We start from the raw sequence: 57497 nt of genomic DNA, 5'->3' as shown, positions 1-57497 counted from the left end.
TGAGCTGGCAGTCGGCCAGCCAGCAGGCCGCGATCATGGCGGCGGCGGCGCTGGGCTTCGCGCTCAACCGCGCGCTCTCGCCGGCCGAAGTGGGCGAGTGGGGCTGGCGCATTCCCTTCTTCATCGGCTGCATGATCATCCCGATCGTGTTCGTGATCCGCCGCCACCTGCAGGAGACGGAGGAATTCAAGGCGCGCAAGCACCGCCCGGCATTCCGCGAGATCCTGCATTCCATCGCCGCCAACTGGCGCCTCGTCGTGCTGGGGATGATGCTGGTGGTGATGACGACCGTCTCGTTCTACCTGATCACCGTGTACGCGCCGACCTTCGGCAAGAGCGTGCTGAAACTGTCCGCCGCCGACAGCCTGCTGGCCACCTTCTGCATCGGCCTGTCGAACTTCATCTGGCTGCCCGTGATGGGCGCGCTGTCGGACCGCATCGGCCGCTGGCCGCTGCTGGTCACCTTCACCGTGCTGCCGATCCTGACGGCGCACCCGGTGCTGTCCTGGCTCGTGAACGACACCACCTTCGCCCACATGCTGGAAGCGGAACTGTGGCTGTCCTTCATGTACGCCAGCTACAACGGCGCGACCGTCGTCGCCCTCACGGAAATCATGCCGGCGCACGTGCGCACGGTGGGCTTCTCGCTGGCCTACAGCCTGGCGACGGCCGTCTTCGGCGGATTCACGCCCGTGATCTCGACCTGGCTGATCCAGGCGACGGGGGACAAGGCGGCGCCGGGGTACTGGATGGCGGCGGCGGCGGCGTGCGGGTTGATCGCGGCGCTGGCGCTGTATCGGCCGTGGCGGGGATCACGCGTGGAGGCCACTGCAGCCTGAAGGATACGCCCATGTAAAACCGTCATTCCCGCGCAGGCGGGAATCCATACTGAAGTGAACGACGATGCTCAGCATGGATTCCCGCCTGCGCGGGAATGACGGCGTGTGATGCAGCGGTACTTCAACTTACGCCGGCTCCGCGTGCTCCACCAGCAGCTGCACCTTGGTCACGCCGTTGTACTCGTTCGTATCGAGCCGGAACGCCACCCTGGCCTGGTCGCCCAGCGCGTCCGTGTGGCCGAACCAGATGGCGTCGTAGCGGCGGCCGTTCCGTTCCAGCAGCAATTTCAGGTGCTTGTCCTTCAGGATGCGCTGACTCACCACGCGGAACTCGTCGCAGAACACGGGCGGGGCGAAGCCCTGGCCCCAGACCTGGCCGTCGAGCAGCTCGATGAACTGGGTCGAGTAGAAATCGTCTTCCAGCGGGCCGTCCGTCTCCACCACGCGTTCCAGCTGCGCCTCCGTCAGCCAGGCGCGGCCCACGGCCTCGAAGGCCTGGGTGAACGTGTCGAAGTGCTCGGCGCGAATGGTGAGGCCAGCCGCCATCGCGTGGCCGCCGAACTTGTCGATCAGGCCGGGCACGCGCTTGGACACGAGGTCGAGCGCGTCGCGCAGGTGGAAGCCCGGGATCGAGCGCCCGGAACCCTTGATCCAGCCGTCGCCCGCGGGCGCGAAGGTGATCGTCGGGCGGTAGAACTTTTCCTTCAGGCGCGAGGCGACGATGCCGATCACGCCCTGGTGCCAGCCGTCGTCGAACACGGCGATGGTGCTGGCGTCGGCCGGATTGAACTCGTCCAGGTGCAAGAGGGCCGTTCCCTGCATGTCGGCCTCGATCTCGCGGCGCTTCAGGTTGATGTCGTTGAGTTCCTGGGCGATGGCCCAGGCGCGGCCCTCGTCGTCCGTCGTCAGGCACTCGATCCCGAGCGACATGTCTTCCAGCCGTCCGGCGGCGTTCAGGCGCGGGCCCAGCGCGAAGCCCAGGTCGAACGGCGAGGCGGTGCGCGCCTCGCGTCCAGCCACGCGGAACAGCGCCGCCACGCCCGCGTGCATGCGGCCGGCGCGCATGCGCTTCAGGCCCTGCGCCACGAGGATGCGGTTGTTGGTGTCGAGCTTGACCACGTCGGCCACGGTGCCCAGTGCCACCAGGTCGAGCAGGTTGTCGAGCTTGGGCTGGGTCTGGGCGTCGAACACGCCGCGCCGGCGCAGCTCCGCGCGCAGCGCCAGCAGCACGTAGAACACGACGCCGACGCCGGCCAGGTGCTTGCTGGGGAAGCCGCACTCCGGCTGGTTCGGGTTGACGATCACGCGCGCGTCCGGCAGCGTGTCGCCGGGCAGGTGGTGGTCGGTGACGACGACGTCGATGCCGCGCCGCTTGGCCGCCTCCACGCCGTCGATGCTGGCGATGCCGTTGTCGACGGTGATGATGATGTCGGGGTGCTTCTCGCGCGCCGTCAGTTCGACGATCTCCGGCGTGAGGCCGTAGCCGTACTCGAAGCGGTTGGGGACGATGTAGTCGACCGTCGCGCCCATCGCGCGCAGGCCGCGCAGGGCCACGGCGCAGGCGGTGGCGCCGTCGCAGTCGTAGTCGGCGACGATGGTCATCTTCTTGCCGGCGCCAATGGCGTCGGCCAGGTAGGCGGCGGCGGCGTCGATGCAGCGCAGCTGGGCGGGCGGCAGCAGGGCCTGCAGTTCGCTGGCCAGCTCGCGCGCGTCGCTCAGGCCGCGCGCGGCGTACACGCGCGCCAGCACGGGGTGGATCCCGCCCTGGCGCAGCATTTCGCTGCTGCGCACGGGGCAGGGGCGGATCGAGATACGGGTCTTCACATCAGTGATTCCAGGGTCGGACGGCGCCAGAACTTGCGCTGGGCCATCGGGGTCGTCGTGGTTTCCAGGTGGCCGTCGCGGTGGCTCAGCACCAGGCGCAGGTCCTTGACGGCGCCGGCGCGGACACGTTCCAGCACGGGCGCGAACAGTTCGGTTTCGAGCAGCTGCATCTGCTCCAGCCAGCCGCCCCAGTCGGCGGCGATGGCCGGCGCCGCCACGTTGCCGCACACGAGCAGCAGCGACCCGTCCAGCTTGCCGAGCACGTCGGCCGGCCTTGCGGGACGCTCCTGGGCCAGCGCGCCCAGCCAGCCGGGCACCGACCATGCGGCAAGCCGCGGCGGATGGAAGCTGCGCAGGCCGGCGTTCGCGACCAGCATGTTCGCGTGTTCGGTGGCCATGCTCGCTTCGCCCCACGGCCAGAAGGAATTGATGGCGGACTGGCCGCGTGCCTCGCGCTCGGCATTCACGGGGTGCGTGTACCAGGTCACCTGCACCTCGTTCTGCAGCTTGCGGAACGCGCGCGCCGGCGGGCCGGACGGCATCCAGTCGGTCAGGTTCATGCCCACGGCCGCATCCGGGCTCGAGGTGCTGATCTCGTCCCAGGCGTCGGCGCGCATGAACCAGGTGTCGGCGGCGCCGTATTCGAGCGCATGGCCGGCTTCCTCGAAGCAGGAGCGGGCGCTGTCGAACAGGGCGCGGCCCTCGTCCTCGCGCAGGTCGAGCTGGCGCGTGTCGCCCATCAGCAAATGGGTACGGGCGATCTGGATGTGCGTGGGGTTGACGACGAACCAGCGTCCGTCGCCAGGATCGAGGCCGAAGCCGCGCATCGCGCCCGCCGCGACGCCCGGCACCAGTCCCTGGTCGCCGTGCGACAGCCCCAGCGCGTCGGCGATCCACAATTCGTGCGGCAGGGCGCGGGCGGCGGCGGGCAGCGGCAGACGGCGCGAAGATGATGATTTCGACAAGAGCGCGGCCAGGGCCGGCGCTTGCAGGGCGCGGACCAGTTCGGGCGCGAATTCGGGGGCGGGGAGGGCGAACGGCAGGACGAGCGTAAGTTGGGCCATACCCGTATTGTAGGCCAAATAGGGTGTCCGCGAGAAATGCGCTCGCGCGGACACCGGCGGCTTGCCGGGCCGGACATCCGGCCCGGACGGCGTCAGGAATGCTTGCCCGGTGCCGACCCCGCGTCCGGCATCGCGGTGCCGGTATTGGCCGTGCTGGCCTGGCCGGTGCTGGCCGCCGCGGCCTGGGACGCGGTGCTGTCCAGGCCCACGGCTTCCTCGTACCAGGTCTGGATCATGGCCTGGTGCTTGCGCTCCTGCAGCAGCGCGTCGCTGAAGCCCTCGACCATCTCGTCCTGCCCGCTTTCCGAGGCGAGGGCGATCAGGGTTTCCCAGCCCACGCCGTCGCTCAGCTCGGCCGTCAGGATCGCATGCAGCGACTGCGCCAGGCTGGTGCGCGGATCGCTGAGCACCTGCACCAGGCCCATCGCCTCCACGCCGACCAGGTCGGCGCTCGGGGTCTGCGCCGTCGGGTCGCCGCCCATCGTCGCGATCGCGTCGCGCATCAGCAGCGCGTGGCGCGCCTCGTCCCCGCGGATGCTGGCCACCTGTTCGCGCGTGATCGACAGCGTGCCTTCGCCCAGCGCGTCGAGCTTGGTCAGCAGCGCGTCGTACAGGCGCGTGGCCGTGCGCTCCATCGCCAGGCGCTCGGCCATCTTGTCGAGCAGGATCTGCGGGCTGTCGCCCTTGAGCATGTGCACGCCCATGCTGACCATGCCCTTCATCGTGGCCGGCACGGGAATGGAGCCGAGCCCGTCTTCCTCGGCGATATAGGACTGGCGCAGCTGGGCCATCGCCGTCTCGTCGCCGGGCGTGCCGCGGGTGATGATGTTGTCGTCGTCGAGCATGGCCTTCGTCTGCAGCGGCGCCATCTGCACGCCCGTCTTGTTCATGCCCACGTGTTCCTTCTGTTCTGCCATTTCTTCCTCCGATTCCTGTCGTTAGTGCGGCAGCGCGCCGGGATTGGCGCGCATCATGGCGGCAGCCGTGGTGCCGGTCGGGATCGTGGCGCCGCTGGCGGGGCCGCGCGTCATCAGCTCGGTGCCGGGCACCCAGATGTAGCCGGCCGAGATCGGCTGGCTCGCCTCGCCCTCGGCGTGCAGCATGGCGCGGTAGTCGCGGCTGTCCTGGCTTTCCTGTTCCTTCGGCACGAACTGGGTGCCGTTGCGGCGCAGGTCGACCTCGTTCACGAGCACGGCGCGGTAGAAATCGCGCTGGCTCTTGAGTTCGATGGGCCGTTCGAACGGGCCGGTGACGATCTCGGCCACGTCGCGGCCCTCGTACTTCTGGAAGGCTTCCGCGGCGACGTGGAAGTGGCCCAGTTCGTAGTCCAGGAAGCGTTCCCAGATGGCCTTGATGCGCGGGTTGGTCTCGGACTCGACGCAGCTGTAATAGTTGTAGCACTCGTTGGCCTCGTGCAGTACCCACTGCTCGAGCCAGGTCTCGGACGGATCCAGCATCGATTCGTACTGCGTCACGTGCTGTTCCTCGACCGAGGCGATCTCGGCGTACAGCTGGCGCGCGATCGGGTCGGCGAACACGGGGCCCACGTTCATGTAGTAATTGTGGGTCTGGGCCTCGGTGGAGGTGATGGTCAGCGCGTGCAGCTTGCTGAGCATGTGGGCCTGGGTGCGGTCGTAGTGGTCGACCAGGTCGTCCGACGGATGGCGGTGGTGCTCCCAGGTCGGGCGCGCCGGGATGATGTCCGTATAGCTCTGCGTGATGTTGTTGGGGTCCTTGCCTTCGAGGCGGTCGAGCAGCGCCGAGTAGCGGTAGATGTGGTCGAAGTCCTCCAGCAGGCCGTAGCGGTAGGTCTGGGCCAGGTACGGGTCGGGCTCGCGCTGGGCCACGGCGGCGGTCAGCTCGATGGCGACCTGCTCGTAGGCGATGGTGATCTCGAGCGGCGAGTGGTCGGGCGACAGCAGCCAGTTGATCATCGTCGCCTGGTGCTGCTCGGAGCGGCGCACGAGGGCGAGCGGCAGGCGCAGTTCCTTGTTGAAGCGCGCCGCCATGTGCGAGAAGCGCAGCGCCTCGATTTCGATGCCGTTCATCATGATGACGCGCACGCGGGTGAATGCATCGTCGTCGAGCTTGCTGAGCGGTTTGCGTACCATGTCGCGCCAGGTATAGCGCTGGTTCTCGATGGACGTACCTTTCGAGTCGAACAGGCTGAATGCCATATGTTCCTCCTGGTAATGGGGGCATGGCCGGTGGTGGCCAATCGACTCACCTTAACCACTTGTCACGGCAATGCAACCGGAATTCAATCGTGCGGCAGCGCACGCAAGCGCTTGAAAATTCAAACCAATTGTGACAATTACCACACGGATGAGCTTTGTATGGCACACTGCGGGTCCAGAAAGATTTACATGGGCCATGAGCATCATCCACAAATTGCCGTACGAATGGCTGGTCGGCCTGCGCTACACGCGGGCCGGCAAGCGCAGCAGCCGCAACAGCTTCATTTCCTTCATTTCCCTGATCTCGGTGTCCGGCATCGCGCTCGGGGTGGCGGCGCTGATCGTGGTGCTGTCCGTGATGAACGGCTTCCAGAAGGAAGTGACGGACCGCATGCTGTCCGTGCTCGCCCATATCGAAGTGTTCGACGCCAGCGGCGCCATGCCGGACTGGCGGCAGGCCGAGCAGGAAGCGCGGCGCAACCCGGCCGTGCGCGGCGCCGCCCCGTTCGTCGAGACCCAGGGCCTGCTGGTGAAGGACGACACGATGAAGCCGGCCGTCATCCGCGGCATCCTGCCGTCCAAGGAACATGAAGTGTCGAGTGTCGCGAAGCAGATTCGCCAGGGCAGCATCGAGAGCCTGCAGCCGGGCCGGTTCAACATCGTGCTGGGCTATGCGCTGGCGCGTTCGCTGGGCGTGGGCATCGGCGACAAGGTCAACATGCTGCTGGCCCAGGGCACGATGACGCCGGCCGGCCTGGTGCCGCGCTCGCGCCTGTTCACCGTGTCCGGCATCTTCGAGGCGGGCCACTACGAATTCGATTCCAGCATGGCCTTCGTCGACATCGAGGACGCCCAGCGCATGGTGCGCCAGCAGTCTCCGTCCGGCCTGCGCCTGCGCATCGCCGACATGCACCAGGCGCCGCAGGTGGCCCAGCAGCTGAAGGCATCGATGCCGGGCGACCTCGTGGTGCGCGACTGGTCCAAGCTCAACGCCAACTGGTTCGCCGCCGTGCAGACGGAAAAGCGCATGATGTTCATCATCCTCACGCTGATCATCGCCGTGGCCGCGTTCAACCTGGTGTCGACGCTGGTGATGACGGTGACGGACAAGCAGGCCGACATCGCGATCCTGCGCACGCTCGGCGCATCCCCTCCGTCCATCATGAAGATCTTCATGGTGCAGGGGGCGCTGGTCGGCATCATCGGCACGGTCGTGGGCGTCGCGCTCGGCGTGCTGGTGGCGCTGAACATCGACGTCATCGTGCCCTTCATCGAACACCTGCTCGGCATCCAGTTCCTGTCCAAGGATATCTATTTGATCAGCGAGATCCCGTCGGACATGCGCTGGCCCGACGTTATCAAGATCGGCGGCGTCTCGGTGCTGCTGGCCTTCGTCGCGACGATCTATCCGAGCTTTACGGCATCCCGTGTCAAACCGGCCCAGGCCCTGCGTTATGAGTGAGACCATGAACCAATCGACTGCCGGCACGCCGGTCCTTTCCGCCCGCGGCGTGGGCAAGACCTTCCGCCAGGGCGACTATGCCGTCCAGGTGTTGGACCACATCGACTTCTCGATCGCCCGCGGCGAGCGCGTGGCGATCGTCGGCGCGTCCGGATCGGGCAAGTCGACGCTGCTGCACATCCTCGGCGGCCTGGATACGCCCAGCACGGGCACCGTGGCGCTGCAGGGCGAGGATTTCGCCACGCTGTCGGAAACCCGGCGCGGCGAATTGCGCAACTCCTCGCTGGGCTTCGTCTACCAGTTCCACCACCTGCTGCCGGAATTCTCGGCGCTCGACAACGTCGCCATGCCCCTGTTGATCCGCCGCGTGGAGCGCGAGGACGCGGTGCGCCGCGCCGAGGCGATGCTCGCGCGCGTGGGCCTGACCAAGCGTGCCGTGCACCGCCCGGGCGAATTGTCGGGCGGCGAACGCCAGCGCGTGGCGCTGGCGCGGGCGCTGGTGACGGAACCGGCCTGCGTGCTGGCCGACGAACCCACCGGCAACCTGGACCACGGCACGGCGCAGGCGATCTTCGACCTGATGCTGGAGCTGTCCAGGACGCTCGGCACCGCCTTCGTCATCGTCACCCACGACCCCGAGCTGGCGCGCCGCTGCGACCGCATGCTGCGCCTGACCGACCAGGGCCTGCATCCGGCACGGGCTTGACGCGCGGGACGAACGCCATGTGGATCGACACCCACTGCCACCTCGACGCCCACGAATTCGGCGCCGAATCGCTGGACGTCGCGCGGCGCGCGGGCGCGCTGGGCGTCGGGATGATCGTGATCCCGGCGGTGGAGGCGGCCGCGTTCGACGGCGTGCGCGCGCTGGCGGCGGGGGCGCCCAACGCCAGCTATGCGCTGGGCATCCACCCGATCTTCGTGCCGCGCGCCACCGACGAGGACCTGGCCTTCCTGCGCGTGCGTGTGGAGCAATCGCTGTCCGACCCGCGCTTCGTGGCCATCGGCGAGATCGGCCTGGATTACTTCATCCCCATGCTGTGCGAGCCGGTCATGCGCGCCAAGCAGGAGCGCTTCTTCCGCGAGCAGCTGCGCATCGCGCGCGACTTCGACCTGCCCGTGCTGACCCATGTGCGCCGTTCGCAGGACCAGGTACTGAAGCACGTGCGCCAGATCCGTCCGGCGGGCGGCATCGCCCATGCGTTCAACGGCAGCTTCCAGCAGGCCCAGAACTTCATCGACCTGGGGTTCCACCTGGGCTTCGGCGGCGCCATGACGTTTACGCGCGCGCTGCAGATCCGGCGCCTGGCGGCCGAGCTGCCGCTCGACGCCATCGTGCTCGAGACGGATGCGCCGGACATCGCGCCGGCATGGGTCCACCCGGGCCGCAACAGCCCCGAGGAACTCCCGCGGATCGGGCGCATGCTGGCCGAACTGCGCGGCATTGCGGAGGACGAGGTGCGCGCGGCGTCGATGCGCGCCGCGCTGGCGGCGATGCCGCGCCTCGCACCGCTCGTCGGCGCCTGAATGTCATCCTGCGCGCATGCGCGCCATCCGCCGTGCCGCGTGCGACCATGCCACACAAGTAAAGTTCGCACCGGGGCATTCTGAGCCAAGCCAATTCCGCGTTTGGTGAAGCATGAAAAAATTCCCTCTCGTGCCGCAATGGGGCGACCGGAGAGGAGAGAATGTGGAAATCGGCGGCGAGTTCCTGCGCATCCTGCAGCACGAAAAATCCCTGAGCACCGCGCACCGGCCCCTGCGCCTGCGCCTGGCCCACGGCAGTGGCCTGCTCGAAGACGTGCTGCTGCCGCAGCGCGTGCAGGGCAGCGAAGCGGTGTGCGGGGGCATCGACTACCGCGTCGCCTGCCTGTGCAGCAATCCGACGCTGCCGCTCAAGGAACTGATCGCGCTGCCGGCCGAGATCCAGTTCGTCACCGACCGCCGGCAGCTGCGCAGCGTGTGCGGCATCGTCACCGAGGCGCGCGCCGGCGACGCCGACGGCGGCCTGGCCGCCTACGAGCTGGTGCTGCGCGACGTGTTCGCCGTCATGGACAAGCGCACCAACAGCCGCGTGTTCCGCCACCAGAACGAACTGGAGATCGTGCAGGCGCTGTGCGACGAATGGCGCCATGCGAACACGGTGCTGGGTGCCGCCTTCGAGCTGGAACTGGATCCGTTGTTCGACCTGCGCCAGTTCCCGCCGCGCGAGCAGACCATGCAGCACAACGAATCGGATGCCGCCTTCGTACGGCGCCTGTTGCGCCGGCGTGGCGTCGCCTGGGTGTTCCGCCCCGGACGCAGCCGCGACACGGCCGTCGATCCGTCCCACGACCGCACGCCCGCCCACACGCTGGTGCTGTTCGGCGACGCGAACGCGCTCCCGCGCAGCAGCGCCGGCAGCGTGCGCTACCACCGCGACGCCGCCGCCGACGGCCGCGACACCATCACTTCCTGGACCGCAGCGCGCCGCCTGCGGCCGGGCGTCACCACGCGCCACAGCTGGGACTACAAGCATCCGGGCGGACCCCAGTTCATGACGGCCAGCGCGACGAGCAGCGCCGACCAGGGCCCCAGCGGCAACCGCCTGGCGGCCACGCTGGACGACTACCTGGTCGAGATGCCGCATGCCGGCAACGACGTCGAGGACCACTGGCGCCTGGGCCAGGTGCGCATGAGCCGCCACGAGTTCGAGAGCAAGTGCTTCCATGGCGAAGGCAGCGTGCGCGACTTCTGCGCCGGCGAGTACTTCACGCTGGAAGACCATCCGGAGATCGACCTGCACCCGGCGCCCGAACGCGACTTCGTCATCACGGAGCTGCGCCTCGCGGCGGACAGCAACCTGCCGCGCGAACTCGAGGCGCGCGCCCGGCGCCTGCTGGCGTCGCTGGATACGGGCGGCGCCTGGAGCACGCCGCAGCAGGGGCAGCCGGGGGTGCCGGGGGTGCACGTCGGTTTCACTGCCGTGCGGCGCGGCATTCCCATCGTCCCCGCGTTCGACCCGCGCACCGACCTGCCGCATCCGCAGCTGCAGAGCGCCATCGTCGTCGGCCCGCCGGGCGAGGAGGTGCACTGCGATGCGCTGGGCCGCGTCAAGATCCGCTTTCCCGGCATGCGCGCGGGCGACCACGCCCATGCGCAGGGTGACGGCGCCTCGGATTCGCCGGCCGATTCGGCCTGGGTGCGCGTGGCGTCCAACTGGGCCGGCAACGGCAGCGGCAGCCGCCAGCAGTCGGGCGCCATCGGCCTGCCGCGCGTCGGCACCGAAGTACTGGTCGCTTTCCTGGGCGGCGATCCGGACCGGCCCATCGTGCTGGCCCAGCTCTATAACGGCCGCGCGGCGCCGCCCGCGTTCGCCGGTGCCGGCGAACTGCCGGCCAACCGCTACGTGTCGGGCACGCGCTCGCGCGAGGTGCAGGGTGGGCGCGGCAGCCAGCTGCGCTTCGACGATACGCGCGGCGAGATCAGCGCCCAGCTGGCCAGCGACCACGGCAGCTCGGAACTCAATCTCGGCTGGCTGGCGCAGCCGCGGGTCGGCAACAGCAGCGGCGCGGCCGCAACGCCGCGCGGGGAGGGCGCCGAACTGCGCAGCGACCTGTCCGTGGCCGTGCGCGGTGCCCAGGGCGTCTTGATCAGCGCCGAGCCCAGCCCGGGGGCCGCGGGCGGCCAGCTCGACCGCGCCGGCCTCGTCGGCCTGGCCGACGTCCTGCAGGGCATCCTGGACGAGGTCGGCAAGCTGGCGGCCGTCCATGGCGCCAACGAACGGCCGGACGAACCGCCGGCCGGAGAGCGTCTCGGCCAGCTCGTCGACAAGCTCAAGCGCTGGCACGCGGGCAGCAACGTCGCCGAAGGGCAGGCGGGCGGCGGCGCGCCGATCCTGGCGGCGACGGCGCCTGCCGGCATCATCGTCGCCAGCAACGACAACCTGGCGCTGGGCGCGGCCAGCAAGGTCGACGTCGTCAGCGCCGGCGACACGGAAGTGGCGGCGGGCCGCAACCTGTTCCTGCGCGCCGCCCGCAGCGTCGCCCTGTTCGCCCACGAGCTGGGCGTCAAGCTGGTGGCGGGGCGCGGCGACATCGTCATCCACGCCCACCAGGGCAATATCCAGATCAAGTCGTCCGGCCGCATCAGCCTGATCGCCGCGGAGCGCATCGAGCTCGATGCCCCGACCGTGCGCGTGGTGGCGCCCGGCGCCCAGACCGACTGGGCCGACGGCTCCATCACGCACCAGAGCCACGCGCGCGAAGTGCACAAGGCGGCCGAATTCGTGCACCTGGGGCCGGACGGCGCCGCGCCGGGCGGCCTGGACATGCCCGTGTCGCACCTGCATACCGACGAATACGTGGTGCTGACGCACCAGCAGACGGGCCAGCCGGTGCCGAACCAGCGCTACCGCGCCACCTTCGAGGATGGCCGCGTCGTGGCGGGCCGCACCGACGCCCAAGGCCGCACCTCCCTCCTCACCGGCGAAGTGATCGGCGAGGTGGACATCGCCTTCCTCCCCGACGACGACACTTCCCGCTGAGCGGGGCCCCCTTCACCCGACACGGAGCGCGCATGGCCGACCCGACCCGCCCCTTGCCCAACCTCGTCCCGCAGCCGGACGGCAGCTGGACCGGCCGCACTGTCCTGACCCCGACCGCCTTCACCACGCGCGGCCGCTTCACGCTGCCACCGTCGAAGGTGATCCCGGTGATCGTGGTGCCGGGGATCATGGGGAGCAATCTGCGGGCGGCGACCAGTCCTGCGAAGCGGGCGAACAAGGCGCTCAGTCCGGGGGAGGCGGCGTGGCGGGCGCCGAATGGGAAGTTCGAGGGGTTGAAGACGGCGCGCAAGTGGCGGGAACTCACGCCCAAGGTGCGCCAGAAGATCCTCGATCCCGACACGCTGGAAGTCGATGCCCGTGGCGACATCCACCTGCCGCTGGAAGCGCGCAACTACGGCTTGTCGGAGGCGGAAGCGCGCCTGCTGCGCTGGGGCGAAGTGCACTGGGATTCCTATGGCGCCTTGCTGTACGGGCTGCACGTGGGCTTGAACCACACCTTCGACATGGATCCGCTCGACAACGTGCGCGTCATATGCCGGCACTGGCGCGACGTCATCGCATGCGATCCAGCCCGTTGGGGCGTACGCACGACGGAGAAGATCACGGAGACCGAGCTGGAGAAGCATGCGCAGTATTACTTTCCGGTGTATGCGTGCGGGTATAACTGGCTCGAGTCGTGCGAGGTCTCGGCGAAGCAGCTGCGCAGGCGCATCGAGCGGACGATCGCGTTCTGGACGGAGAGCAAGCGCAGCTGCGAGAAAGTGATACTCGTGACGCATTCGATGGGTGGCCTCGTCGCCCGTGCCTGTGCCAAGCAGATCCCGGAGCGGATCCTCGGCGTCGTGCACGGCGCGATGCCGGCGCTCGGTGCGCCGGTCTGTTACCGCCGGATCGCATGCGGGACGGAGAAATGGAGCCCGACGAACGGCAAGGTCGACAATATGAAAGCCGAGGCGGTCGCCGATATCCTCGGCACGCAGCCGGAGACCACGATGGCGGTGATGGGCACATCGCCAGGCGTGCTGGAACTGTTACCGAACCATCGTTATCCGCAGCCCTGGCTTCACCTTAACATTGTCAGCCGCGTCAACAACAAGGACGTATCGCGCGGTGTGGTGCATCTGCCGGTCGGGAACCCTTACGACCTGTATCGCGACCTCGATTCGTGGTATCGGATGGTCGATCCCGCCCTTGCCGATCCGGCCAGGAAGTACCATGGCGACGAAAATGCGGTGCGCGGCGCCATCGGCATGGCGATCGACCAGGCCGAACACTTCCACAGGAACATGCTGGACACGTATTACCATCCGAATACTTACGCTTTCTACGGCGCCGACCCCGAACAGATGGCGTTCGGTGCGATTCACTGGGTGGCCCGCGATCCCGGCAAGGGAGGAGTATTTACCGAGGCGAACCTGCGCTCGGCCACGCGCGCAGGCTATGGACAGGGCGGCGGTCGAAAAGTCCGCGTCGAGGGACGCAGCGAGCTCCATTTCGTTCCGGCCCGCCAGGACGCGGCCGGCGATGGCACGGTGCCCCAGCAATCCGGCGCCGGCCCCCGCGGGCAGGCGGGCCAGGTGTTCGACATGCGCGGATTCGATCACCAGGACGCCTACAATCACGACGCCGTCCTGCTACTGACCCAACATCTCATTGTCAAGCTGGTGCAGAAGATGCCATGACGCGAGCAAGCAAGCGCGGGTGGCGGCAGCTCATCGTTTTGCTCGCAGTCCTGGCGTGCGCAGGCACGTGGGCTGCCAGCCATGTCCGCAGCGCACGGGACAGATCCGAGGTGGCGAAAATGACGGAAAACATCAAAACGGTATGCGTCGGTCGATTCCTCGTCGACGTGCCGGCCACGGCGGAGTTCAGTGTGTCGCGCGAAACGGTGGGAGGGTTCGAGCTCGAGACCGTACAGGAAAGCGAGGAGGCGTTTCGCAAGCGGGTCGGCGTGCGCGAAACGGATATCGCCTCGCGTGGACCGTCGACCGACGGAAAAGGCGGCCTGGTGGAGGCGCGCGATCTTCGTGTTGCCGGCATGATCGGCCGTACGCTCGTCTACGGCCGCAAACGCACCCATTACATGGAGGGCGACCGGCGGGTGGATCTCGACTTCGTATCCGTCGAAGCCCACGGCCACATCGGCGGCTACACTTTTTCCCTGTCCGCGGAATATGCGGACGAGGCCGAGGCGGCACTCGCCGAAGCCGTGCTGGCCAGGCTCCGGCTACGGGCCCACGACGAGATTCCCGCCGTCGCCGGCTTCTGCACCGAAGCGGCCGTGTTCGCGGAACCGCTACCGGTGCGGAAGGCGGAGCATGCCGCGATGCATCTTGGGCTGCCGGGCCACCCCGATCTCGCGCTGGCGTTTTCCATCATGCCGGGAAACAGCGAGGAGACTGGACTGCTTGCCCGCGTGGCCGAGGTCGATGCTGAATCGCGTCCGGAAGAGCTATTGCGTGTCAGTAAGCTGCGCGCCAGCCATCGCAGCATCAACGGATTGCCAGGCGAGGAAGTGCTGGAGCGCGTGCGGGAACTGAACTTCACGACGGGCTACAACTTCATGTGGGAGATGAGCGGGGTCAAGGACGATCCACTGCGCCCCTATCTCTTGCTCCAGATGGAGACGGGCACCAATCCGCGCGCCGGAGGCAAGCCGGTCGATTCGACGCTGCACGAGGACGCGCTGGTCGCATTGTGGGACAGGATCTCGTCCAGCATTCGCCTGCGACCTTCGAGTCCGCCTGGGCCGGTGGCCGCGCCGGAACCTCCGGCCCCGCTGCTGGGGACCACGGCGCGGGCGGGAGAACCATGTCCATATTCCGGCTGGTGGCGCTGCAATGAAGGGGGGCCGGGTCTCGACGTCCATGGCGGCGCGGTGCAGTACCTCCGGAAAGGCGAGCGGATGCCACAGGCGCTGTTGCTGCCGCGCCAGACGGTGTGGCAAAAGATGCGAGGGATACAGCCGAGTACGGAGCCTGCCCAGCCGACAGTCTGGAAACTGGTGGACCGGCGCCAACGGCCGCGCACGCCCGTGCTCGTTACCTTGGTGCCGGCGGGAGTGCCAAGCGCAGCGTGCGATGCGAGCGCAACCGCAGACTCGGGCACGGCAACAGGAAGCTGTGCACGCACGGGCGAAGTCTGCCCGGCGAGCGGCTGGTGGCGCTGCGATGAGACACATGCGCTCGACGGGACACGCTGGTTTGCCCGTGGCGCCGTACTGCCTGCGGCGACGTTCCAGGTGCCGTCCGGCCTGTTCGGACGTTCTCCCGGACCCGACGTCATCCAGCGTCGAAGCACGTGGCAACTGGTGCGGCGCGCAGAGGCGGAAGCAAACGTCGATGGCAAGTCTTGATCATTCGGCGAATTCGAGCTGCCCATGTTCTCCTTGAAGAGGACCTACGCCGGCTGGAAGAAGCGCCTGCTCCCGGCCGTGCTGCTTGCATTCGTCGGTATCTGGGGCGTCGACTGCCATTACCGTGCGAGAGATATGTCCGAAGTGGAAAAGATGAGCGCGATGATGAGAACCGTATGCGTTGGTCGTTTCCTCATCGATGTCCCGGCTCGGGCAGAGGTGACGTTGTCGCGTCAGATGATTTCGGGATTCGAGGTCGACACGGTCGAGGAGAGCGAGTCGGATTTCGTCAAGCGCATGACGGCCCGCGAGGCAGACATCGCTGTATCTGGTGCCGACGGTAAACAAGGCGGCATGGTCGAGGCGCGCGACCTGCGTGTTCCCGGGATGCGCGGGCGGACCTTCATCCATGGGCGAAGTCGCGGTTATCTGATGGAAGGAGAACGGCGCGTACCCATGGAGTCGGTGTCGGTCGAATCACATGCACATCTCGACGGATTCAGCTTTTCTCTGTCTGCGAAGTTCACAAAAGAAAGCAGTGCGGCAGAAGCCGAAGCGTTGCTGGCACGGTTGCAGCTGCGTGGCGAGGACGAGGTGCCGTTTGCACCAGGCTTCTGTATCTGGCGTGGAAGCTTCGTGGAACCTTTGCCGACGCACAAGAACGAGCATATCGCGATGCACATGGGGCTGGCCAATCATCCTGACTTGGCTGTTGGACTGTCCAGCATGCCTGGAGGCGGCGCAGATGCCGACTTGCTGGCCAGGGTTGCTGAAACAGACGCTGCCGCTAGCGCCGACGAACTGCTGCGTATCACGAAGTTGCGCGAACAGACGCGCGTCATCAATGGCATCGGTGGCGAAGAAGTGCTGGAAAAGGTGCGCGAGCTGAATTTCACGACAGGTTACGGGTTCATGTGGGAAGCGCGTGGCGCGACCGTGGGTGCCGGAGACCAGTGTCCTCAGTCCGGGTGGTGGCGTTGCAGCGAGAGTGGGCCCGGCGTCGACGTGCAAGGGGGCGCGGTACAGTTCATCAGGCAAGGGGAGCGGATGCCGCAGGCACTGCTCCTGCCGCGCGCGACGATGTGGCAAAAGCTGCGCAGCGTCCAGCCCAGTGTCGAGCTACGAGACTGACGACATGGCGCTGGACGACAACGCCGCAGTTGCCGCCCAGTAGTGCCGGCCAGCACGGGTACCACGGCTGCTCGCATAAAGATGCCTAAAAGAAATTATAATAATGGCCTCGTTTTCACTGGCTATTATCATGATTCTCCTGTGCGCTTTACGTCTTGCCGATCTGCCCCTGTCGCCTGACACTCTGGATTTGCAGATCCAGGGACGGCGTCGCAAGCCGACGTCCAGGGCGCACCCGGCTTCGAACCCGGCTTCGAACAAAGAGGCCCGCGCATGACCTCCGTGCGCCGCGCGCTGGCGGCAATGGACGCCTGGTGCATGCGCCGCACGGCCTTCCTGGACCGGCCGCGCGCGCCATTGGTGTTCGCGCTGCTCGTCCCCGTGCTGTTCGGTCTGGCGGCGGTCGTCATCGGCCAGGACGACAACTGGGACCTGCGCAACTACCACCTGTACAACGTCTACGCGCTGCTGAACGACCGCATCGGCTTCGACCTCGCGCCCGCGCGCTTCCAGACCTATTTCAATCCCACGCTGGACTTGCTGTACTACGGCTTGCACCAATGGTTGTCGCCGCCCGCGGCCGGCTTCGTCATGGGGGCGCTGCATGGCATGAACTTCCTGCTGCTGTTCGGGATCGCGCGCTGCCTGACCGGCATGGACCGGGGCGTGCGCCTGCCGCTGCTGCTGGCCTGCGTCTGTATTCTCGGGCCGGGTTTTCGCGGCGAGCTGGGCAACACGATGGGGGACAATACGACGGCCTTGCTGGTGCTGGGCGCGCTCTACCTGATGTTGTCGCGCTGGGACGCGCTGGCGGACCGCGTCGCGAAGGCGGCCCCGGTCGTGCTGGGGGCCGGCTTGCTGGTGGGCCTGGGAACGGGATTGAAGCTGACCAACGCCCCGTATGCGGTGGCGCTGCTGCTGGCCTGCATCGCCTTGCCGCTGCCATGGCGCCGGCGGATGATGCTGGCCGTCCTGTTCGGGATCGGGGGCCTGGCCGGGTTGGCGCTGACGGGGGGATGGTGGTTCCACAAGATGTGGCAGATGTTCGGCAACCCCTTGTTCCCGCAATTTAACAATATCTTCCACAGCCCCTGGGCGACGGAGAACGGCGTCATCGACGCCTATTTCCTGCCCAGGACGCTGCGCGAGTACGTGCTGTGGCCGTTCATTTTCGCCGCCGATTCCGGCCGCGTCACGGAAGTGGCGACGCGGCTCGTCATGTGGCCCGTCGCCTATGTGCTGTTCGCCGCCTCGGGCCTGGCGTTGCTGCTGCGCCGCTGGCGCGGCGCGCGCGTGCCGTCGATCGGTCCGCGCGCGCGCTTCTTCCTGCTGTTCGTGGGCCTGTCCTATCTCGTCTGGATGCGCACGTTCAGCATCTACCGCTACCTGGTCGCGCTGGAGTTGCTGGTGCCGCTGGCGATCTGGCTGCTGTGGCGTGCCATTGCCGTCCAGGAGCGCACGGTGCATCGCCTGGCGGGCGTGACGCTCGTCGTGCTGCTGCTGTGTGCCATTCCGACGCCCCGCTGGGGCAATGCGCTGTGGGGCGAGCGCGCCTACAGCGCCGAAGTGCCCGCATTCCCGGCGCCGGCGCGGAGCGTGGTCTTCATCGCCCAGCCGGAGCCGCCCATGGCGTGGCTCGCGACCATGTTGCCGCCACAACTGAAGTTCATCGGCGTCGGCACCGGCTTCCCCGAGTCGCCGGCATGGCGTGAGCGCATGCGCCAGGCGGTGGCCGAACGCGCCGGCCCGCATTACGTGCTGCTGGGCGCGGTGAAGCACGAAAAACTGAATACGCTGGAGAACAAGCTGGCGGTGGCCCGGTGGCTGGGATTGACGGACGATGCGGCCGGCTGCGCGAAGCTGGACCGGCTGGGCCGCGTCGTACGGCTGCAGGCGCACGTGCAGCGCCTGCCTGGAGGCGGCTGCACCCTCGCGCTGCCTCCGGAGCAGCGCGAGATCGACCTGGACACGCCCAACCGCGCCATCGTCGCCACCGCGGCGCAGCACCTGGCGGGCTACGGCATCGCCGTCGAGGCGGCCAGCTGCAAGGTCTACGATGCCGCGGTGGCCCGCCGCACCTACCGTTACCAGCTGTGTACGGCGCTGCCGCGCATGAATCCGGAGTAATTGCACCGGGATAGCAGGGCTGCTGCAGATCATCCGAGCGCGGCGTGGGGCGCCTGCCACCCGCCCGGCTGCGTAATATAGCCGCTACCGAGTTCGTGCGCCGGAGGGGCCAGCGTCATGCGGATCGTCATCCTGGGCTTTGTCGCCGGCGCCGCCCTGTTGCAGTGCCAGCCGGTGCTCCCGGGATGGCCGGCGTGGGCGCTAGGGCTGGCCCTGCTGGCCGCCGGCGGCGCCGTTCGGTATCGCGCATGGCGGGCGCTGTTCCAGGGTGCCGGCGGCGTCCTGCTGGGTTTTGCCTGGGCCGCATGGCTTGCGGCCGGTGCGCTTGCCGACGGGCTGGCGCCGGCCGACGAGGGGCGCGACATCGCGCTGGTCGGCACCGTCGACAACCTGCCTGTCCGCTTCGACGGCGGCGTACGTTTCAATCTTGCCGTCGAGCGCGTCGTCGGCGGCGCGCCGGCCGTGCCGCCGCGCATCGCGCTGTCGTGGTACGCCGGGCGCGACGGGGCGGCGGCCGGCGACGTCCAGCCGGGCGAGCGTTGGCAGCTCACCGTACGCCTGCAGCGGCCCCATGGCAACGCGAACCCCGGCGGCTTCGACTACGAAGCGTGGCTGCTGGAGCAGGGCGTGCGCGCGACCGGCTACGTGCGGCAGTCGCCCGGCGCGAACCGGCGCCTGGACCGCTTCGTCCCTGGCTTCGGCAACCTGGTCGAGCGCAGCCGCGCCGGGCTGCGCGCGCGCATCGTAGGCGCGCTGGATGGCAAGCCGTACGCGGGCGTCATCGTGGCCCTCGTGATCGGCGACCAGCGCGGCATCGACGGGGCCGACTGGCAGGTGTTCAACCGGACGGGGATCGGCCACCTGATCTCGATCTCCGGCCTGCACATCACGATGATCGCGGGGATGGCGGCGCTGGCCGCGTCGAGCCTGTGGCGCCGTTCCTTCTTCACCGATGCCCAGCTGCCGCTGCTGCTGCCCGCGCAGAAGGTGGCGGCGTTGGCGGGCGCCGTCGTCGCGCTGCTGTACGTGCTGCTGGCCGGCTTCGGCGTGCCGGCGCAGCGCACGCTGTACATGCTGTCGGTGGTCGCGCTGGCGCTGTGGCTGGGACGCATCGGCGCCGTCTCGCACGTGCTGTGCGCGGCGCTGTTCGTCGTCGTCCTCCTGGACCCGTGGGCCGTGCTGTGGCCGGGCTTCTGGCTGTCGTTCGGCGCCGTCGCGACGATCCTGTTCGCGGGCCATGGCCGCATCGGGGCGCGCCGTCGCGGCTGGCAGGGGGCGCTGCTGTCCGCCGGGCGCACGCAATGGGCCGTCACGCTCGGACTGGTGCCGCTGACGATGTTGCTGTTCGGCCAGGTGTCCCTGGTCGCGCCGCTCGCGAACGCGTTCGCCATCCCGCTGGTGAGTTTCGTCGTCACGCCGCTGGCGCTGGCCGGCAGCCTGCTGCCGGCACCGCTGTGCGGCTGGATGCTGGCGCTGGCCCACGCCTGCGTGGCGCTGCTCGCCGGCCTGCTGGAGCAGCTGGCGGCGCTGCCCGCCGCGGTCTGGCGGGCGCCTGTGCCGTCGCCGTGGGTCTTCGTGCTGGCGCTGGGCGGCACGCTGTGGCTGCTGACGCCGCGCGGCTGGCCGCACCGCTGGACCGGCGCCGTCGCCTGGCTGCCCCTGCTGGCGCAGGTCCCCGACAGTCCGGCCGCCGGCACCTTCCGCGTCACGGCGTTCGACGTGGGGCAGGGCATGGCCTTGCTCGTCGAAACGCGCGGTCACCGCCTGCTGTATGACACCGGTCCGGCCTACGGGCCGGGAGCGGACGCCGGCAACCGCGTCATTCTCCCTTACCTGCGCATGCGCGGCATCGGGGCGCTGGACGGCATGGTCGTCAGCCACGGCGACACCGACCATACGGGCGGCGCCATCGCCGTGCTGGGAGAAATCGAAACGGGCTGGCTGGCGTCGTCGCTGCCGCCCGCCCATCCCGCCGTGCGCGCCGCCCGCCGCCACGTGCCGTGCGCCGCCGGCCAGCGCTGGGACTGGGACGGCATCCGTTTCGAGATGCTGCATCCCGCGCCGGCGAGCCACGGGGACGCGGGCCTGAAGGCGAACGGGAAGAGCTGCGTGCTGCGCATCGGGAACGGCCGCCATGCGGTGCTGCTGGCGGGCGATATCGAGGCGGCCCAGGAGCGTCAGCTGGTGGCGCGGGATGCGGCCGGCCTGCGCGCCGACGTGCTGCTGGTGCCGCATCACGGCAGCGGGACGTCGTCGACGCCCGCGTTCCTGGAGGCGGTGCGGCCGCGCACGGCCGTGTTCCAGGTCGGCCACCGCAACCGCTATCGCCACCCGAAGGCGGAGGTGGTCGAGCGCTACCGGGCGCTGGGCGTGGAGCGGGTGCGGACGGACGAAACGGGAGCGGTCGTGTTCGAGGTCGGCGCCGCGGTCGTCGCCACGAGCTACCGGCGCACGCATCCCCGTTACTGGTACGGCGCCGGTCCCGGCTAGGCCGCGCGCTGCCCGGCGCGGCGTTCGGGCTGGCGCTGGGCCAGCGGCAGCGTGATCGTCACCCGCATCCCGCCCGCCTCGCGGTTGGCGGCGGCAATCCGCCCGCCGTGCGTCTCGACCACGCGCTTGGCGATCGCCATGCCCAGGCCGTGGCCGTCGACGTTGTTCCGGGTCGGGTTCGAGCGGAAGAAGGGTTCGAACACGTCGCCCAGGTGTTCCTCGGCGATACCAGGGCCCTGGTCCTGTACCTCGATGTGCACCTGCGCGCCGTCCGGGTGGACACCGATCTCGACGCGGCCGCCCGCGCCGTGCTTGACGGCGTTGCGCACGATGTTCTCGACGGCACTCCACAGCAGGTCCGGGGCGCCGTGCAGCGTGACGGGCGTCGGCGCGTCGACGTCGATGCGGGCGCCGCTCTCGAACCGTGCGTCGTCCGCGATCTGGTCGACCATCTCGACGAGGTCGATCGCTTCGCCGGCGGGCAGCTGGGCCGACGCTTCCAGGCGCGACAGCGTCAGCAGCTCGCCGACCAGGCGGTCCATGCGCACGCTCTCGCGCTCGATGCGTTCCAGGGTCGGCTGGATGCGGTCCGGCTGCTGGTGGGCCAGGCCGATCGCGGCCTGCAGGCGCGCCAGCGGCGAGCGCAGTTCGTGCGACACGTCGTGCAGCAGGCGGCGCTGGCCGTCCATCAGGGCGCGCAGGCGTGCGCTCATGCGGTCGAAGTCCTGGCCCAGTTCGGCCAGCTCGTCGCCGATCAGGCGCGGGCGGTTTGCGGCGAACTTCGGCGCCAGGTCGCCGGCGGCGGCCGCTTCGAAGGCGCTGCGCAGCGCGCGGATGGGACGCGAGAAGTACCAGGCGAGCAGGGCGGCGAACAGCAGGCTGGCCAGCGTCGCGGCGACGATCGGCAGCCAGCGGCCCACGTGGCGCCCGAATTCCGGCGGCAGGCCGAGCCAGGCGCCGCCGGGACCGCGGGGGCCGCCCCGTTCCATGCCCGGACCTGGCGGCACGCCGGGGCCGGGTTGCATGCCGGGGCCGGGGGGCTGCTGGTCCATGCCCGGCGCGAAGGGGGCTCCCTCGATGCCGAAGCCGCGCGGCATGCCCTCCGGTCCTTGCGGACGCGGGGCACGCGAGGCGAACGCGAGGTAGCTGCGGCCGTCGGCACCGGACAGGCGGGTCACGGCCCAGGTGGGGCCATCGCCCGTCAGGCTCCGCTCGACTTCCTCGCGCAGCCGCGCCGGCACGGGCCGGCCCAGCAGTTCGCGGCCCTGTTCGTCCAGGACGTACAGGCGCATGCGGCGGCTCGTCGCCGCCAGTTCGCGCAGGCCGTCCACGCCCGCGTGCTTGAGCGTGGCGCGGGCGGCATCGAGCATGATGGTGGCCGGCGGGCTGGCGTCCAGCGTCGGCTCGCCGCTGCGCTGGCGCGCCTGGTCGCGCAGCCAGATGGTGCCGCCGATGCCGATCGTGGCCGCCACCTGGGCCAGCAGGATCGACAGGAAGAACTTCCAGAACAGCCGGCCCATCGTCACTCGCGGATCAGCTGGTAGCCGAGACGGTAGACGGTCTGCAGGCAGGAGCGGCCGTCCGACAGGGTGCCCAGCTTGTGGCGCAGGCTGGACAGGTGGACGTCGATATTGCGGTCGAAGCGGGCCAGCGGGCGGCCCAGGCCCTGTTCGGACAGGTCGTTCTTGCTGACGGGGCGCCCGGCGTTGCGCGCCAGGACTTCGAGCAGGTTGAATTCGGTGCTGGTCAGTTCCAGCGCCTGGCCGTCCCAGGTGGCGCGGCGCTGCTCGGGCAGCATGGTCAGCTTGCCGACGGTGAGCGTGATGCCGGGACCGTCGTTGGCCGAGCCCTGGGTGCGGCGCAGGATGGCGCGCACGCGCGCCGTCAGTTCGCGCGGGGTGCAGGGCTTGGTGACGTAGTCGTCGGCGCCCAGTTCCAGGCCCAGGATGCGGTCGGCGTCGTCGCCGCGTCCCGTCAGCATCAGGATCGGCATGCGGCTGGCGGCGCGGATGCGGCGCAGCGTCTCGATGCCGTTCATGCGCGGCATCATCACGTCGAGGATGGCGATCGCGTACTGGCCGCCCAGCGCTTCGCGCGCGCCGGCCTCGCCGTCGTGGGCGCAGGCCACGCGAAAGCCTTCCTGTTCCATGTATTCGGTGAACATGGCCACCAGTTCGGTATCGTCGTCGATGAGCAGTACTTGGTTCATGCTCGCATCTTAGCAAAGCGCCGTGCATGCGGGCAGGGCGGGCCGCTCGCCTTTACCTCGTTTTACAAGGGACTAACTCCTCTTTACATGGCGACAACTGACAATGGGGTCCTCCGAACCACACAGGATGCTCGCCATGAAATCCATTCGCCGACCGGTGGCCGTCGCGCTGCTCGCCACCTCGCTCATTACTTCGTTCGCCGGTGCCGCCGCATCGGCAGCCGCGCCGGACGACGACGCCGTCATCCCCGATGCGCCGCCGGGCGGCCCCGGCGCGCATGTTCCCGGTCCCGGTCCCGGTCGCCGCGGCCATGGCCCCGGTCCGGGCATGCCGTTCTGGCGCTTCCACGACCTGGCGCTGACGGAAGCCCAGCAGGACAAGGTGTTCAACATCATGCACGCCCAGGCGCCGCAGCGCCGCGAGCACGAGAAGGCGATCCGCAAGGCCGAGGACGGCCTGCGCGAGCTGGGCCGCGCCGAACGGTTCGACGATGCCAGGGCGGCCGCGCTGTCGCGCGACCTCGGCCAGGCCATCGCCGCCGCCGAGCTGCTGCGCGTGCGCACCGACGCCCAGCTGCTGGCCGTGCTGACGCCGGAGCAGCGCACCGAATGGCGCAAGCGCCGCCAGCACGGCCCCGGTCGCGCCGGCGGTCCCGAACGCGGCGACCCGGCGAGCCAGCGCGGCGGCGAATAAGGAGACATGGACGACATGCGCCACATCGACGACCATGACCACGGCCTGCAGGCCGACCTCGAACGCCTGTTGACGACGGCCGCCGACCGCCGTACGTCGCTGCGCTGGCTGTTCGCCGGCCTCGGCGCCGCGGGCCTCCCGCTGGCCGGGTGCGGCGGCGGCTCGGACAGTGCGGACGGCAGCGCGAGCACGTCCGGCACCGCCTCGACGGGCACGGGTTCCACGACCACCGGCAGCACGGGCAGCACGGGCAGCACCGGCACTACGGGCGCCGGCTGCGCCGTCATCCCCGAGGAGACGGCCGGTCCGTATCCGGGCGACGGCAGCAACCGCAATGCCACCGGCGTGGCCAATGCGCTGGCGCTGTCCGGCATCGTGCGCAGCGACATCCGCACCAGCGTGGCCACGGGCAGCGCCACCGCGGCGGGCATCCCGCTCACCATCAAGCTGCAGCTGGTGAACGTGGGCGCGAGCTGCGCGACGATCCCGGGTTCAGCGCTGTACCTGTGGCACTGCGACCGCGACGGCAACTACTCGATGTACGCGAGCGGCCTGACGAACGAGAACTACCTGCGCGGCGTGCAGGAGGCGGATGCGGACGGCGTCGTGACCTTCACCACGATCTTCCCCGGCTGCTATGCGGGACGCATGCCGCACGTGCACTTCGAGGTCTACCGCAGCCTGTCGGCGGCCACCAGCGCCGCCAACAAGATCAAGACCTCGCAGTTCACCTTCCCCATGGACGTGCTGAACACCGTGTATGCGACGAGCGCCTACGCGTCCAGCGCGCGCAACCTGTCGAGCATCAGCTATGCGACGGACAATGTGTTCAACGACGGTGTCACGCTGCAGATGGGAACGGTGGCGGGTTCCGTCACGGAGGGCTATACGGTCACGTTGACCGTAGGTGTTTCCCTCTAATAAGGCCACAGGGGCGCGATGACAGCATTACAATGGGTGCCCGTGTTTTTACGTGCTCTTTCACGTGCCCCCGCGATGACCCGACCGCTGCTGCATTTCGTCCATGGGAACAGTTATCCGTCCGGCGCCTACGGCCGGCTGCTCGACGCGCTGCGCGACGACTACGACGTGCGCACGACGGACATGCTGGGCCACGATCCGCGCTATCCCGTCGACGACAACTGGGAGGGCCTGGTCGAGGAACTGAGCGCGCAGCTCGCGGCCTATCCCGAGCCGCCCATCGTCGTCGGCCATTCGCTGGGCGGCGCGGTGGCCATGCTCGCGGCGGCGCGCCGGCCGGCGCTGGCGCGCTGCGTCGTGATGCTGGATTCCCCGGTCGTCGGCGGCTGGCGCGCGCTCGTGTGGCGCCTGGCCAAGGCGCTGGGGCTGGGACGGCGCCTGTCGCCGGGCGGCATCGCCCTGCGCCGGCGCCATGTGTGGCCGTCGCGCCAGGCGGCCTACGACCATTTCCATGCCAAGCCGCTGTTCCGCGCCTGGGCGCCCGGCGCGCTCGACGACTACCTCGACCACGGCCTCGTGCCGCACGCGGACGGCGTCCAGCTGCGCTTCTCGCGCGAGGTGGAATCCGAGATCTACAGCACGCTCCCGCACGACATGGACCGCATCCTGCGCGCGCCATTCCCCGTGCCCATCGGCTTCGTCGCCGGGACCGACTCGCTCGAGCTGCGCCGGGCCGGCCTGGACGCGACTCGGCGCCTCGTCGGCGACAACCTTGTCATGATTCCCGGCACCCACCTGTATCCGATGGAGTCGCCGCAACTGACGGCCCGGCTCACGCACGAAATGATCGCGCGCCTGCTGGCCCAGGCGCCGGAACGTCATGCCGGCCGCATGGCGGCTGCCATATAAAAACGGGCGGGAATAGCGTAGAATCGCGGGATTTACATCTTCACTAAAGAGAAGCCCAGCGATGAGTATCAAGAGCGACAAATGGATACGCCGGATGGCGGAACAGCACGGCATGATCGAACCGTTCTCGCCCAACCAGGTGCGCGAGGCCGACGGCCGCAAGATCATTTCGTGGGGTACCTCCTCGTACGGCTACGACATCCGCTGCGCCGACGAATTCAAGGTCTTCACCAACATCAACAGCACGATCGTCGACCCGAAGAACTTCGATTCGAACTCCTTCGTCGACATCAAGAGCGACGTCTGCATCATCCCGCCGAATTCCTTCGCGCTGGCCCGCACCATCGAGTACTTCCGCATCCCGCGCAACGTGCTGACGGTCTGCCTGGGCAAGTCGACCTATGCGCGCTGCGGCATCATCGTCAACGTCACCCCGTTCGAACCGGAGTGGGAGGGCTATGTGACGCTGGAGTTCTCGAACACGACGCCGCTGCCGGCCAAGATCTACGCGGGCGAAGGTTGCGCCCAGGTGCTGTTCTTCGAAAGCGACGAAGTCTGCGAAACCTCGTACAAGGACCGTGGCGGCAAGTACCAGGGCCAGCACGGCGTGACGCTGCCCAAGACCTGAGCGGCCGGCCGTTGCGGACAATAAAAAAGGGGCCTCGGCCCCTTTTTTCATGCGCGGGCCCGGTTTGCTCCGGGCCTGCGTCGTGCCTGACTCAGTCCTGCTTCACGCAATCCACGAAGTAGCCGCGCTTGCCGTCGACCTCGCGTTTCACCAGGCCGTGCACGTCCGTTTCGAAGCCCGGGAAGCGCTCGTTGAAGTCGCGCGCGAAGCGCAGGTAGTCGACGATGGTCTTGTTGAAGCGCTCGCCCGGGATCAGCAGCGGGATGCCCGGCGGGTACGGGGTCAGCAGGATGGCGGTGATGCGGCCTTCCAGCTCCTCGATCGCCACGCGCTCGATCTCGCGGTGCGCCATCTTGGCGAACGCGTCCGACGGCTTCATCGCCGGGACCATGTCCGACAGGTACATCTCCGTCGTCAGGCGCGCCACGTCGCGCGACTTGTAGAAGTCGTGGATCTGCTGGCACAGGTCGCGCAGGCCCCAGGACTCGTAGCGCGGGTTGGCGGCCGTGAATTCCGGCATGATGCGCCACATCGGCTGGTTGCGGTCGTAGTCGTCCTTGAACTGCTGCAGCGCCGTGACCAGCGTGTTCCAGCGGCCCTTGGTGATGCCGATGGTGAACATGATGAAGAACGAATACAGGCCGCACTTCTCGATGATGACGCCGTGCTCGGCCAGGTACTTGGTCACGATCGAGGCCGGGATGCCGGACTCGCCGAACGAGCCGTCCAGCGACAGGCCCGGGGTGACGACGGTCGCCTTGATCGGGTCCAGCATGTTAAAGCCTTCGGCCAGCTTGCCGAAGCCGTGCCAGTCGTCCTCGGCGTGGATCATCCAGTCGGCCTGGGTGCCGATGCCTTCCTCGCTGAAGTCCTGCGGACCCCAGACCTTGAACCACCAGTCGTCGCCGTACTCGGCGTCGACCTTCTGCATGGCGCGGCGGAAGTCCAGCGCTTCATAGATCGACTCCTCGACGAGGGCTGTGCCGCCCGGCGCTTCCATCATCGCGGCGGCGACGTCGCACGAGGCGATGATCGAGTACTGCGGCGAGGTCGAGGTGTGCATCAGGTAGGCTTCGTTGAACGCGTCCTGGTCCAGCTGCACGGTTTCCGATTCGCGCACCAGCACCTGCGATGCCTGCGACAGGCCCGCCAGCAGCTTGTGCGTCGACTGGGTCGAGAAGATCATCGACTGCTTGGCGCGCGGGCGGTCGCGGCCGATGGCGTGCATGTTCTTGTAGAAGTCGTGGAAGGTCGCGTGCGGCAGCCAGGCTTCGTCGAAGTGCAGCGTGTCGATCTCGCCGTCCAGCAGCTCGCGCAGGGTCTCGACGTTGTAGACGACGCCGTCGTAGGTCGACTGCGTGATGGTCAGGATGCGCGGCTTCTTGTTCTTGGCGTCGCGGGCGAACGGGTTCGCCTCGATCTTCCTGCGGATCGACTCGGGCGAGAACTCTTCCAGCGGGATCGGGCCGATGATGCCCAGGTTGTTCCGGGTCGGCATCAGGAACACGGGGATCGCGCCGCACATGATGATCGAGTGCAGGATCGACTTGTGGCAGTTGCGGTCGACGACGACGATGTCGCCCGGCGCCACGGTCGAGTGCCAGACCATCTTGTTCGAGGTCGAGGTGCCGTTGGTGACGAAGTAGCAGTGGTCCGCGTTGTAGATGCGCGCGGCATTGCGCTCCGACTTGGCGACGGGGCCGGTGTGGTCCAGCAGCTGGCCCAGTTCCTCGACGGCGTTGCAGACGTCGGCGCGCAGCATGTTCTCGCCGAAGAACTGGTGGAACATCTGGCCGATCGGCGACTTCAGGAAGGCCACGCCGCCCGAGTGGCCCGGGCAGTGCCAGGAGTACGAGCCGTCGTTGGCGTAGTTCACCAGCGCGCGGAAGAACGGCGGCGCCAGCGAGTCCAGGTAGGCCTTGGCTTCGCGGATGATGTGGCGCGCGACGAATTCCGGCGTGTCCTCGAACATGTGGATGAAGCCGTGCAGCTCCTTCAGGATGTCGTTCGGGATGTGGCGGCTGGTGCGGGTCTCGCCGTAGATGTAGATGGGGATGTCCGAGTTCTTGTGGCGGATCTCCTGGACGAAGGCGCGCAGGCCGGCCAGGGCGACCTCGGCTTCCTCGTGGGTGCCGCCACCGAATTCCTCATCGTCGATCGACAGCACGAAGGCCGAGGCGCGCGACTGCTGCTGGGCGAACTGGGCCAGGTCGCCGTAGCTGGTCAGGCCCAGGACTTCCATGCCTTCCTTCTCCATTGCCGCGGCGAGCGCGCGAATGCCGAGACCCGACGTGTTCTCGGAACGGAAATCCTCGTCAATGATGACGATGGGGAAACGAAATTTCATGGACAGCTCCAAAACGAAGCGCCGTGCACGCCGCCGTCCAGGTCATGGATGGCGGCCGGCACGGCACTGGAAAAAAAGAGAAGCGGATTTTCGCAGAAATTGTCCGGTCCCGTGCAAAATATTTTGCCAGGATAGCCAGACGGTCCATATTGTGGCGCACTCTTGTTTAATCAAGATGACGGGACGGCATGCATGGCGGGAGGGGGCAGAGCCCGGTGTTGCTTTTCAAAGCGCTCTGACTCGGGTGCTGAACGGCGCCCTCGGAGCGCATCAATGCGGCGCGGCCCCGCCCGCCAGCAGCGCGCCGATCGGATCGACATGCAGCCACGCGAACGCGCCCAGCAGCAGGCCGATGCCCGCCACCGCGTACGTGGCGCCGAGCAGCCAGCGGCGCCGCGTGAGCAGCGTGATCGCCGCCAGCGAAATGGCGATCTGTTCGGCCGTGGTCGCCAGCGCCCACTGGTGGTGGGTGTGCAGCGCGCGCTCGGACTTCGCGTTGTACCGCTCCGCTTCGGCCTCGTACTTCTCGGCCTCTTTCTTGATGTCCGCCTTCTGCGCCTCGTAGCGGGCGGCGTCGGCCTTGTACTTGGCCCCGTCCACGCCCGGCAGCGTGGCGGCCAGCTCGGCCAGGTTCTGGCGGCTGGACTTGGCCTGGTAGTAGTTCCAGGCGTTCGCCGCCGTCGTCTTGGCGATCGCGGCATCGTTCTTGAAGAGGGCGGCGTCGTTCTGCGTCGCGCCGCCGAGGTAGCCGAACAGTGCGCCGACCGTGGCCAGCACGGCCGTCATCACGGCGATGTTGTTGGAAAAGCCGTCGCTGCCGTGCTGCGCGGCGTGTTCGACTGCATGGTCGTGCGGACCATGGACGTGGAAACCGTGTCCTGACATGGGGTGCTCGATTGCTGTATAGCTGTAAAACGGTGAGGCGGGAGCTACCCGACCTTGTCGTAGGTGACGAAGGAGAACTCGACGCCCTCGGCCTCCGAGCGCTGCGGCTCGCTCGCCACGGCCGTCCAGCGCGCCGGGTCGATCTCGGGGAAGAAGGTGTCGCACGCGTACTGCTTGTCGATATGGGTGACGATCATGCGGTCGGCCAGGTCCAGCGCTTCGGCGAAGATCTGGGCGCCGCCGATGATGCTCGCCGATTCGCCGCCGGCCAGCGCCACGGCATCCCGCAGCGAGTGCGCGACCTCGACGCCTTCATGGCGCCAGTCGGCGTTGCGCGTGACGACGATATTGCGCCGCCCCGGCAGCGGACGGCCGATCGAGTCGAAGGTCTTGCGGCCCATGACGATCGGATGGCCGAGCGTGACGCGCTTGAAGTGCGCCAGGTCTTCCGGCAGGTGCCAGGGCAGCTTGTTGTCGATGCCGATGCCGCGCCGTGCATCCATGGCGACGACGATGGTCAAGTGCTTGCTCATGTGCGCTCCTCAGACGGCGACCGGTGCCTTGATGGCCGGGTGCGGGTCGTAGCCGACGACCTCGAAGTCGTCGAAGGTGTAGTCGAACAGCGAATCCGGCTTGCGCTTGATGACCAGCTTGGGCAACGGGCGCTCTTCGCGCGACAACTGCAGCTGCACCTGTTCCAGGTGGTTCGAGTACAGGTGGCAGTCGCCGCCGGTCCAGATGAAGTCGCCCACTTCCAGGCCGGCCTGCTGGGCCATCATGTGCGTCAGCAGCGCGTACGAGGCGATGTTGAACGGTTTGGTCACATTGTCAGAACTCAGAGATTCTGTACTCATAGGCTGCTCTTTGGTCTTGGACAAACTATCTCTCTCAATGATAATGGTCGCTCTAGCTGCATGAGGTCCAACCGGCCGCTGTGGGTAAGTGGGGGTAAGCTGTGTGCGGGGCGTGTACAACGGGTTCATGTTGTGCACCCCCGTGCACAGCTTATCCCCACGGTGTTGGGCGGGTGCTCGCCCAACATATCCACAGCCGGTAAGTGCGAATTTTCTTGCTGAACACATAATGGTAAGCCATCAACAGGTGCGCCTATTACCGCAAACGTCCCTTTTGCACTTTTAGAACAGGCTGTGCTGAGTTCGCCCGTCGGCGCTGTCCATTGCGCGAGACTGATGAGAGATCTACGTCCTTGAGAAGATCCGGAAGTGTCACGCCGAGCGCTAAACATAAACTAGTTAGTGTCAAAAGAGATGGGTTCGCAATCCCACGCTCAATCTTGGAGACAAAAACTCGGTCGACCTCCGCTGCGAACGCAAGACCCTCTTGACTCATTTTTGAGGAGATTCGTAGACGCTTCAACGTCCTGCCAACAGCCGTGCACACCGGATCCCTGTGTTCGGTATTTTTTTCGGGTGTCGAGGTCATGGCTGGCATGATGCCCGCGGACCACGGTTCTTACGATGTACTATACGCTACATTTAAATGTAGTGTATAGTCTACAAACGTTACTACAGCGCTGCGCTTGCGCACCAGTGAGCGGTACTTCCTCTGGTTTGCCGCACTATGCGCAGCCGGGCTCTTATATTGGAAGGTATTACAAGTGTTCCATGCTTACGACAACTGGGAAGACAGCGATCGTTTAGAAGTGATACGCCAGATGTTTCAACAGCCGGGCTTACGCAGATATCGGTTTTTTGAAGTGCCTCTGAATTCGCAAATATTTCATTTAGATATTTCCCCTGTGGGGGGGTATGGTCCGCAGCAGCGCTTCATATTCGATAAGGTTGAGGACATTTTTGATTTCTGTCTTTGCGAGAAAATTTCTGATTTTCGGATTCATGTTCAAACGCGGCGAGATGGTAGAGGAAATTTCCAGTTAAAGCGAATTGTTAAGATTTTGGAAGGGGCCGTAGCCGAAGGCGGGTTTGCGCGAATTTTTGTAGCGGCCGACGGGTCAGTCGAGAAAGATGATTTCCTTGAGGTAAGTGGGGAAGATATCGTTGCTCCGCGCTGTGTTTGGTCGGAGGCAAAGGAATTTGACCCGGGTTTCTAAGGACGTCAGCATTTAAGTTGTGCAAGCGTAAATGTGCATGCTATTAAACTAAAGTTGTGTGGCATGGAGGTCGCTCTAAATGACGGAGACCCGTGGTTTCGCATGGGTACTTATGGTTTTTTTATTGTTCTTAGGCTCGTAAGCTTCGCGGTTTGAGGCGAAGGTAGATGCGGTAGAAAGATCGTTTTACATTTCCGCTCCTATCCCCAGCAGTCGGAGTGTTTGTCAAACGTGAAAATGGGATCGTGCTATGACCGAATATGACGAAAGCGAGTACGCGAAAGTTCCGTCAGATTTTCCTCGTGGCGTCTCGACCGGCGCGGTTCCGGGTACTCAGCTGAAAATCCTTGTAGTGCAGTACAAAGGTACGTTCTACCCTGCGGGGTCTACGCCTCCTGAGGTGTATGAGCGTTGGATAGGCTGTGAAGAGATTGCGCAAGACCTCGCTTCTGAAGCCAAGCGAGATAAGGCCGACAAGTTGACGCGTCGGACCGAATCCGAGATGCTCCAATGGTACTTGGACATATTGAGTAAATCTTGGATGACATTGAGCGAAGCAAAGTGGATTGTTCGGCGCATGGGAGATATCCTAAATTGGTCAGTTCCCATGTCGGCGTCCGTATAGTACCCCGCCTGCCGGTATTCAACTGTTTCGCAATAGCAGTCAGGTTCCAGAGTATGAATGCAAGAAATCGTAAGAAGCGGCGGTATTTTCATCTTAACCGCGCCATCCGTTATAACGTACGAAAAACTTATGTAATTTTCGGCGGGAATCTAAAGATATGGAATGCCATCTCGCCCTATGTTTTTCGCGTGTTTGGAAATGACTATTCAGCCGCTTGGGACTGGTTTACCAAGCCAGCGCTCGCCTTCAACGGAATGCGGCCAGCTGATTTAGTGCAGGCTGGTGAGGTACAGTTGGTAAGAGAGCATTTGTTGAGATTGGAATACTGCGTGTACACTTAGCGTATATGTACTCTCGGCCGTTACCATCAATTTATTGACGACAATCGAGGACGCTTATGCTGGCGTTTTTAATGGATTGGGATAGCGTGAACCAGTCTACGCTCGTCCATTATCGTGAGCGCAGCAGAACACTGACGCTTTGGCCGCAATGTCCCTTGAAGTCCACACGCTCCGGCAGCACGGTAATCGTCGCGGCAAGCCGCTGGCGATAACTGGATTTGAACTTATGGTTTAGTGGGTCTAAACGAAATCAAGGCCGGAGTTTAATATGCTGTAGAGAGTTGTACGCGTTTTCGCTCTCGCAGGCGTAGATTATTTTGTATGGGCCCTATACTCTATCTCGATTATGATGGCGTTCTGCACCCATCTGATGTACGCATTACTAAGGCTGAGCCGTTACGGCCGCGGATATATCAAAATGGGCGGCCGACGGATCGCCTTCTCTTCGAGAATGCACCACTTTTAGCATGTATTTTGGAGGCATTTCCAGAGGTTCGTATATCGCTAGCGACTAGTTGGGTGCGAATACTGGGCTACGAATTTGCTGTGCAGCAGCTGCCACCGGCGCTGCGCGCGCGAGTAGTAGGGACAATCTGGCAGGGTTCGATGCTGCGGTTCCCCCCGCAGCGGAGACATGACGCCATTACCGGCGATGCCGAAGAACGGGGGGGGGCGAGCGCTGGCTAGCACTGGACGATGACATCGAGGGTTGGCCCGCGGACCGGCGTCATCTGGTTATAGCCCCAACGGATTCTTGGCAGGGCCTTCCACGTTGGCGTCTCTGCACCACCGTCCCAGCAAATTGGCACCAATGTCAAGGTCCCGTGGAATGAGCGTGTGCGAGATTCAGGCGCATTTGCTGGAACTGTACGGCACTGAGGTGTCGCCGGACCTGATTTCGACTATCACCGACGAGGTGCTCGAAGAGGTCACGCAATGGCAGCAAAGGCCGCTTGAAACGATGTATCCGATCGTGTATTTCGATGCTCTGCGCCTGAAAATCCGGGATGAAGGCAGCGTCAAAAACAAGGCCGTGTATCTGGCCTTGGGCATTCGTGCCGATGGCCGTAAGGAGGTGCTGGGACTGTGGATCGAACAGACCGAAGGCGCCAAGTTCTGGCTGAGGGTTTTTAACGAACTCAAGAACCGTGGCCTGGACGATGTCCTGATCGCCGTCGTCGATGGCCTGCGCGGCTTCCCGGAGCCCATCAAGGCCGTGTATCCACAGGCGCAGATCCAGACGTGCATCGTGCACCTGATCCGCAACTCGACCACGCTAGCGGCCTGGAAGGACCGTAAGGAACTGGCAGCGGTGCTCAAGCCGATTTACCACGCCGCCAACGCCGAGCTGGCCGAAGCGGCGCTGGATGCGTTTGCAGCCGGACCATGGGACACCAAATTCCCGACTGTAGCCGCGATGTGGCGACTTCAATGGTAGCAGGTGATTCCCTTCTTTGCCTACCCGCCGGAAGTGCGCACGATTATCTACACGACCAACGCCATCGAGAGCCTGCATATGCCCCTTCGCAAGATCGTCAAGAACCGCGGTCACTTCCCGAGCGACGAGGCCGCGACCAAATTGTTATTTCTGGCCTTGCGCAACATCGAGAAAAATTGGAAGATGCCGCAGCGCACCTGGAAGCAGGTTGCAAACCAATTCGCCATCATGTTCGGCGAGCGCTTCACGAACGCAATTATCTACGCTACGGGTTCCGGGGCGTTATTAGCTAAAACTCGCGAGCAATTAGAATCAGCACAGCGGCGATGGCGGATCTACCGTCGCGGCTACCCGGATTGTCACTGTGCTGACGAATAGAACCCGAGCTGAAGACCCGTATTCCGCTTATTTAACTGCTGAAACGACGTAGTTCGATCCTTGCTGCGTGAACTCAACGTCCACTTTCTTTCCGACTGCGAGCTTGTCGAGCAAAGACTTGTCCTTGACGCCGAAAGTCATCGTCATTGCCGGCCAGTTCAGGGTCTTTACCTGGTCATGGGCAAGTGTCACCTTGCCGTTGGCCGGATCTACCGATTTCACCACGGCTGACGTCTTGTGTACTGTGCCTTCCTTGGAGGTACCTTGGACTTTGCTGTCGGCAGTGTTCTCCTTCATCATCTCCTTACATCCCTCCATATTCATGCCTTTCATATTGTTCATGTCCATGCCTTTCATATCCTTCATGTCCATGCAACCCTTTTTCATTTCCATGCCCTTCATGTCGCCTGTCTGGCCGAAGGCGGTTCCGGAAATGGTCAGTGCAGAAATAAAGGCCAGTTGGGCAAAACGTTTCATGAGAATTCTCCTCAAGTGAATAAAAGTAAAGTCTTGAGTCCGCGACGGGACGCCAAGTTGTTGTGGCTAAGATTGCCGATACGGGTTCATTAATGATCAGCCTGCTGCTTTGACTTGTTCATCATTTCCATGCACGCCTTTATCATCTGTTCCTTGTCGGTTTGGTTACCCGGCAATTGCAAGGTTTTCTGTTGCTCATCTTGGGTGCGCTGAGCTTGTTCCTGTCGCATGCGCTCCGCCTTGACCTTGCGTCCGTGCTCGATGATTTGCCAATCAGGACCGGCGAACGCCGGCAAAGCGGTAGCGAATGACATCACGCTGAGTAGGGTGACAAGAAATTTTTTCATGATTGACTCCTTCAACGACTGCGAAAACTGAACTCGACCAAACCTGCCTGCAGCAAGTTTTAACCGTCTACGCTCTGGCCTGCTAAACGAGCCGGACCTTGAGACACCGTGCAGAGGTAAGCTCATGTAGTTTCATAGTTGGCCTCCTGGTGGGCGGGTCTTCGCGCGTTCTCTTTTCGTAACTCCCGGCGGCGCATCAACAGGTACACAACCGGAACCACAAACATGGACAGCAATGGCGCGGACAACATGCCGCCGACCATCGGCGCAGCAATACGTTGCATGATTTCCGAGCCGGTGCCGGACGCGATCATGATCGGAACAAGGCCTGCAATGATCACCGCCACAGTCATGGCTTTTGGCCGGACGCGCTGTACCGCCCCTTCCCGAATGGCGTCCAACAAATCGGCCTCGGATGACTTTCCGACAGTGACGTGAGCCTCCCAGGCCTGCTTCAGGTAGAGCAGCATGATCACCCCGAACTCGGCCGCGACGCCGGCAAGGGCAATGAAGCCGACCGCGCTGGCGACAGACAGGTGATGGCCGAGCATCCAGAGCAGCCAGACGCCGCCTGCCAGTGCGAACGGCAGGGTGGCCATGATCAGGATGGCTTCGTCAAAGCGCTTGAATGTCAGGTAGAGAAGGACAAAGATCACCAGCAGCGTCGCCGGTACGACAACCTTGAGCTTCGCGCTGGCGCGTTCCAGGTATTCGAACTGACCGGACCACGAAATCGAATAGCCAGGCTGCAGCTTGACCTGCTTGGCGACAGCCTGCTGCATGTCCCGCACCACCGAGCTCATGTCACGCCCGCGGATGTCGACGTACACCCAGCCAGACAGCCGTGCATTTTCGCTCCTGAGCATGGGCGGGCCGTCATTGATGCGGACCGTCGCTACATCTCCCAGGCGAATCTGTGCGCCGCGCGGCGTCAGGACCGGCAACTGGCGGAGGTTCTCGACTGAATCCCTGACTTCGCGTGGATAGCGGACATTGATCGGGAATCGCTGCAGGCCTTCGACGGTCTCGCCGATGTTGTCGCCGCCGATTGCCGCCGACACGACACTCTGCACATCGGCGATATTCAAGCCGTAGCGCGCTGCCTGGTCACGATTGATATTGACGTCAATATAACGTCCACCGTTGAGACGTTCGGCAAGTGCCGATGAAACGCCGGGCACCGTCTTGACGATCCGTTCGATTTCGCCAGCAACGCGGTCGATCTCCTGCAGACTGGTACCGGCCACCTTGACCCCGACCGGACTCTTGATTCCGGTGGCCAGCATGTCGATGCGGTTGCGGATCGGTGGGACCCAGATGTTGGAAAGCCCAGGCACCTTGACCACGCGGTCCAGTTCTTCCACCAGCTTATCCGGTGTCATTCCCGGCCGCCATTGATCCTTTGGCTTGAACTGGATCGTGGTCTCGAACATCTCCAGTGGAGCAGGGTCGGTCGCCGTCTCGGCCCGTCCCGCCTTGCCGAAGACGCTTTGCACTTCCGGTACCGTCTTGATCAGGCGGTCCGTTTGTTGCAACAACTGCGACACCTTGCCAACCGAAAGCCCTGGTAGCGCCGACGGCATGTAAAGAAGGTCGCCTTCGTCGAGAGGCGGCATGAATTCGCCGCCGAGCCGGGTCATCGGCCAGACGGTGATGGCGGCAATCATGGCGGCGACGACCAGGGTCGACTTGGGAAAGCGCAGCACGCCATCCAGTAACGGCCGGTACAGGACGATCAGGAAGCGATTCAGCGGATTCTTCTGTTCGTCGGGAATCCGTCCGCGGATCAGGTAACCCATCAGCACCGGGATCAAGGTCACGGCCAGCCCCGCGGCGGCTGCCATCGAATACGTCTTCGTGAAGGCAAGCGGTGAGAACAGCCGTCCTTCCTGCGCTTCCAACGTAAACACCGGAATGAACGACAGCACAATGATCAACAGCGAAAAGAACAGTGCCGGACCGACTTCGGCGGCGGCGTCCCCAATGACCCGCCAGCGCGCTTCTCCGTCGAGTTTTGCGCCGGGATGCTTGTGATTCCACGCTTCGATATGCTTGTGTGCGTTCTCGATCATGACGACGGCGGCGTCCACCATGGCGCCTACCGCGATCGCAATACCGCCGAGCGACATGATGTTCGCGTTCACCCCCTGGTAATGCATGATGATGAAGGCGGTCAGAATACCGATCGGTAATGTCACGATCGCGACCAGCGCGGAGCGCAGATGGAACAGGAAGATTGCGCACACCACCGCAACAACGATGAACTCCTCCACCAACTTATCCCTGAGGTTGTCGACAGCGCGCTGGATGAGGTTCGAGCGGTCATAGGTCGGAACGATCTCCACGCCCGGAGGCAAACTCGACTTGAGAGACGCCAGTTTGGCTTTCACCGCGTCGATGGTTTCCAGTGCATTCTTCCCTGAGCGCATAACGATCACGCCACCCGCCACTTCGCCTTCGCCGTTCAGCTCGGAGATGCCGCGCCGCATTTCCGGTCCCAGCTGGATTCGCGCGACGTCTCCGAGCAGGACGGGAACACCAGCCTGGGAGGTCATCAGTGGGATCTTGCGAAAATCGTCGAGCGATTGCAGATAACCGCTCGCACGCACCATGTATTCGGCTTCGCCCAGCTCGAGCACGGAGCCACCGGCCTCCTGGTTGGCCTTTTGCACGGCGTCGATGATCACGTTATGCGCGATGTTGTAGGCCCGCAGCTTGTCAGGATCGAGGACGATCTGGTATTGACGAACCATGCCGCCCAGGCTTGCGACTTCCGACACATTGGGTACCGTCTTGAGCTCGTACTTGAGGAACCAGTCCTGGAACGCGCGCAGCTGCGACAGGTCCATCTTGCCGCTACGGTCGACTAGGGCATACTCGTACACCCAGCCAACGCCACTGGCATCCGGCCCGAGCGCTGTCTTTGCCTGTGGCGGCAGGCGCGACTGAACCTGGTTCAAATATTCCAGTACGCGCGAGCGTGCCCAGTAGGGGTCGGTGCCGTCCTCGAACAGGATGTAGACGAAGGAGTCGCCAAAGAAAGAATAGCCGCGCACCGTTTTCGCGCCGGGTACCGACAGCATTGTCGTCGTCAGCGGATAAGTCACCTGATTCTCGACAATTTGTGGCGCCTGGCCGGGATAGGATGTGCGGATGATCACCTGCACGTCGGACAGGTCGGGCAGCGCATCCAGAGGCGTACGTTGCAGCGCATAGATGCCCCAGGCCGTGATGCCGAGTGTCGCAAGCAGGACCAGGAAGCGATTGAGGATCGACCAGCGAATGAGTTTGGCGATCATTTCCTGGAGTCTCCCATTCCGCTCATGCCCTGCATCGACGGGCCGGCAGGGGACATGCTGGTGATCTGGAACGCTCCGTCCTTGGTCTGCTGGAATTCGAAGTTCATCATGTCGCCGACCGCCAGATCTTTCGGTACACCTCCTGCCGGGACCTTGAACCCCATTGTCATCGCCGGCCACTGCATGCTCGGGATCGGATCGTGCGAAAACGTGATTTCATCCTTGTTGATGTTCTCCACCTTGCCATGCGCACGATGTGTCGTTGGCCCTGCGCTTGGCTTGGAGTCTCCCGCCGGCGCAGGACCGCTCAGCCGGTTCGTGGTGCCTCGCAGGCTGGCTTCGGAATCGATCAGGAACTGGCCTGAAACAACAACTTTTTGCCCGACGTCGAGACCTTTGAGGATTTCGGTCTGGCCGTTGCTCTCGCGGCCGATCTGGACATCGACGGGCATGAATTTGCCTTGACCCTGTTCAAGCATCACGACACTGCGCTTACCGGTCTGGATGACTGCTTCCGTCGGCACCGTCAAGGTTTCCGCGCTCGCCGCGGGCGTAAAGTTCACGGTGGCAAACATGCCCGGCACCAGTCGCTGTCCGGGATTGGCCAGCTCGACCCGCGCTTTCAATGTGCGCGTTGCCGCCTCGACTTCAGGCAGGATCGCGCTGACCTTGCCCTTCAATACTGTGCCCGGCAGGGCAGGGGTACGGGCTTCCACCAGTGTGCCTGGGCGCACCTCGGCCGATGCGGCTTCAGGAAGCTCGGCGTTGACCCAGACCGTGCTGAGTCCATTGATCCGGAACATAGGTGCGCCCGATGCGATCGTCATCCCTTCACGGACTGTCAGTTCTCCGATCACGCCATTGATCGGCGAGCTGACGGTCAAACGGGGCTGCACCTTGCCGCTGGACTCGACGCTACGGATCTGCGCATCCGTCATGCCCGCCAGGCGCATACGCTGTCGCGCCCCTTCCGCCAGTCCGTCCGTCCCGGGACCGTTCATTTTCATTGCGGTGAGGTATTCCTCCTGTGCTGCTACCCAGTCGGGTACATACAGTGCGGCCAGCGGCTGGCCTTTCTTTACCGGGTCAAGCGCTGCACGCACGAAAAGCCGCTCGACATAGCCGTTGCTACGCGCCTGTACCACGGCGACGTCACGCTCGTTGTACGCGACGCTGCCAACAGCTTCCACATTGGCGGCAAACCTGGCTTTCGTGACTTCGGCGGTACGAACACCCAAGTTCTGTTCAACGCGAGGACTGATGCTGATCTTGCCTTCGTCGCCAGCCTCATCCGCATACACGGGCACCAGTTCCATGTCCATGAACGGTGACTTGCCCGGCTTGTCGAATTTCTGGCCCGGGACCATCGGGTCGTGCCAGTAAAGCACCTTGCGTCCATTGGTTTGATTCACACCTGCCCCTTGGGCGGAGGACGCCGTTTGTGGAACGGTTGACATCCCCATCCCTTGATTCATGCCGAGCTTGTACACGCCATACCCACCAGCGCCCAATGCAGCAGCCACGAGCAGAGCAATTGTTATTTTTTTAGTATCCATATAAACATCCTTGTTCGCCCGGCTTTTCAGTGGCCGGGACCGCCGTTTTGCGGAAAGAGAAAATTCAATTGCGCCCACAAGCGGTCGGTTTCCTGCTCGAGTTGTAATGCCTGCAGGCGCACTTCGATTTCACTGCGACGAGCGGCGATGACGTCCGCCAGCGTGGCTTTTCCGCCCCGGTAGGCGGCAACGATCGCGGTTGTTCTGGAGTTGGCCAGAGGGGTCAGTTCTTTCTCATACCGGGTTTGTCGCTGCCTGTCCGTATGCCACTCGTTCAACATGGCACGCACTTCGGCGACATGGGCACGCAACATATCTTCGCGCTCGGCCCTCGCCCGTTCGACCTGAGCCAGCTTGGAAGACAGTTCGCGATCCTGGCGGTTTTTCTGGTCCCACTGCAGGGGCACCGAAAGGCCGATTGACACCATGTCCGAATACCCTGGGCCGCGTTGTTGCACTGCGACCTCGACGCTCCAGTCCGCTTTCTTGTTGGCTCTTGCAAGTTGCGCTTCTGCGACTGCGATGTCTTCCTGCCTGGCCAGCACGGCAAGTTCTGGGTGGTGGTTAAGCTGGGTGTCGAGTGTGGCCTCGTTGAGGCGGATGGTATCGACCGCCGGTTTGGCGCCCAACGGCTGCTGCGCCGCGTCACCGATCCACCGAGCCAGTGCGATTTTAGCGTTGCCGATGCGGCGGTCGATATCGCTAGCCTTGTCCTCCAGGGCCGCAAGTGCGCTGCGCGAACTGAAGATGTCGGCCTGGTTGCCGCGGCCGGCCCGATACGCGGACTCGGCCGCCTGGATTTCCAGCTTCGCCTGATCTATCTGTTCGGCTACTGCGGCCGACATGGCTTCGGCGTAGTAACGGTCCAGCCAGGCCAAAGCGGTCTCGCGTTCGATTGTCGCGGCCGTGGCCGCTTTCTCCGCAATCGACTTTTCCGCTTCGCGTTCAAACCGTTCGGCACGCAGGCGACGTTTGTCGGAACGCGTCAGCTCTTGCATGACACCGACCCGTCGCATCGTCATGAAGTCACGCGTCAAGCTGAAGCGATCTTGTCCATTGATCGGCAGGTTATCGATACCGACCTTCAGGACTGGATCTGGGAGCTGACCGGCAGCGACCGACATCTCCCGTGAGGACTGGACAGCGTAGTCTTTTGCCGCCAGCATTCGCGATCGCTCGATGGCCCGCTGCTGGGCTTCAGCCAGCGTCAATGGCGTTTCAGCGGCAAACGTAGGATTGCCAAGGACAAGCGAGACAGCAAATACAAGAAGAAGGACAGCCCGGGAAGACCGAACAGTCGAACAAGGCGTCATTTGCGACGCCATGATATGTGGGGAAAACATCAAACCTCCAGAATGCATTGAGTAACACCGCCCGCGCAAAAGCGCAGCGATGAGGAATCATGCAAACTGAAGGATCAAATGCGGAAACAGCAGTTGCGAATGGCTATGGGCGGTGCCGTCGCATAGGTGAGGAAGGCGGGAGCAGGCCAGCCGAGAGGCCGCTGGTACGTCAATGTGTTCAGGCTTATCGGAAGCCCGTACCCTACCGCCACGAAAGGCGCCAACGGTGGCGTCGCCGGCTTGTCGAGCGATTGCTTGTCTGTCTGGTGGGACGCATGGCACAGGCTGGGCTGTTCCATATCCATGTCCTGGCATGCGACCATGTCGGCTGGCTTCGCATGCACGGACGAGGTCAACTGATCGTCATTTCCCAAGTTCAGAGCTGGGCACGCATAGGCCGACACAGCGAGCTGCATGAACAATATGCTAAACAGCAGTATTGTTGCGGCAATCAGTCGGGATGTGCGAGGAAGTCTCATGGTCAGGATGTAGTCTAGGACCGCCACATTTTGTTGTCAATTATACCGACCTTAAATGGCGAGTATTTAACTCTTTCGGTTCGGGTAACGCGTCTATTCAGGCTCGTCTCAGAGCGTGTAGACGAATTGAGTGGCGTAGGTGTGGCCCAAGCGCAGACAATCTACAAGTTCTTTTTCTGAATCGTGATTGCTCCGGCCCTGATTACCTTCGCTGTCCCTTATGGCCTGCCGCTTCTTGGAAATACGAGTTAAGCGGTCTCTTTGGGCACTGGCAATTATCATATGTCTACGCGGTGAAATCACCACAGATAGAGCTTGACCTTCCTATCATGGGAAGGTCTACATTGTAATCGGAGCAATCAGACAGGAGGAAAGCAATGTACACGCTTAAGGTAGAAAAGATGTCCTGCGGCGGCTGCGCCAGCCGGGTTACCCGGACCGTGCAGACCTTGGATCCGGATGCAAAAGTCGAGGTGCTGTTGAAAGACAAGCTCGTCCGTGTGGAAAGCGCGAGAGCACCGGATGCAGTCGCCGCCGCGATTACCGCTGCCGGCTATCCGGCTACTCAGGTAGCGGCTGACTGAGCCGGATGTACCCAATGTGAACTTGCAATAACGAGTCCAGGAAAGGTTCCGATATGAACGACCAGCCGCATCACGATCACGACGGCCACGAACATCATCATGAGCATGGCCCTGGGCACGGAGTGCGCCATGAGAGCGGAACTGGGGATAAGCCATTCACTGACCCGGTCTGCGGAATGAAAGTCGGCGCCGACCCCGCCAGGGAAATTCGGCACGAGGGGCAAACTTATCATTTCTGCAGCGCCAGGTGCATGGACAAGTTCCGGGTGTCGCCCCAGCAGTATATAGGCCTCGCTGCCAATGAACCGGCGCCCGCCGCGCCGGAAGGCACGATCTATACCTGCCCGATGCATCCTGAAATCCAGCAGCCGCAGCCTGGCAACTGCCCGATTTGCGGCATGACGCTCGAGCCCATGCTCCCGTCCTTGGAAGAGGAAGAAAATCCGGAACTAGTGGACTTCAAGCGCCGTTTCTGGTGGACCCTGCCGCTGACGGTCATTGTGACCGTCCTTGCGATGGCGGGGCACCGGTTCTTCACAGGAGGCTTGCCCGGGCAAAGCTGGATCGAACTCGTGCTGAGCACACCGGTCGTGCTGTGGGCCGGATGGCCGTTCTTTACACGCGGGGTGCAGTCCATCAGCAATCGCAGCCCCAACATGTGGACGCTGATTGGGCTCGGCGTCGCAGCAGCGTACTGCTACAGCGTAGTCGCAACCGTCGCGCCCGGACTATTTCCGCAAACCTTTGCCATGCATGGACGCATCGGTGTGTACTATGAGGCGGCCGCGGCCATCATTTCGCTGACTCTACTGGGACAGATCCTGGAGCTGCGCGCACGCTCGCAGACCTCGGCAGCAATCAAATCCCTGCTGGGCCTGGCGCCGAAAACGGCGCGCCGCATCAACGCCGATGGCACGGAAGAAGACATTCCTTTGACTCATGTACACGTCGGCGATGCGCTCCGTGTGCGGCCAGGCGAAAAGGTGCCGGTCGACGGCACTGTCCTGGAGGGCGAAAGCGCGGTCGACGAGTCCATGCTGACCGGCGAGCCTGTGCCCGTAACCAAGCGCCCGGGCGACAAGGTAATCGGTGCAACCATCAATGCCAGCGGCAGTCTGGTCGTGCGCTCGGAAAAAGTGGGCTCGGAGACCATGCTGTCGCAAATCGTCCAGATGGTCGCCCAGGCACAGCGTTCGCGCGCGCCCATGCAGAGCCTGGCCGACGTGGTGGCCGGCTACTTCGTGACGATTGTCGTGACCATAGCCTTGCTGACGCTGCTCGGGTGGGGGCTTTTCGGTCCGGAGCCGAGCTGGGTGTACGGCTTCGTAAATGCCGTCTCGGTGCTGATTATTGCCTGCCCGTGCGCGCTCGGGCTGGCGACGCCAATGTCCATCATGGCCGCTACCGGCCGCGGCGCCACGCAGGGCATCCTGTTCCGCGATGCGGCGGCCATCGAGAGCATGCGCAAGATCGATACCCTCATCGTCGATAAGACGGGGACACTCACCGAAGGCAAGCCGGCGTTCCATTCGGCCGCTGCGATCCCGGGCGGGGACGAACAGGAGGTGTTGCGGATCGCTGCCAGCATCGACCAGGGCAGCGAACACCCGCTGGCCCATGCGATTGTGGCCGAGGCGCTAAGCCGCGGGCTGGGCCTGGCCAAGCCGGAGTCCTTCGAATCGTCCAGCGGCATCGGCGTGCGTGGAGTTGTCGAGGGCAAGCGCATTGCCCTCGGAAATACCGCGCTTATGGACATCGAAAAGGTCGACTGGAAGCCACTCACGGCCCAGGCGGAAAGCTGGCGCCAGGAAGGTGCAAGCGTCATGTACCTGGCGGCCGATCGGCAGCTCCTAGGGCTGGTGGCGGTATCCGACCCGGTCAAGCAGACCACGCCGGAAGCGCTGGCAACGCTCAAGGAGGCTGGCATCACGGTCGTCATGGCGACCGGCGACGGTGTCACGACCGCCAGGTCGGTTGCGGCCAAGCTTGGCATCCCGGAAGTCTACGGCGAGGTCAAGCCGCAGGACAAGCTGGCACTGGTGGAAAGGCTGCAGGCGCAGGGGAAAACGGTTGCGATGGCAGGGGATGGCATCAACGACTCCCCCGCACTGGCCAAGGCCAATGTCGGTATCGCGATGGGTACCGGAACGGATGTCGCCATCAACTCGGCCCACGTCACCTTGGTCAAGGGCGACCTGCGCGGTATCGCGCGGGCGCGCCTGCTGTCGCTGGAGACCGTGCGCAACATGCGGCAGAATCTGGCCTTCGCTTTTTTCTACAACGCGCTCGGGATTCCTTTGGCAGCAGGCGTGCTTTATCCGTTCACCGGCCGCCTGCTGTCACCGATGATCGCGGCGTTGGCGATGAGTCTGAGCTCGGTATCCGTGATCACCAACGCGCTGCGCCTGCGGGGCACGGCGAAGTAACTGCAGGCGCCCGATCGCTCAGTCGTAGTGCTTGTAGACCGTCGTACTGCCGTCGTTGCGGACCAGTAGCACGTCGTACGGCATGCGCGTTGGGCCCTCCATTCCAGGAGAGCCAGGCGGCATGGCCGGCACGGCCAGCCCTTTCGCTTTCGGCTTCGCAGCAAGCAGCCGCTTGATCTCAGCGGCTGGCACATGCCCTTCGATCGCATAACCGCCGACAACTGCCGTGTGGCATGAGCCGAGCCGATTGGGAATGCCCATTTTCTCGCGGGTGTCGGATGGATTGGCGACATCGTGCGCATTGACCTTGAATCCGTTGGCCCGCAGGTGCTTGGCCCATTCTTCACAGCAGCCGCAGGTTGCGGTCTTGTAGACCTCGACGGCCTGGGTTGCGGCGCTGGCGAGCGTCGGCAGCCCGATCAGGGCAGCGACCGCGAGATTTCTGAATTTTCCGATTAACATAATCCTTCTCCTAAGTGCTGGCGCCGACGGATATGGTCGGCTGCCAGCGTCAAATCAACTATCACTCAGCTGGAACGTCCTACATCTGTTCGCCCGGGGGCGATGTCGATGCAAGCCAGGCCGCCAGAACAACGACCGCAAGCAATACAAGCGCTTCGATCCAAAGTATGCGCTTGAACCGCATCGGCAAAAGCTCGGGGGCGGCATTTCCTGCGGACTCGCGCGCGAGCCACGGCGGCATCACGACAAAGCGATTGATCCCACCCAGCATCGTCGCAACGCCTACGAGCAGCAGCTTCGCTACAAGCGTTTTGCCATACGGGTTGCCGACCAGGTTTTCGAATCCGCCCAGGTTGCGCCAGCTTGCATACAGGCCCGTGGCCAAGATGCCGGTAAGCGCGAACGTCGCCGAGCCGGATAGGGACGCTACATAAGCCGCCCGCGCGCGTCTGTCGGCCGTGGCCATGTTTTCGGTTGCCCTCAACATGACCCCGCCAGCAAGGAACACTTCACCGACCCATAGGCTGATCAGGCCGAGGTGGATCCAGTCCGCCAGCAAGGGCAGGCTGAAGTCGCCTTCGCTGGCGGCGTGGCTGACCATGCCGCGCGTGTACCAGAATACGGCAAGCGCCGCCAAAGTCAGCAGTGCAGGCACCTGGTTGCGATCGCCGCGCATGCAGGTTCCGAAGGTAGCCATGGCTAGCCCGAACATCCCAATGGACCACGCGAGCCCAAGGTGTGTCGAGGTCAGCATCGACCAGGTGGCGCCAGCCGCTTCAGTCACTGGGACCTCGGCCATGGCCGCCGATTCCAGCCACAACAGCGCCGCGTTCGCGGCCAGAGCGACGACGACACCGGTCAAGGCAGTCTTGCGGACGGACTGGCGGCGCGCGTCGGCCCAGCTGGATGCGTCACGACTAATCCACAAGCGCGAAGCGCTCGCTCCCGTGACGAGGGCTACCGCGACGTTCAGGAGGGCAGTGACGACGTGCTGGACAGCTTGCAGGTCCAGCCCCATCACTTGACCTTGAACGTGACTTCGCCCTTTGCCTTATGGCCGTCGTGGGTCATCGTCGACCACTGGATGTGATACTCGCCCGAGGACAGCGGTGGTAGCGGCGCCGTCATGACGGTAGGATCCGCCTTGTCGACGGTGGTCGCGGTGACCGGGATTTCGTTATTTTGGGGTCCCATCACTTTGATTTTGCTGAACGCAGGCTCGAGCGCCTCGTTGAACTTGAGGCGCACCTGCTTCGGTGCATCTCCGAGCGTGCTGCCGGCTTGGGGATCCGATGATTGCAACTTGGCGTGTGCGAATGCGACCGAAGTTACGGTACTTGCGAAAGCGAAGGTGGCCAGGGCCAAAATGTGTTTGATGGGCATGTTTTTATTCCTGATTCTTTGGTTGGGTCGAGGTATGGGTGTGGAGCGTTCTGCCCGCAGCGCCGACAGAACGCCTGCAGCTTTAGTTGGCCGCTTCCAGTTTGGTCACGGTGAAGGTCCCGTTGATGCGTTCGACACGCAGTCGGATCTTGTCGCCAGTTTTCACTTGGTCGAGCATTGCCGGATCCTGCACCTTGAAGGACATGGTCATACCAGGCATGTTTAGATTGGTCAGCGGGCCATGTTGTACCGTCAGCTTGCCGGTGTCCTTGTCGACTTTCTTGACCTCGCCATCGGTCAGCGCATTCGCATCATCCTGCGAAGCGGCAGGCGCGGCGTGGTGCTGGCTGTGGTCCTGCATCTGCATCTGTGCCGATGTATTGGCCGTTGCCAGTGCAAGGCCGGCGGAAACGAGGAGGGTGCTGAACAGGGAAGAAAAACGAGTCATTTGAAGCTCCAAAACAGTCAAAACTCAATTGCAGTGGACGCGCGACGGCGCTTGCCGGCCTGACGCGGTCCGTTTTAGTTACAGATAAAGAAGGGCTGTGCACGCTGAGGTGCCGGCAACGAAGGCGTAGCCAGGTACGTCCGTGCCTTGGCAGGAACGAAACGTTCAGCAGTGTGAAAGGTCAGACGCGTGGAGGTCGCTCTAGAAGCGCAAGGTAGACCGATGGCAAGAGATGCCGGTCAAAGGGAATGGTTGTTGACGAAGAAGCAGTTGCCGGTAGCACGGCAACGAACGACGGTGCCATCGACAAACAGACGCTGCATGTCGCACAGGTGGCACACTTGCCGGCCTGATGATGAGACGCGGGATGATGATCGGCCTGTATGTCCGGACCCGTGTGCTCGTCATGGGCGTGAGCACTGGACATGTCGACGTCGTCGGCCATCGATTCGTGGTCGTGACTGTCCAGTGCCGCCACTGGCGGCACACAGAAGGACATCGTCGCGGAAGCGAAGCCTTGGAGCGGCACCGCCAGCAACGTCATCCAGACGATCAAGACTTTCAGGATGGCTTTCACACGTCCATTCTAGCATATGCGAAAGTATCGGCAATCCCATCGGCAGGTAAGCTTCGAACGTTGCGGTGCCGTATCGTGCGGACATGTCATTTTTGCATGTGCTAGACTGATTTACATGCGCCCATTCGTTCGAGTCCTCATGCTATGGATACTGATCGTGTCGCTGCCCGTGCAGGGCATCGCCGCCACGATCACATCGCCATGCAGAATGGCGCATACCACATCGGCAAGCCCGGAAGCTACGGTCATGGATGACTGCGACGAGCATGAGATGGCGATGTCGATGACCCAGTCGACCGCACAAGCGCACGCCAGCGTCGCCGCAGATCATGACATGCCCTGCGATAGTGGCGCCCACCAAAAGCATTCTTCCTGCCGGGCGTGCAGTGCCGGCTATATCGGCGCCTCGGCGCCCCCGCCGTTCGCAGTTGCTGGGTTTCCAGCAGAGCAGTTTGCAACTGACTCCGTTTCCCCAATCTCCTCCTTCACGGGCTGGATCCCATCCCGCATAGAGCGACCGCCACGCGGTTGACTTCCCAGGTGGGCTGAACGCTCTCCCGGCATCCGTCGGAGACGTCGCGCATGCGGGATGCACGCGACATGCCATCGATCGATGCCTGCCAGCCATTCATCTTCATTCGAACTTCGATATCGACGAAACACGCGCGGAGCCCGCACGCTTTGGGAGTGCGCGCAGGCCGCATCCGCCACGTAGCTGCGCAGCGAGGTTTGCTGCGAATGCGCCTGCGTGCGCGACGCGGGCCCGTACTGCGGCAATTGTTTCATCACTTCATCTAGGGGAATACTTCATGCAGCAACGTGTTTTTGAGGAGAGTGCCGTGAACCGGTGGCGACGACGGCTCCTGCAGGGCGCAGGGGCCGCCGCCCTCGCCGGGCTGGTCCCAGCCAGACTGCTGGCAGCCGGTCAGGCCGCGCAGCCGATCTTGCGCGGCACCGAATTCGACCTGGAGATCGTGCCGGCGCCGGTCAACTTCACTGGCGCACCGCAGGTCGCCACCGCGGTCAACGGCCAGGTTCCTGGGCCGGTCCTGTACTGGAGCGAGGGCGACACCGTGACGCTGCGCGTGACCAACCGGCTGCCGGTCACGAGTTCCATTCACTGGCACGGCATCCTGGTGCCGGCGGAGATGGACGGCGTGCCCGGCATCAGTTTCACCGGGATTCCTCCGGGCCAGACCTTCACCTATCGCTTCCAGGTCAAGCAGAGCGGGACCTACTGGTACCACAGCCATTCCGAATTCCAGGAGCAGAGCGGCCTGGCCGGTTCGATCGTGATCGAGCCGAAGAACGGTGAACGGGTGAAGGCGGACCGTGACTACGTCGTCATGCTGTCGGACTGGGTCGATGGCGATCCTGCCAAGGTCTTTGCCAAGCTCAAGAAAATGAGCGACTTCTTCAACACCAACCAGCCGACCATCGGCCAGTTCCTGGACGACATACGGAAGAACGGCCTCGGGGCCGCGCTCGACAAGCGCAAGATGTGGAACCAGATGCGCATGTTGCCGACGGACTTCAGCGACGTGACCGCCAGCCGCAACCTGGGCGTGAGGATGGCCTACCTGATCAATGGTACGCCTACGGACAGGAACTGGACCGGCTTGTTCCGTCCGGGTGAGAAAGTCAGGCTGCGCTTCATCAACGGCTCGGCGACGACGATCTTCGACGTTCGCATTCCGGGTCTGAAAATGATGGTGATCGCTGCGGACGGACAGGACGTCGAGCCCGTGCCGGTCGACGAATTCCGGATTTCCGTTGCCGAAACCTATGACGTGCTGGTCGAGCCAACCGGCGACCAGGCCTACACCATCTTCGCGCAGTCGATCGGGCGTTCCGGCTTCGTGCGCGCGACGCTGGCGCCGCGCGCGGGCATGTCTGCCCCGGTGCCCGATATGGATCCGCCCCAGTGGCTGGCCATGCAGGACATGATGGGCGCGATGGCAATGGGGAGCATGGGCGGCATGTCGGGCATGGGCCAGGCGCCGGGCAAGGAAGGGAAGGCGCCGCACGACATGCACTCGATGGAGGGCATGCACGACATGCCGGGCATGTCTCACAGCGGGATGGGCGAGGGCCACGGGCAGATGCAGATGCCGATGCAGCACGCCGGCCATGGCGGCGGCCACACGATGCCAATGGCCCAGGGCACGCCTCCGAAAGTCACCCACGCCCGCACCGAGTATGGCCCGGGTGTCGACATGCACGTCGACATGCCTCGCACCAATCTCGACGACCCCGGCATCAATCTGCGCAACAACGGGAGGCGCGTGCTGACCTATGCCGATCTTCACACGATCGGTGGACCGGTCGATGACCGTGAGCCGACCCGCGAGATCGAATTGCACCTCACCGGCAACATGGAGCGCTTCATGTGGTCCTTCGACGGCCAGAAGTTTTCGGAGTCCAAGCCCGTCCACTTCAGGCACGGCGAGCGGTTGCGCATCGTACTGGTGAACGACACCATGATGAACCATCCGATCCACCTGCATGGCATGTGGAGCGAGCTCGAGTCGCCGAGCGGGGAGTTCCTGGTCCGCAAGCACACGATTAACGTGCAGCCGGCCCAGCGCGTCACTTACCGGGTGACGGCCGACGCCCCAGGCCATTGGGCTTACCACTGCCATCTTCTTTATCACATGGAAGCAGGCATGTTCAGGGAGGTGGTCGTTTCATGAAAACCGCAACGACGAAAACCGGTGCAGCGGTCGCGCTGCTGATCTTTGGCCTCGTGGCGGCGGACGCGGCATCGGCCCAGACGACCGAGCCGCCGAAGGAGGGCGGAACCGGCCAGACATCCGGCACGGGCCAGTCCAAAACGATGGAAGGAATGGATCACTCCCAGATGGACCATTCTCAGATGGACCATTCGCGGATGGACCACACGCAGATGGAAAAATCGCAGATGGACCAGTCCGGGATGGATCACTCGCAGATGAATCATGCGGGTGACGACCGGGTGCAGGACGCCAAGCCGGCGCCGCAACAGGGCAAACCAAGCATGGACCACAGCATGGGACAAGCGATGGGCGGCATGGGCGGAATGGGCCACGACATGAAGATGGGCCCGATGCAGGGCGGCAGTCCACCGCCCGACGCCCGCGATCCGGACGCCTATGCCGAAGGCACGAGCTTCGCGCACCTGCCAGGCAACGAGATGAACGACGAGATGCGCTTCGGCCGGATCCTGCTCGACAAGTTCGAATACGCGAAGGGTGACGGCGAACACGGCCAGAATCTAGACGCCGAAGCGTGGTACGGGAACGACTACAACAAGGCCTGGTTCAAGGCCGAGGGTGAGCGGCGCGGAGGGCACCTACAGTCCCTGCGTACGGAAGCCTTGTGGGACCGCACCTTCGCGACCTTCTGGAGTACCCAACTCGGCGTACGCCACGACAGCGGTGGCGGCGATTCGCGCAACTGGCTGGCCTTCGGCGTGCGCGGCCTGGCGCCGTACTGGTTTGATACGGAAGCGACCGCCTACTGGTCCGGTGGAAGGCTTGCCGCGCGTTTCAACGTGCGTTACGAACTGCTGTTCACGCAGCAGCTGATCCTCGAACCCGAAGTCGAGGCCAACCTGTACAGCCGCTCCGATCCGGCCAGAGGCGTGGGCAGCGGGCTGTCCGATCTCGAACTTGGCCTGCGCCTGCGCTACGAGATCCGGCGCCAGTTCGCCCCGTATGTCGGCGTGACCTGGGCGCGCAACTTCGGCGACACCGCCGACTATGCGCGGGCGAGGGGAGAACGAAACAAGAGCACGCAGATCGTTGCGGGCGTGCGCATCTGGTTCTGATCACGAAGCGGGGTGGCCATGACCACCCCCGCACTATCCATAGGGACGTTTTGAAGAGGTATTTTCAACCATTCAAGGAGAACGTCATGCAACAACAGTATCAATCATGTATCGATGCCTGCAACGCCTGCGCCGACGCCTGCGACATGTGTTCGACGGCCTGCCTGCAGGAAGACGACGTCAAGATGATGGCGCGCTGCATCGCACTCGACATGGACTGCGCACAGATCTGCCGGCTGGCTGCCGCCTTCATGGCCCGGGGCAGCGAATTCGCCGGAGCGCTCTGCCAGCTTTGCGCCCAGATCTGCCAGGCGTGCGGTGACGAGTGCGCCAAGCACCAGATGCAGCATTGCCAGGATTGCGCGGCTGCTTGCCGGCGCTGCGCCGAGGAGTGCCGCCGGATGGGATCGACCGCGGCGGCTTGAGGGCTTGCGTTCGCGATAACAATGCCTTCCCGCAGGAAGCGGGAAGGCGCATACGAAAGGAACCGCAAGATGAACTCCAGTCTGTTCCTTACACGGAAGCTGCTTGCCGCATGCGCCGTGACGATGGCGGCTTCCGCCGCACATGCAGACATCACGGTCTTCACCGACCGCGCTGCCTTTCTCAATGCGGTGTCCGGCTCGGCCACCGACACCTTCGACGACCTGGCCATGGTAGAAACCGGCAGCCCCCTGAGCCGCCTGGCCGGCGCCTACACCTACCAGGTAAGTGCAGGACCTGGCGACAGCGGCTTTTACCCGTCGGGAAGCGGGGGCGATATCTGGCTGAGTGGAACGATGTCCAGCGACGTCATCACGTTCAACGCGTTCTCGTCCGGGGTATTCGGCTTCGGTGGCAACTTCTTCGGAACCGATTCATTCGGCGCCTTCATGCCGGACCGCACCATCGTGCTAAGCGCGGTGTCCGGTGCGGACAGCGAGACATTCACGCTGTCGAATGCTTCACAGGACGCGTTTGTCGCGTTCCTGTCGGATCGTCCGCTCACCTCTGTGTCTTTCCAGAACATGGAGGACGACGGCACCGTGTACTGGGCAGCGGCGAACAATGTCGTTATGGCCGTGCCCGAGCCGGCGACGTGGTCGATGCTGTTGGGCGGACTCGGCGTTGCTGCTCTGGCTCGCCGGCGCAGCCTCACATCGAAGCAGGCAAAGACTGTGGCTTGAACCTCGCATCACAACCATACAGGAGAGAAAGATGAAACGCACTAATCTGTATTTCACGCACGCTGCAACGCCGGTATCGCGTTGCCGCACCTTGGCCACGCGTGCACTCGCGGGTTTGGCGCTCGTGGCGATCACGGGCACGGCGTCCGCGGACGGCCCGGGTCGCGGCTCGACTGCGACGTTCGAGAAGAACTATCTCGTCTTTATCATCGACCACCATTACTCGGCATTGCGGATGACCGAGCTGGCAGCCGGCACGGACACGCAACGCAATGCGCCTGTCAGCAATCCTGGCGAAGGGACGTCGCCGACACCTGGCTACGGCGCCACCGTGGCCAAGGCGAGCGATGATCAAATTCGCTCCATGTCTCGCCAGGCTAACCGCACGCAGCGAGAAGAAATCATGCGGGCCCAGCGCTTTTTGCGCGACTGGTACGGAATGCAGCACACGCCCCAACTCACCGCCGACGGCCAAAGGATGATCGCGACTCTCGAGAGTACGCCGGCCGGCGCACAGTTCAACCAGACCTTCCTGCGCACCTTCAGTAACCATCATCTCAGCGCACTCGCGCCCAGCCTGCACTGCCAGGTCAAGAGCGACATCGACCACGACTCCCTCCATCGCTACTGCGAGAACATCGTCGTGACGCAGAAGAACCAGATCAACGAGATGCGGCACATGCTGTGCGAGCAATTCCGCGATTGCGGATTCATGCCCGCTACCGGCGACAAGAGAAAGGATCAGGACTTCTGAAAGGCTTGCTCGCGCTAACCGGCAGCATCGGGCGCCGGGTCATGTTAACCCGGCGCTGTTTTACGTCGATTCGTTTTAAAGGAGAAATCAATGCAAGATTCGCCTGCACCTCACCGCAGCAATACGATGGCAACAATGAAATACACAACCTTTGCTCAAATGATCGCGGCTGGAACAATCATCATGTTCGGGCTGATGTATCTGAATGTCTATTCAGACGACCACATATTCTTCAGCGAAACAAGAGCGTTCATGGCACTCATCATGGGTGCCACGATGGCAATCGTGATGCTTGCTTTCATGTGGAAGATGTATCCGAACAAAGGAGTCAACGTAGGAATCCTTATCGGAAGCCTAGTGGTATTTCTTGGTGCGCTATGGCTGGTGCGCAGCCAGGCGACGGTGGGCGACGTGGCCTATATGCGCGCCATGATCCCCCACCACTCCATTGCCATCCTGACCAGCGAACGCGCCAACATTACCGACCCGCGGGTTCGCAAGCTCGCCGACGGGATCATCGCTGCACAGAAAAAGGAAATTGGCGAAATGAAGGAATACATCCGGGATCTGGAGCGAAAGAACTGAGAGGCCAGGCGTCGTGCAGTGTGCCGACACAATGTTCATGCCGGCATTCCGTCATGCTGCTAGTGTGCTTTGCCTTAATGCTCCGCATGCCCCGAGGGTTTGCGCACCTGCAGCTCGACGTCGGGCTTGCTGGTGGCCGGCATCAGGCTGCGTCCAGCATCGCTGCTGCGTGCAGGCTCAGGCAACTGACCAGTCCATTCGTAGGCGACCGTACCCGCCGGATGCTTGTACCAGCCCGGGTCGCTGTAGTCGCCACGCTTCTGGTCCTTGCGCACCTTCAGCACGGTGAACATGCCGCCCATCTCGACGCCGCCGAATGGCCCGTCGCCAGTCATCATCGGCAGAGTGTTTTCCGGGATCGGCATTTCCATGCCTCCCATCGAGCCGCCCTTGTCGCCCATGACCATGTAATCCGGCACGATCTTGTTGATCTTCTCGGCAATGCCTCGGTGGTCAACGCCAATCAGCGTCGGCACGTTGTGGCCCATCGCATTCATTGTGTGATGTGACTTGTGGCAGTGGAAGGCCCAGTCACCCGGGTCGGTGGCGATGAACTCGATCGCCCGCATCTGGCCGACGGCGACGTCCGTGGTCACCTCCGGCCAGCGCGAGCCGGGCGGGGTCCAGCCGCCATCGGTGCCGGTCACCTCGAACTCATGACCGTGAACATGGATCGGGTGGTTCGTCATCGTCAGGTTGCCGACACGGATGCGCACACGGTCGCCTTGCCGTACCGGCATCGTGTCGATACCCGGGAAAACCCGGCTGTTGAAGGTCCAGAGGTTATGGTCGAGCATCGTGTTGACCTTCGGCGTATAGCTGCCCGGTTCGATGTCGTAGGCGCTGAGCAGGAACACGAAGTCGCGGTCGACGGCAAACCGCCCGATGTCCTTCGGGTGCGTCACCCAGAATCCCATCATGCCCATCGCCATCTGGGTCATCTCGTCGGCATGGGGGTGGTACATGAAGGTACCCGGGCGCTTCGCCACGAACTCGTAGACGAAGGTCTTGCCCGGCGCGATACCCGGCTGGGTGAGACCGGTCACGCCATCCATGCCGTTCGGCAGGCGCTGGCCGTGCCAGTGCACGCTGGTGTGCTCGGGGAGTTTATTGGTCACGAAAATACGCACCCGGTCACCCTCGACGACCTCGATGGTCGGGCCCGGGGACTGGCCGTTGTAGCCCCACAAGTTGACCTTCATACCGGGAGCGAACTCGCGCACCACCGGTTCGGCAACCAGGTGGAACTCCTTTACGCCGTTGTTCATCCGCCAGGGCAGGGACCAGCCGTTCAGGGTCACGACCGGGTTGAACGGACGCCCGGTGGCGGGTGGCGGCGGCACATGGGTCTTTGCATTGTCCATGACCATCGCTTCGGGCAGCGATGCTGCGCCCACACGGCTGACTGCGGCAGTGCTTACCGCGACGGCGCCGGCGCCTTTGAAAAAATCTCGACGGGAAATCATTGTGCTGTCCTTGAATCAGTATTGCCGCCTGCATTCATGGCGGTCTGAAGATTGGTGTCGGCGATCCAGAAATCGCGCTGCGCCGCGATGGAGGCGTTGACGGCCGCAAGCTGTTCGCGCGATTCGGCAAGCAATTCGAAGGTGCTCGCCAACATGCCGTTGTAGCGGAGCAGCACCTCGTCGGCGATCTGCTTGCGCAGGGGGACGACCCCGTCACGGTAGTGGCGGGCGATGTCGTAGGCGGTGCGATAGCTCGCATAGGCCTGGCGCACTTCGGAGCGCGCTTTCACGGCGATGTCGCCGGTACGGTGGACCGCCTGCATGTACCTTGCCTGTGCCCGCGCCACGCGCGCGCCGCCCCAGTCGAACAGCGGCAACTCGAGCGATACCTCGTAGCCGTTCTCGCGCGGCGCGCCGGTCGTGCTTTTGTTGGCGTAACCCGCATCGAACACATTGATGAAGCCGGTCGTCTTGGTCAGGCCGAGCGCCTGTGCCGTCGCCTGCGCATCCTGACGCGCGATGAGGACGTCGAGCCGCTGCAACAGTGCGGTCGCTTCGGCATTGGCCGGCTGGTCTGGCTGGGCGGGAAGATCGGGAAGTCGGTCCGGCAGGGTGAATGCGAGGGAAGGGCCCCACAGGCCCAGCAGGCGGACCAGTTCCTCGCGTGCGGTCGTGGCTTGCAGGCGGGATTGCGCCTGCTGGGTCAAGGCGTCCTGGTAGAAGGCGCGCTCACGCGCGGCGTCGAGGGTGCTCCAGTTGCCCGTGGCGCGCATGCGCGCGGCAAGCTCGGCTGCCGCCTCGGCCGATCCGCGTACCTTTTCCGCGAAGGCGGCTGCCTGCGCCGCGGCCACGGCCGAGTAATACGCCTTGCGCGTGTCGGCCGCCAGGTTCACAGCCTGCATTGCCGCCTGCAGCTTGGCTTGTTCGAAGCGGCGACGTTCGATGCGGGTGCGGGCCGGCAGGGTCACGAGCGCTGCCAGGTCGAAGGACAGCCCCCGGTCGATTTCGGTCTCGCCACCCCCGCGTACCCGACCAAAGCTGAAGCCCGGGTTCGGCAGACGCCCAGCCTGGACGAAGTCCGCTTCGGCGATCGCGAGCTCGGCGAAGAACGCCTGCAGGCCCTGGTTGTTGAGCAGGGCAATGCGCACCGCAGCGTCGGCGGTGAGCGGTTTGGAGAGCAGGGCGGTCACTTCGGCCCGCGAGTCCTGGTCCCGCTTCAACGGTGCCGGCTGGGCGATGCGTTCCTGCGTCATCCGGACGACATCATCGAGTCCGCCATCTTGGGAAAAGCTCGCGCAGCCTGCGAGCAGCGCGGCGCTGACCGCTACGGCCAATCGACGCAGGCCAGGTCGTACAGGTGAGTTCATTGGTGCGCTCCTTCGTGTTCGTGCTTGCCGTGCATGTGTTCTGGCGTGGAGACCTTCTGGGATACGCCAGCAGTGGACTGTTCGCCCGATACGGAAGCTTCTGCTTCCTCGCCGAGGACGACGCGGTTAGCGCGAGCCCAGCGTTTATCGGGCGCTTGCGGCGCTTCCTTCGACGCGACGACATCGGCGAAGACGGATTGGTACTGCAGGGGCGCGACAGGCGCATTCGCGTCGGCGGCGGACGGCAAGGTCTGCTGCGCTTGCGCGCAAGCGAGCAGCGGCACGCCAGCTGCGAACAGCAGCAGGTCTGAAAATTTCATGGTTTGTTTCGTGTTGATTGAGGGCCGCACCAGGCAGCCCGGATGCGCGCCGTCAGCGCGCGCGGAAAAATCAAACGAGATCGAGGCGTGGTGGTCGCTCGAGGGCGGGAGGGACGAAGGACGTCATCGCGGCTTCCGCAAGAGCGTGCAGCGAGGAAGAGAACGGCGGTGCGTGGAAGGTCGGCAGTA

Annotated in this window: 50 protein-coding genes and 2 pseudogenes (2 of these 52 running past the window's edge); 26 read left to right on the top strand and 26 right to left on the bottom strand. The window is 64.3% G+C overall.

The window, feature by feature from the left end; genetic code table 11:
* A protein-coding gene (locus tag QPK32_RS14625) for an MFS transporter (protein ID WP_290413515.1) crosses the window boundary here: on the top strand, nucleotides 1-839 show its 3' portion. Its footprint begins 454 nt before the window's first position; the window shows 839 of its 1293 coding nt (coding positions 455-1293); the start codon falls outside the window, past its left edge; the stop codon is at nucleotides 837-839.
* 126 nt (nucleotides 840-965) lie between these two features.
* On the opposite strand, the gene recJ is transcribed toward QPK32_RS14625, so the two are convergent.
* The 4 genes from recJ to QPK32_RS14605 all read right to left on the bottom strand — a co-directional run bounded on the left by recJ (nucleotide 966) and on the right by QPK32_RS14605 (nucleotide 5904).
* Nucleotides 966-2615 carry a single-stranded-DNA-specific exonuclease RecJ gene (gene recJ, locus QPK32_RS14620; RefSeq protein ID WP_290413588.1) on the bottom strand — a complete coding sequence of 550 codons (1650 nt, stop codon included), beginning with the start codon at nucleotides 2613-2615 and terminating at the stop codon, nucleotides 966-968.
* 44 nt (nucleotides 2616-2659) lie between these two features.
* Entirely contained in the window at nucleotides 2660-3727 is a 1068-nt protein-coding gene (locus tag QPK32_RS14615; protein ID WP_290413514.1) for a hypothetical protein, read from the bottom strand.
* Between the two features lie 92 nt (nucleotides 3728-3819).
* Complete coding sequence (locus tag QPK32_RS14610) at nucleotides 3820-4644, bottom strand: ferritin-like domain-containing protein (protein WP_290413513.1); 825 nt, start codon at nucleotides 4642-4644, stop codon at nucleotides 3820-3822.
* 21 nt (nucleotides 4645-4665) lie between these two features.
* On the bottom strand, nucleotides 4666-5904 hold the full coding sequence (locus QPK32_RS14605) for a hypothetical protein (RefSeq protein WP_290413512.1): 1239 nt from the start codon (nucleotides 5902-5904) through the stop codon (nucleotides 4666-4668).
* 196 nt (nucleotides 5905-6100) lie between these two features.
* On the opposite strand from QPK32_RS14605, the gene QPK32_RS14600 reads away from it, so the two are divergent.
* The 9 genes from QPK32_RS14600 (at nucleotide 6101) to QPK32_RS14560 (ending at nucleotide 21015) form a co-directional block, all read left to right on the top strand.
* Entirely contained in the window at nucleotides 6101-7366 is a 1266-nt protein-coding gene (locus QPK32_RS14600) for a lipoprotein-releasing ABC transporter permease subunit (protein ID WP_290413511.1), read from the top strand.
* A gap of 4 nt (nucleotides 7367-7370) precedes the next feature.
* Nucleotides 7371-8072 carry a lipoprotein-releasing ABC transporter ATP-binding protein LolD gene (lolD, locus tag QPK32_RS14595; protein WP_290413510.1) on the top strand — a complete coding sequence of 234 codons (702 nt, stop codon included), beginning with the start codon at nucleotides 7371-7373 and terminating at the stop codon, nucleotides 8070-8072.
* Nucleotides 8073-8089: 17 nt separating this feature from the next.
* Nucleotides 8090-8893, top strand: a complete 804-nt coding sequence (locus tag QPK32_RS14590) for a TatD family hydrolase (RefSeq protein ID WP_290413509.1) — start codon at nucleotides 8090-8092, stop codon at nucleotides 8891-8893.
* A 112-nt stretch (nucleotides 8894-9005) separates the two neighbouring features.
* Nucleotides 9006-11891 carry a type VI secretion system Vgr family protein gene (locus tag QPK32_RS14585; protein WP_290413508.1) on the top strand — a complete coding sequence of 962 codons (2886 nt, stop codon included), beginning with the start codon at nucleotides 9006-9008 and terminating at the stop codon, nucleotides 11889-11891.
* Nucleotides 11892-11923: 32 nt separating this feature from the next.
* Nucleotides 11924-13594, top strand: a complete 1671-nt coding sequence (locus tag QPK32_RS14580; protein ID WP_290413507.1) for a triacylglycerol lipase — start codon at nucleotides 11924-11926, stop codon at nucleotides 13592-13594.
* A 119-nt stretch (nucleotides 13595-13713) separates the two neighbouring features.
* Nucleotides 13714-15267, top strand: coding sequence for a T6SS immunity protein Tli4 family protein (locus tag QPK32_RS14575; RefSeq protein ID WP_290413506.1), 1554 nt, complete (start codon nucleotides 13714-13716; stop codon nucleotides 15265-15267).
* A 24-nt stretch (nucleotides 15268-15291) separates the two neighbouring features.
* Entirely contained in the window at nucleotides 15292-16398 is a 1107-nt protein-coding gene (locus QPK32_RS14570; protein WP_290413505.1) for a T6SS immunity protein Tli4 family protein, read from the top strand.
* Between the two features lie 273 nt (nucleotides 16399-16671).
* The gene (locus QPK32_RS14565) at nucleotides 16672-18525 is read left to right on the top strand and encodes a glycosyltransferase 87 family protein (protein WP_290413504.1); all 1854 of its coding nucleotides are present in this window, start codon (nucleotides 16672-16674) and stop codon (nucleotides 18523-18525) included.
* Nucleotides 18526-18642: 117 nt separating this feature from the next.
* The gene (locus QPK32_RS14560) at nucleotides 18643-21015 is read left to right on the top strand and encodes a DNA internalization-related competence protein ComEC/Rec2 (RefSeq protein ID WP_290413503.1); all 2373 of its coding nucleotides are present in this window, start codon (nucleotides 18643-18645) and stop codon (nucleotides 21013-21015) included.
* Here the strand turns inward: QPK32_RS14560 and QPK32_RS14555 are convergent.
* Together QPK32_RS14555 and QPK32_RS14550 are read right to left on the bottom strand one after the other, a co-directional pair.
* Nucleotides 21012-22535, bottom strand: coding sequence for a cell wall metabolism sensor histidine kinase WalK (locus QPK32_RS14555; protein WP_290413502.1), 1524 nt, complete (start codon nucleotides 22533-22535; stop codon nucleotides 21012-21014). The two genes, QPK32_RS14560 and QPK32_RS14555, sit on opposite strands and share 4 nt — an antisense overlap.
* A 2-nt stretch (nucleotides 22536-22537) precedes the next feature.
* Nucleotides 22538-23224, bottom strand: a complete 687-nt coding sequence (locus tag QPK32_RS14550) for a response regulator transcription factor (protein ID WP_290413501.1) — start codon at nucleotides 23222-23224, stop codon at nucleotides 22538-22540.
* Nucleotides 23225-23360: 136 nt separating this feature from the next.
* On the opposite strand from QPK32_RS14550, the gene QPK32_RS14545 reads away from it, so the two are divergent.
* The 4 genes from QPK32_RS14545 to dcd all read left to right on the top strand — a co-directional run bounded on the left by QPK32_RS14545 (nucleotide 23361) and on the right by dcd (nucleotide 26376).
* Nucleotides 23361-23918: a Spy/CpxP family protein refolding chaperone gene (locus tag QPK32_RS14545; RefSeq protein ID WP_290413500.1), complete on the top strand. Its 558-nt coding sequence runs from the start codon at nucleotides 23361-23363 to the stop codon at nucleotides 23916-23918.
* Between the two features lie 6 nt (nucleotides 23919-23924).
* Complete coding sequence (locus QPK32_RS14540; RefSeq protein WP_308632558.1) at nucleotides 23925-24839, top strand: intradiol ring-cleavage dioxygenase; 915 nt, start codon at nucleotides 23925-23927, stop codon at nucleotides 24837-24839.
* Between the two features lie 75 nt (nucleotides 24840-24914).
* A complete protein-coding gene (locus QPK32_RS14535; RefSeq protein ID WP_290413499.1) occupies nucleotides 24915-25748 on the top strand; it encodes an alpha/beta fold hydrolase in 834 nt (277 codons plus the stop codon).
* 61 nt (nucleotides 25749-25809) lie between these two features.
* Complete coding sequence (dcd, locus tag QPK32_RS14530; RefSeq protein WP_290413498.1) at nucleotides 25810-26376, top strand: dCTP deaminase; 567 nt, start codon at nucleotides 25810-25812, stop codon at nucleotides 26374-26376.
* Between the two features lie 91 nt (nucleotides 26377-26467).
* Here the strand turns inward: dcd and QPK32_RS14525 are convergent, their stop codons facing one another.
* The 5 genes and pseudogenes from QPK32_RS14525 to QPK32_RS26700 form a co-directional block, all read right to left on the bottom strand.
* Nucleotides 26468-28723, bottom strand: coding sequence for an arginine/lysine/ornithine decarboxylase (locus tag QPK32_RS14525; RefSeq protein WP_290413497.1), 2256 nt, complete (start codon nucleotides 28721-28723; stop codon nucleotides 26468-26470).
* A gap of 270 nt (nucleotides 28724-28993) precedes the next feature.
* A complete protein-coding gene (locus QPK32_RS14520) occupies nucleotides 28994-29608 on the bottom strand; it encodes a DUF4337 domain-containing protein (RefSeq protein WP_290413496.1) in 615 nt (204 codons plus the stop codon).
* Nucleotides 29609-29652: 44 nt separating this feature from the next.
* Nucleotides 29653-30141: a dihydrofolate reductase gene (locus QPK32_RS14515; RefSeq protein WP_290413495.1), complete on the bottom strand. Its 489-nt coding sequence runs from the start codon at nucleotides 30139-30141 to the stop codon at nucleotides 29653-29655.
* 9 nt (nucleotides 30142-30150) lie between these two features.
* A pseudogene (gene thyA / locus QPK32_RS14510) lies at nucleotides 30151-30423 on the bottom strand (thymidylate synthase); the annotation flags it as partial.
* 295 nt (nucleotides 30424-30718) lie between these two features.
* Nucleotides 30719-31051: a helix-turn-helix domain-containing protein gene (locus QPK32_RS26700; protein WP_370661760.1), complete on the bottom strand. Its 333-nt coding sequence runs from the start codon at nucleotides 31049-31051 to the stop codon at nucleotides 30719-30721.
* Between the two features lie 97 nt (nucleotides 31052-31148).
* On the opposite strand from QPK32_RS26700, the gene QPK32_RS14505 reads away from it, so the two are divergent.
* The 4 genes and pseudogenes from QPK32_RS14505 to QPK32_RS14500 all read left to right on the top strand — a co-directional run.
* On the top strand, nucleotides 31149-31679 hold the full coding sequence (locus QPK32_RS14505) for a hypothetical protein (RefSeq protein ID WP_290413494.1): 531 nt from the start codon (nucleotides 31149-31151) through the stop codon (nucleotides 31677-31679).
* A gap of 678 nt (nucleotides 31680-32357) precedes the next feature.
* On the top strand, nucleotides 32358-32645 hold the full coding sequence (locus tag QPK32_RS26695; protein ID WP_083685616.1) for an MbcA/ParS/Xre antitoxin family protein: 288 nt from the start codon (nucleotides 32358-32360) through the stop codon (nucleotides 32643-32645).
* Nucleotides 32646-32966: 321 nt separating this feature from the next.
* Complete coding sequence (locus QPK32_RS26690) at nucleotides 32967-33332, top strand: HAD domain-containing protein (RefSeq protein WP_374046749.1); 366 nt, start codon at nucleotides 32967-32969, stop codon at nucleotides 33330-33332.
* 133 nt (nucleotides 33333-33465) lie between these two features.
* A pseudogene (locus QPK32_RS14500) lies at nucleotides 33466-34338 on the top strand (IS256 family transposase); the annotation flags it as partial.
* Nucleotides 34339-34488: 150 nt separating this feature from the next.
* On the opposite strand, the gene QPK32_RS14495 reads toward QPK32_RS14500, so the two are convergent.
* The 6 genes from QPK32_RS14495 to QPK32_RS14470 form a co-directional block, all read right to left on the bottom strand.
* Entirely contained in the window at nucleotides 34489-34938 is a 450-nt protein-coding gene (locus QPK32_RS14495) for a copper-binding protein (protein WP_075796133.1), read from the bottom strand.
* An 89-nt stretch (nucleotides 34939-35027) separates the two neighbouring features.
* The gene (locus tag QPK32_RS14490; protein ID WP_075796134.1) at nucleotides 35028-35285 is read right to left on the bottom strand and encodes a hypothetical protein; all 258 of its coding nucleotides are present in this window, start codon (nucleotides 35283-35285) and stop codon (nucleotides 35028-35030) included.
* Nucleotides 35286-35407: 122 nt separating this feature from the next.
* Complete coding sequence (locus tag QPK32_RS14485) at nucleotides 35408-38584, bottom strand: efflux RND transporter permease subunit (RefSeq protein ID WP_075796135.1); 3177 nt, start codon at nucleotides 38582-38584, stop codon at nucleotides 35408-35410.
* On the bottom strand, nucleotides 38581-40140 hold the full coding sequence (locus QPK32_RS14480; protein WP_290413493.1) for an efflux RND transporter periplasmic adaptor subunit: 1560 nt from the start codon (nucleotides 40138-40140) through the stop codon (nucleotides 38581-38583). The genes QPK32_RS14485 and QPK32_RS14480 overlap by 4 nt, the downstream gene beginning before the upstream one ends.
* Before the next feature lie 26 nt (nucleotides 40141-40166).
* Complete coding sequence (locus QPK32_RS14475; protein ID WP_290413492.1) at nucleotides 40167-41483, bottom strand: TolC family protein; 1317 nt, start codon at nucleotides 41481-41483, stop codon at nucleotides 40167-40169.
* A 74-nt stretch (nucleotides 41484-41557) separates the two neighbouring features.
* Entirely contained in the window at nucleotides 41558-41899 is a 342-nt protein-coding gene (locus QPK32_RS14470) for a hypothetical protein (protein WP_156895811.1), read from the bottom strand.
* A gap of 440 nt (nucleotides 41900-42339) precedes the next feature.
* On the opposite strand from QPK32_RS14470, the gene QPK32_RS14465 reads away from it, so the two are divergent.
* The gene (locus QPK32_RS14465) at nucleotides 42340-42546 is read left to right on the top strand and encodes a heavy-metal-associated domain-containing protein (RefSeq protein ID WP_075796137.1); all 207 of its coding nucleotides are present in this window, start codon (nucleotides 42340-42342) and stop codon (nucleotides 42544-42546) included.
* A 53-nt stretch (nucleotides 42547-42599) separates the two neighbouring features.
* Nucleotides 42600-44972 (top strand): heavy metal translocating P-type ATPase, encoded by a 2373-nt coding sequence (locus tag QPK32_RS14460; RefSeq protein ID WP_075796138.1) that lies wholly within the window; start codon nucleotides 42600-42602, stop codon nucleotides 44970-44972.
* A gap of 18 nt (nucleotides 44973-44990) precedes the next feature.
* Here the strand turns inward: QPK32_RS14460 and QPK32_RS14455 are convergent, their stop codons facing one another.
* The 5 genes from QPK32_RS14455 to QPK32_RS14435 all read right to left on the bottom strand — a co-directional run bounded on the left by QPK32_RS14455 (nucleotide 44991) and on the right by QPK32_RS14435 (nucleotide 47842).
* A complete protein-coding gene (locus QPK32_RS14455; protein ID WP_075796139.1) occupies nucleotides 44991-45434 on the bottom strand; it encodes a DUF411 domain-containing protein in 444 nt (147 codons plus the stop codon).
* A gap of 79 nt (nucleotides 45435-45513) precedes the next feature.
* The gene (locus tag QPK32_RS14450) at nucleotides 45514-46452 is read right to left on the bottom strand and encodes a copper resistance D family protein (RefSeq protein ID WP_075796140.1); all 939 of its coding nucleotides are present in this window, start codon (nucleotides 46450-46452) and stop codon (nucleotides 45514-45516) included.
* Nucleotides 46452-46817, bottom strand: coding sequence for a copper homeostasis periplasmic binding protein CopC (gene copC, locus QPK32_RS14445; protein WP_075796141.1), 366 nt, complete (start codon nucleotides 46815-46817; stop codon nucleotides 46452-46454). The genes QPK32_RS14450 and copC overlap by 1 nt, the downstream gene beginning before the upstream one ends.
* Nucleotides 46818-46899: 82 nt before the next feature.
* The gene (locus tag QPK32_RS14440) at nucleotides 46900-47265 is read right to left on the bottom strand and encodes a copper-binding protein (RefSeq protein ID WP_075796142.1); all 366 of its coding nucleotides are present in this window, start codon (nucleotides 47263-47265) and stop codon (nucleotides 46900-46902) included.
* Nucleotides 47266-47446: 181 nt separating this feature from the next.
* Entirely contained in the window at nucleotides 47447-47842 is a 396-nt protein-coding gene (locus tag QPK32_RS14435; protein ID WP_075796143.1) for a DUF2946 family protein, read from the bottom strand.
* A gap of 809 nt (nucleotides 47843-48651) precedes the next feature.
* Here QPK32_RS14435 and QPK32_RS14430 point away from each other — a divergent pair.
* From QPK32_RS14430 to QPK32_RS14405, 6 genes are all read left to right on the top strand, one after another.
* Entirely contained in the window at nucleotides 48652-50535 is a 1884-nt protein-coding gene (locus QPK32_RS14430) for a copper resistance system multicopper oxidase (RefSeq protein ID WP_075796144.1), read from the top strand.
* Nucleotides 50532-51650, top strand: a complete 1119-nt coding sequence (locus QPK32_RS14425) for a copper resistance protein B (RefSeq protein WP_229503780.1) — start codon at nucleotides 50532-50534, stop codon at nucleotides 51648-51650. The genes QPK32_RS14430 and QPK32_RS14425 overlap by 4 nt, the downstream gene beginning before the upstream one ends.
* 86 nt (nucleotides 51651-51736) lie before the next feature.
* On the top strand, nucleotides 51737-52075 hold the full coding sequence (locus QPK32_RS14420; protein WP_075796145.1) for a four-helix bundle copper-binding protein: 339 nt from the start codon (nucleotides 51737-51739) through the stop codon (nucleotides 52073-52075).
* A gap of 69 nt (nucleotides 52076-52144) precedes the next feature.
* Nucleotides 52145-52816, top strand: coding sequence for a PEP-CTERM sorting domain-containing protein (locus tag QPK32_RS14415; RefSeq protein WP_075796146.1), 672 nt, complete (start codon nucleotides 52145-52147; stop codon nucleotides 52814-52816).
* Nucleotides 52817-52847: 31 nt separating this feature from the next.
* Entirely contained in the window at nucleotides 52848-53570 is a 723-nt protein-coding gene (locus QPK32_RS14410; RefSeq protein ID WP_075796147.1) for a DUF305 domain-containing protein, read from the top strand.
* A gap of 90 nt (nucleotides 53571-53660) precedes the next feature.
* A complete protein-coding gene (locus QPK32_RS14405; RefSeq protein ID WP_229503781.1) occupies nucleotides 53661-54155 on the top strand; it encodes a DUF305 domain-containing protein in 495 nt (164 codons plus the stop codon).
* 74 nt (nucleotides 54156-54229) lie between these two features.
* Here QPK32_RS14405 and QPK32_RS14400 read toward each other — a convergent pair whose 3' ends face one another.
* The 4 genes from QPK32_RS14400 to QPK32_RS14385 form a co-directional block, all read right to left on the bottom strand.
* Complete coding sequence (locus tag QPK32_RS14400; protein ID WP_075796149.1) at nucleotides 54230-55621, bottom strand: copper oxidase; 1392 nt, start codon at nucleotides 55619-55621, stop codon at nucleotides 54230-54232.
* Complete coding sequence (locus QPK32_RS14395) at nucleotides 55618-56988, bottom strand: TolC family protein (RefSeq protein ID WP_258844106.1); 1371 nt, start codon at nucleotides 56986-56988, stop codon at nucleotides 55618-55620. The genes QPK32_RS14400 and QPK32_RS14395 overlap by 4 nt, the downstream gene beginning before the upstream one ends.
* On the bottom strand, nucleotides 56985-57308 hold the full coding sequence (locus tag QPK32_RS14390; protein WP_075796151.1) for a hypothetical protein: 324 nt from the start codon (nucleotides 57306-57308) through the stop codon (nucleotides 56985-56987). Before QPK32_RS14390 ends, QPK32_RS14395 begins: the two co-directional genes overlap by 4 nt.
* A 70-nt stretch (nucleotides 57309-57378) precedes the next feature.
* Nucleotides 57379-57497 carry the final stretch of a hypothetical protein gene (locus tag QPK32_RS14385; RefSeq protein WP_075796152.1) on the bottom strand. 262 nt of this gene lie beyond the right edge of the window, so 119 of the gene's 381 nt are visible here — the last part of the coding sequence; the start codon falls outside the window, past its right edge — the gene reads right to left on this strand; the stop codon is at nucleotides 57379-57381.

The sequence above is a fragment of the Massilia sp. YIM B02763 genome, from assembly GCF_030412015.1.
GTDB lineage: Bacteria > Pseudomonadota > Gammaproteobacteria > Burkholderiales > Burkholderiaceae_D > Telluria.
Note: the sequence above shows the minus strand (reverse complement) of the source record. Positions and strands in the feature narration are given on the sequence as shown.

Coding starts and splice junctions, on each gene's coding strand:
- QPK32_RS14415 (WP_075796146.1), top strand. CDS start 52,145: ATGAACTCCAGTCTGTTCCTTACACGGAAGCTGCTTGCCGCATGCGCC.
- QPK32_RS14450 (WP_075796140.1), bottom strand. CDS start 46,452: ATGGGGCTGGACCTGCAAGCTGTCCAGCACGTCGTCACTGCCCTCCTG.
- QPK32_RS14420 (WP_075796145.1), top strand. CDS start 51,737: ATGCAACAACAGTATCAATCATGTATCGATGCCTGCAACGCCTGCGCC.
- QPK32_RS14600 (WP_290413511.1), top strand. CDS start 6,101: ATGAGCATCATCCACAAATTGCCGTACGAATGGCTGGTCGGCCTGCGC.
- QPK32_RS14565 (WP_290413504.1), top strand. CDS start 16,672: ATGACCTCCGTGCGCCGCGCGCTGGCGGCAATGGACGCCTGGTGCATG.
- copC (WP_075796141.1), bottom strand. CDS start 46,817: ATGCCCATCAAACACATTTTGGCCCTGGCCACCTTCGCTTTCGCAAGT.
- QPK32_RS14605 (WP_290413512.1), bottom strand. CDS start 5,904: ATGGCATTCAGCCTGTTCGACTCGAAAGGTACGTCCATCGAGAACCAG.
- QPK32_RS14455 (WP_075796139.1), bottom strand. CDS start 45,434: ATGTTAATCGGAAAATTCAGAAATCTCGCGGTCGCTGCCCTGATCGGG.
- QPK32_RS14535 (WP_290413499.1), top strand. CDS start 24,915: ATGACCCGACCGCTGCTGCATTTCGTCCATGGGAACAGTTATCCGTCC.
- QPK32_RS14470 (WP_156895811.1), bottom strand. CDS start 41,899: ATGCAGCTCGCTGTGTCGGCCTATGCGTGCCCAGCTCTGAACTTGGGA.
- QPK32_RS14590 (WP_290413509.1), top strand. CDS start 8,090: ATGTGGATCGACACCCACTGCCACCTCGACGCCCACGAATTCGGCGCC.
- QPK32_RS14550 (WP_290413501.1), bottom strand. CDS start 23,224: ATGAACCAAGTACTGCTCATCGACGACGATACCGAACTGGTGGCCATG.
- QPK32_RS14495 (WP_075796133.1), bottom strand. CDS start 34,938: ATGAAACGTTTTGCCCAACTGGCCTTTATTTCTGCACTGACCATTTCC.
- QPK32_RS14480 (WP_290413493.1), bottom strand. CDS start 40,140: ATGGATACTAAAAAAATAACAATTGCTCTGCTCGTGGCTGCTGCATTG.
- QPK32_RS14520 (WP_290413496.1), bottom strand. CDS start 29,608: ATGTCAGGACACGGTTTCCACGTCCATGGTCCGCACGACCATGCAGTC.
- QPK32_RS14545 (WP_290413500.1), top strand. CDS start 23,361: ATGAAATCCATTCGCCGACCGGTGGCCGTCGCGCTGCTCGCCACCTCG.
- QPK32_RS14400 (WP_075796149.1), bottom strand. CDS start 55,621: ATGATTTCCCGTCGAGATTTTTTCAAAGGCGCCGGCGCCGTCGCGGTA.
- QPK32_RS14485 (WP_075796135.1), bottom strand. CDS start 38,584: ATGATCGCCAAACTCATTCGCTGGTCGATCCTCAATCGCTTCCTGGTC.
- QPK32_RS14570 (WP_290413505.1), top strand. CDS start 15,292: ATGTTCTCCTTGAAGAGGACCTACGCCGGCTGGAAGAAGCGCCTGCTC.
- QPK32_RS14525 (WP_290413497.1), bottom strand. CDS start 28,723: ATGAAATTTCGTTTCCCCATCGTCATCATTGACGAGGATTTCCGTTCC.
- QPK32_RS14465 (WP_075796137.1), top strand. CDS start 42,340: ATGTACACGCTTAAGGTAGAAAAGATGTCCTGCGGCGGCTGCGCCAGC.
- QPK32_RS14390 (WP_075796151.1), bottom strand. CDS start 57,308: ATGAAATTTTCAGACCTGCTGCTGTTCGCAGCTGGCGTGCCGCTGCTC.
- QPK32_RS14580 (WP_290413507.1), top strand. CDS start 11,924: ATGGCCGACCCGACCCGCCCCTTGCCCAACCTCGTCCCGCAGCCGGAC.
- QPK32_RS26695 (WP_083685616.1), top strand. CDS start 32,358: ATGAATGCAAGAAATCGTAAGAAGCGGCGGTATTTTCATCTTAACCGC.
- QPK32_RS14585 (WP_290413508.1), top strand. CDS start 9,006: ATGAAAAAATTCCCTCTCGTGCCGCAATGGGGCGACCGGAGAGGAGAG.
- QPK32_RS14475 (WP_290413492.1), bottom strand. CDS start 41,483: ATGTTTTCCCCACATATCATGGCGTCGCAAATGACGCCTTGTTCGACT.
- QPK32_RS14490 (WP_075796134.1), bottom strand. CDS start 35,285: ATGAAAAAATTTCTTGTCACCCTACTCAGCGTGATGTCATTCGCTACC.
- QPK32_RS14410 (WP_075796147.1), top strand. CDS start 52,848: ATGAAACGCACTAATCTGTATTTCACGCACGCTGCAACGCCGGTATCG.
- dcd (WP_290413498.1), top strand. CDS start 25,810: ATGAGTATCAAGAGCGACAAATGGATACGCCGGATGGCGGAACAGCAC.
- QPK32_RS26690 (WP_374046749.1), top strand. CDS start 32,967: ATGGGCCCTATACTCTATCTCGATTATGATGGCGTTCTGCACCCATCT.
- recJ (WP_290413588.1), bottom strand. CDS start 2,615: ATGCTGCGCCAGGGCGGGATCCACCCCGTGCTGGCGCGCGTGTACGCC.
- lolD (WP_290413510.1), top strand. CDS start 7,371: ATGAACCAATCGACTGCCGGCACGCCGGTCCTTTCCGCCCGCGGCGTG.
- QPK32_RS26700 (WP_370661760.1), bottom strand. CDS start 31,051: ATGACCTCGACACCCGAAAAAAATACCGAACACAGGGATCCGGTGTGC.
- QPK32_RS14575 (WP_290413506.1), top strand. CDS start 13,714: ATGACGGAAAACATCAAAACGGTATGCGTCGGTCGATTCCTCGTCGAC.
- QPK32_RS14615 (WP_290413514.1), bottom strand. CDS start 3,727: ATGGCCCAACTTACGCTCGTCCTGCCGTTCGCCCTCCCCGCCCCCGAA.
- QPK32_RS14515 (WP_290413495.1), bottom strand. CDS start 30,141: ATGAGCAAGCACTTGACCATCGTCGTCGCCATGGATGCACGGCGCGGC.
- QPK32_RS14405 (WP_229503781.1), top strand. CDS start 53,661: ATGCAAGATTCGCCTGCACCTCACCGCAGCAATACGATGGCAACAATG.
- QPK32_RS14430 (WP_075796144.1), top strand. CDS start 48,652: ATGCAGCAACGTGTTTTTGAGGAGAGTGCCGTGAACCGGTGGCGACGA.
- QPK32_RS14610 (WP_290413513.1), bottom strand. CDS start 4,644: ATGGCAGAACAGAAGGAACACGTGGGCATGAACAAGACGGGCGTGCAG.
- QPK32_RS14555 (WP_290413502.1), bottom strand. CDS start 22,535: ATGGGCCGGCTGTTCTGGAAGTTCTTCCTGTCGATCCTGCTGGCCCAG.
- QPK32_RS14440 (WP_075796142.1), bottom strand. CDS start 47,265: ATGACTCGTTTTTCTTCCCTGTTCAGCACCCTCCTCGTTTCCGCCGGC.
- QPK32_RS14395 (WP_258844106.1), bottom strand. CDS start 56,988: ATGAACTCACCTGTACGACCTGGCCTGCGTCGATTGGCCGTAGCGGTC.
- QPK32_RS14560 (WP_290413503.1), top strand. CDS start 18,643: ATGCGGATCGTCATCCTGGGCTTTGTCGCCGGCGCCGCCCTGTTGCAG.
- QPK32_RS14425 (WP_229503780.1), top strand. CDS start 50,532: ATGAAAACCGCAACGACGAAAACCGGTGCAGCGGTCGCGCTGCTGATC.
- QPK32_RS14540 (WP_308632558.1), top strand. CDS start 23,925: ATGGACGACATGCGCCACATCGACGACCATGACCACGGCCTGCAGGCC.
- QPK32_RS14460 (WP_075796138.1), top strand. CDS start 42,600: ATGAACGACCAGCCGCATCACGATCACGACGGCCACGAACATCATCAT.